The following is a 57,391-nucleotide window of genomic DNA, read 5'->3' as shown; positions in this document are numbered from 1 at the left end:
CTGCGAGCCGGTTTCCAACTGATGTGGAAAGGCCGTACCGGGGCCGAATCAGAGGGCGAGATTCCTCCATTCCAGGCCCTGATGACCGCGCTGTCGGCTACCGTTGGCACCGGTAATATTGCTGGCGTTGCCACCGCGGTATTCCTGGGCGGCCCCGGAGCGCTGTTCTGGATGTGGCTGACCGCCCTCGTGGGTATGGCGACCAAATATTCCGAGGCGGTACTGGCGGTACGCTTCCGGGAAGTGGACGAACGCGGCGCCTACACGGGTGGCCCGATGTACTACATTCGCAACGGCCTGGGTAAAAAATGGGCCTGGCTGGGCGTGCTGTTTGCCATCTTCGCCGCTGTGGCCGCGTTTGGCATTGGCAACACCGTGCAGGCCAACTCGGTGGCCGATGTTCTGGAAACCAACTTCAACCTGCCGCACTGGGTGACCGGCCTTGTGTTGATGGTACTGGTAGGCCTTGTGCTGATCGGTGGCATCAAACGCATCGGGCAGGTGGCGAGCACGTTGGTGCCCTTTATGGCCATCGCCTATATCCTGGTTGGCCTGATGGTACTGGCCATTAACGCCGAGCAGATTCCGAACGCCATCGCCATGGTATTTACACACGCGTTCAGTCCGGTTGCCGCCGAAGGTGGCTTTGCCGGCGCCGCCGTCTGGGCCGCTGTCCGCTTTGGTGTGGCCCGCGGCATTTTCTCCAATGAGGCAGGTCTCGGTTCCGCCCCTATCGCCCACGCGGCAGCCCAGACCAAGAACCCGATCAACCAGGGCATGGTCGCCATGCTGGGCACGTTCATCGACACGATCATCGTGTGCAGCATCACCGGCCTTGTCATCATCAGCTCTGGCGCCTGGACGTCAGGTGAGACCGGTGCGGCACTGACCTCACTGGCCTTTGAAACCGGACTGCCCGGGTTTGGCAATTACGTTGTCGCCATCTCCCTGGCGATTTTTGCCTTTACCACGATTATCGGTTGGTCGTTTTACGGCGAACGCTGCATTGAGTTCCTGTTCGGCGTCAAAGCCATCGTGCCGTACCGCGTGATCTGGATACTGGCGATACCGGTCGGTGCCACCATCAACCTTGGCCTGATCTGGCTGATCGCCGACACGCTCAACGCCATGATGGCGCTGCCAAACCTCGTGGCCTTGCTGCTACTGAGCCCGGTGGTGTTCAAGCTCACCCGTGAGCATTTCGAGAAAGAGCGGTCAGTCGGCGTTAGCTGATACGTAAGTGGAGTCGGATGAGGCAAATCAAGACCCCTTGGTTTTCTCCCATCCGCCTCCACTGTTTATCGTATAGACTGAATTTTGTGCCGGCGCTTCGTCTGGCCGGGCTTTCGTATCATCAAAGGAGGAAACGCGATGAGTTTACGTCTGGGAGATACCGCACCGGATTTTGAGCAGGATTCCAGTGAAGGCAGGATCGACTTTCACCAATGGCTGGGCAACAGCTGGGGCATACTGTTCTCGCACCCTGCCGATTTTACGCCGGTGTGCACCACCGAGCTCGGCCTGACGGCCAAGCTGAAAGACGAATTCGCCAAGCGTGACGTCAAGGCAATCGCTCTGAGTGTGGACCCGGTCGATTCCCACAAGGATTGGATCAAGGACATCAACGAAACCCAGGGTTGTGCCGTTAACTTTCCGATCATTGCCGACCACGATCGCAAGGTGTCTAACCTTTACGACATGATCCACCCCAGCGCCAGTGAGACGCTGACCGTGCGATCGCTGTTCGTGATCGACCCGAATAAGAAAATCCGCTTGATGATCACCTACCCGGCCAGCACCGGTCGCAACTTCAACGAAGTGCTGCGGGTTGTAGACTCGCTGCAGATGACCGACATTCACAAAGTGGCAACACCAGGCAACTGGGAACCCGGCGGCGACGTGGTGATCGTGCCGTCCCTGCAGGATGAGGATGAAATAAAAGAACGTTTCCCGAAAGGCTATCGGGCGGTGAAGTCCTACCTGCGGATGACGCCGGACCCGGGATCGAACTGGAGTGGCGATTAAGCGCTGAACGCGCAATCCGCTGAAACGAAAAAGCCGGGCTGATGCCCGGCTTTTTTATGCCTATCGTTCCTGGCCTCAGAATGCCGGAACCACGGCTCCCTCGTACTGCTTCTTGATAAACGCCTTGACGTCATCCGTTGTCAGCACCTTCGCCAGCTTCTGGATTGCCTCATCGTTGGCGCGGCTTTCATGAGCCACCAGAATGTTCACGTACGGCGATTCAGCCCCCTCAATAACCAGCGCATCTTCCGTCGGATTAAGGCCGGCTTCCAACGCGTAGTTGGTGTTAATGAGCGCCAGATCCACCTGGTTCAGGATACGCGGCAGGGTAGCAGCCTCCAGTTCCTTGAATTCCAGGTCTTTCGGGTTATCAGCGATATCACGCGGCGTAGCGGTGATCTTGCTGCCGTCCTTCAGGGTGATCAGACCGGCTTTCTGCAGCAGAAGCAATGCACGGCCACCGTTGGTGGGATCGTTGGGGATCGCCACTGTGGCCCCGTCTTCAAGCGCTTTCAGAGAGTCGATCCGGCTTGAGTAGGCACCAAACGGCTCAACGTGGACACCCACTACGCTGACCAGGTTGGTACCACGGCCATCGTTGAATTCGTCGAGGTACGGCTGATGTTGGAAGAAGTTCGCGTCCATCCGCTTCTGATCCACCTGCACGTTAGGCTGGACATAATCGGTAAACACCTTCACATCCAGCTCCACGCCCTGCTCCGCCAGCTTGGGCTTAACAAATTCCAGGATCTCGGCGTGAGGTACCGGCGTTGCCGCCACGGAAAGCTTTTCCGCAAGGGCTGCGGAAGAGAATGTCGCAATGGCAGCCACTGCCACCAGGGTCTTTTTGAAGTTCATAAGCACGTTCTCCTGTTGTTTAAAATATCATTCAGACCTCGGAAGCCAGCAAAGACTCCGGGCCCGTGGCGGGAAAGCCCTTCCGAAAACGTGGAGCGCCAGGGATGGCGCGACCGAGCCCTACAGGGACGTACTTACGGGCGTTTTTCGGAAGGGCTTTCCCGCCATGGGCTTGCACCCAAACTGAGCCTATTTGCGGCTGAAATACAGAACGAGACGGTCGCCCGCCATCTGGAGCAATTGTACAAAAATGACCAACAGCGCCACTGTAATCACCATTACGTCAGTCTGGAATCGTTGGTAACCGAAGCGGATCGCCAGGTCGCCAAGACCGCCACCGCCGACTACGCCGGACATGGCAGCGTAGGACACCAACGTAATCGCGGTAACCGTAATACCGGCGATGATGCCCGGCAGGGCCTCCGGCAACAAGGCTCCGAATACAATTTGTTTTACAGTCGCGCCCATGGCCTGGGTAGCCTCGATGATTCCCCTATCCACTTCGCGCAACGACGTTTCGACCAAACGGGCAAAGAAAGGAGCACCACCGGCCACCAGTGGCGGAATCGCGCCGGCCACGCCAAGAGATGTACCGATCAACATCACTGTGAACGGGATCATCACGATCAGCAGGATAATAAACGGTACGGAACGCAGCACGTTCACCACAAAGGACAGCACCGCATAAGCGATGGGCTGTTCCAGCAGTTGGCGCTTGCCAAACAGGAACAGCAGCACGCCTACCGGCAGGCCGATCAGCACGCTGAACAGCAGCGACATGCCCACCATCACCAGGGTGTCCCAACTGGCCCAGCCGATCTCGGTCCAGTCCACGTTGCTCAACAGGTCTCCCATCAAGGCTTCCATCAGCGCAGCACCTCCACGTGAACGTCCGCCGCCTCAAAGGCTTGCATGGCGGTATCGAGATTGCCGCCCACCAGCGAGAGGGTCAGCTGGCCGTAGGGCGTGTCCTTGATGTGGTCAATCCGGCCGGAGAGGATACTGAAATCCACGCCGGATTCCCGCGCCACGCTGCCCAGCAGTGGCGTGTAGGTGGATTCGCCACGGAAGGTGAGACGCAGAATGCGGCCTTTGGCGTGCTGCAGGTCCTGCTGCATTTCCTCATGGTCGATGCTTTCGCTCTCGAAGACGAAGTCCCGGGTGGTCGGGTGCTTCGGGTGCAGGAAGACATCACTGACCGCGCCCATTTCGACGACTTCGCCGGCATCCATCACCGCTACCCGGTCACAGACACGGCGTACCACGTCCATCTCATGGGTGATCAGTACGATGGTCAGGCCGAGTTCGCGGTTGATGTCCGCCAGCAACTTCAGGACCGATTGGGTGGTTTGCGGGTCGAGGGCGCTGGTGGCTTCGTCGCAAAGCAGGATCGTCGGGCGGCAGGCCAGGGCGCGGGCGATGCCAACACGCTGCTTCTGTCCACCCGAGAGCTGCGATGGGTACTTATTGGCCTGATCCACCAGGCTGACCCGTTTCAGCAACTCGTCCACCCGGTCACGAATCTCGGTGCGGGAATAAATGCCCGCGAGTTTCATGGGGAAGGCAATGTTGTCCGCCACCGTTTTCGAGGACAGCAGATTAAAGTGCTGGAATATCATGCCCACCTTGCGACGGAAGGCCCGTAGCTCGCTGGCGTTGTAGCCGGTGATATTTTCATCATCAATCAGGATGCGACCACCGGTGGGTGGCTCCAGAAGATTGATCAGGCGCACGAGGGTGGACTTGCCCGCGCCGGAGTGGCCGACGATGCCAAACACCTCGCCGGTGTCGATGGTCATACTGGTGGGGTGTAGCGCGGGGATCGCCCGCCCACCTACCTGGTAGGACTTCTGTACCTGGTCAAATACAATCACAACGTTGCCTTGTGAACGCTTTGTCAGCGCCTTGTGGGTGCAGAGGTAAAACGCGCGATTATAAACCAAACCGATGGCAAACCCGAATCCGCCACCTTGGTAAATCCCCTTACACCATTTGCCACCTGACACGAAGACCACGACTGAACTAGACTGATTCATTACAAGAACATGACTAACAATCCCGAGGCGCGCGCAATTTTGACCACAAAAACCGAGACTCCGCCCTCAAGGATGAACTCGACCCAGGCATGGGTGACCTACCTCAGCAAAGTGGAACTGCCGGTACTGGCAAACACTCTTCGCAGAATTGGTGAACTGACTGACAGCAGTAACAGCACGGTTAACGAGCTTGCAAACGTTATTCTCAACGACGCCCAGCTCACTTCCCAGGTGCTTCGGCTGTCCAATACGGTGTTCTACAACCAGACTCGCACCCAGGTAAGCACCGTAAGCCGCGCCATCACCCTGATCGGCTTCGACGCCGTGAAGTCCATGGCCATCTCGTCCCTGATCGTGGACTCCCTGCTCAAACGCAACGACCGCCCACACCTGCTTCGCTGCCTGGCCCGCGCCATCCACGCCGCCGTCCAGGCCCGCTGCCTGCTGCCAAAGCGCAACGAGCACGCCCTGGAGGAAGTGTTCATCGGGGCCCTGCTGATGAACATTGGCGAGTTGGCTTTTTGGTCCTGCGAGACCGAGCAGGCCAGTGAACTGGAATCCCGGCTGCGCGAGGGGGAGCCGACACTGGAAGCCCAGAAAGCCGCGCTCCACACCACCTTTACCGAAATTACCCGTGGCCTGGTGGACGCCTGGTCACTCGGCCCCTTTATTCGCGAGGTGGTTGCGCCCGGGCAGGCCAATTCGAAGGCCGCCAGCCTGGTGCGCCACTCCGTTGAGATGGCAAGACTGTCCGAGAATGGCTGGCGCGGCGACGACATGGAAAAGGTCATGGAAGCCCTGGGGCAGGACATCGGAGAGAACCCTGCAGCCGTTCGGGACCAGCTCAAGGTGAATGCCGGAGAAGCCGCGCGGGTCGCGGTGTCGCTGGGCATTCCCCAGGTGACCGCGCTGATGCCTGGCAGCCAGGGCAGCTCCGGCGAGGAGGCGGTGCGCGCACCAGAGGTGGACCCCAACCTGCAGTTACAGATTCTCCGCGATCTTACCCACAGCCTTACCGACAAACCGGACATCAACGAAGTCTGTCAGTTGGTCATCGAGGGCATTCACCGGGCAATCGGCATGCAGCGGGTTGTGTTGCTGATGAGCGACCGCAGCGGGCTTGAACTGGTGCCGCGCAAGCTGGGGGGCAGGGGCACCGAAGCCTGGAAGGACAACTTCACCATCCGCAAGGATGGCACCGGTCCTCTCGGGGCGCTCTTACCCCACGCTGATTGCAGTGTCTATCTGCCAAAATCGAAAACCGAAGGGGTTGCCTATGATCGCTGGCTGGGGAACGTGCCGGCGCTTATCGGCCCCCTGAAAGCGAAGGGGCGACTGGTTGGCCTGTTTTACGCGGACAACGCGGCGGCGGACTATGTGCCCTCCGACGATCAGCTGACGGCGTTCGGACACTTTGTCCAGAACGCCCAGCTGTGCATCACGCTGCTATCGAGCCATTAATCCGCACTCAACAATCAGAGCTCATACAGTTTCGCAACGTGCAGGATCGGCCCGGTCGGCTGGCCGGTGGGAGAGCCTCCCACCGGCTCCAGGCTGATCGCCAGTGTTCGGCTATTGCTGAGAAGCGCACGCGCCTCATCATCCAGAGTTACCTGATAGGTTCCACCCACCGGAATAACGCCGAGCGACAGGGGCTGGCCATCCGCCGGCACGATCCACAATTCGTAATCCTTGCCCTGCTGGGCCGCCGTCGCGGCAACGGGACGCAGTTTCAATTGCCTGTCGAGCGATGACTCACTGACCAACCATAGGGGATCGCTCACGTCCGCCTGTACGATGGCGCCTGAAAGACGGTCATCCACCTCTGGCTCTGGCTGTTGCACCAGGACAACGGCCAGCACCAGCGCCGCAGCCGTTGCCAGCATGCTCCAGCCAGGCCAGAACCAACGGCCGGACGCATCATTGGCCGCAACTGCCGACTCGGGTTTATCCTCCCGGGCCCAAAGCCGGCGTTCGATGCCAGCCCAGACCGACGCCGGAGGCTGTTCTTCCTCAATGCGTGCGCCCAGGTGCCCCAGCTTCTCTTCCCAGAACCAGACTTCCTGGCGGACTCGAACCGACTCCATCATCCAGCGCTCGAAACGCCGACGGGCTGCCCCATGAAGGGAGCCAAGCACGTACTCCGCTGCCAATGCTTCTATTCTTTCCGGTGTCTTTTTCATCGTTCCAGACACCTCTTCAAAGCCATTAATCCGCGCCGAATCCAGCTTTTTACGGTTCCAATGGGAGAACTCAGGGCCTCGGAAAGCTCATCATGGGTAAACCCCCGATAATAAGACAACAGGATACTGTCCCGCTGCGTCTCTGAGAGTTCATCCAGGCACCCGCGAAGCTCGGCGCTGCCCGCGACCCGAAGTGATTCGTCCAACGGGCCGTCACGTTCATCGGCAACACGCTCAAGGTGGGCATCGCCGGACGTCGGCCGCGATTTCCGATTCCTCATAAGATCGAGTGTGCGATAACGGGCAATCGTCAGCATCCAGCTCAGGGGAGCGCCACGCTCACTGTGATATTCACCGGCGTGGTGCCATATCTGCACAAAGGCATCCTGAACGGCCTCTTCTGCCAGATCTCGCTGACTGGCCAGTTTCAGGCAAAGCCCGAACATCCTGCCGGAAATTTTTTCATACAGCCGCTGAAAGGCCAGTCGGTCTTCCCGGGACACTGCGATCAGCAGTCCCATCAGATCATCCTGCTCAGAATTGCTGGTTACCATCTATACGATCCCTTGTTTTGTTCTACAGGTATTAGTCGACCTTACGTTCAGAATGCCCATCAGGATGCATGCAGGTCATCAGATCGGGCTCAAACACGCCGCTTTGGTCAAAATCGTCCAGCGCTTTTTCCCACTTGGTTAACTCCAGGCCCTGGTTGGCAAGCCACGCGGGATTGAAATAGGTGTCGGTGTAACGGTCGCCACCATCGCACAGAAGCGTGACAACCGACCCGCCCTCTCGGGCGCTTTGCATTTCACTGGCGAGGCTCAGTGTGGCAATCAGATTGGTACCGGTAGAGCCGCCACAACGCCGGCCAAGATGACGTTCCAGATACCGGAGCGCGGCAAAACTGGCCGCATCGGGTACGCGAACCATGCGCTCAATCACCGTCGGGCTGAAAGAGGGCTCAACCCTGGGGCGACCAATACCCTCAATGCGCGAACCGCACTGGCCGACAATATCAGACCGCCCGCTAGCGAAGGCGTCATAGAACACCGAGTTTTCCGGGTCCGCCACGCACAGCTCACAGCCCCGGGCAAGATGGCCGCCGTAGCGGATGTAGCGCCCGATGGTTGACGACGTGCCACCGGTGCCCGCGCTGACAACAATCCAGCGCGGTATGGGGTGCGGTTCCCGTCGCAACTGCTCGAAAATGCTTTCGGCAATGTTGTTGTTACCCCGCCAGTCTGTCGCCCTCTCAGCGTAGGTGAACTGATCCATGTAGTGACCACCGAGCTCACGGGCCAGACGCTGAGATTCAGCGTAGATCTCACTGCCGTTCTCCACCAGGTGACACTCGCCCCCATAGAACTCGATTTTGGCAATTTTCTGTGCCGACGTCGTTCGGGGCATGACTGCGATAAAACGCAGCCCGAGGAGCTTGGCAAAATAGGCCTCGGAGACCGCTGTCGATCCACTCGAGGCCTCGATGATCGGGGTGCCTGGCGTAATCCAGCCATTACAGAGCCCGAACAGAAACAGTGAGCGTGCCAGCCGATGTTTGAGGCTGCCGGTCGGGTGGGTCGACTCATCCTTGAGATAGATATCAACGTCACGCAGGCCCGGCAGGTCCAGCTTGATCAGATGGGTGTCTGCAGAACGATTGAAATCCGCATCAATGCGGGCAATGGCGTCGGAAACCCATTGGGTGCGATGGAGCATGTTGTTGGCCCTGAAATCAAACAAACACCATGAAGCATAGTCGCTCTGGGTCGACTTGAAGAATAACGCTGTGTTGGACCGCCAGCCCCGCCACCTGACACACGCCTCACAAGTTGGCTGAACGTGATGCACTCACTATTCGTACTAAGTCAGCCTGCTTCCGGATAAGACGCTTTCAATTTTTTTTGGTGAGAACTGCATCCTTTTCTCTAATCGCTCCGTAACCCCCTTTGCAACACCAACAATAGAAGAGGAAAACGGAATGAATACTTTACTAAAACGCTCCGGCCTCGCCATTGCGGTTGCCGGACTCTGTATCAGTGCCGGCGCAGCAAACGCCTCAAGCCACCGCGAAGCACCCTTTATCACTGAAGTACCCAAGGTGGACGGGACCGATTTCTACATGTTCCGCAGTTACGAGACGGGACGTGCGGATTTCGTCACCCTGATCGCGAATTACCTGCCACTGCAGGATGCGTATGGCGGTCCCAACTACTTCGATCTGGATGAAGACGCGGTTTATGAAATCCACATCGACAACAGCGGCAACGCACAGGAAAACCTCACGTTCCGCTTTCAGTTCTCGGATAACCTAGAGGATAAACAGTTGCCGGTCGGCCCCGACGGCGACCAAAGAATGGTGTCCGTACCGCTCAAAAACATCGGTGATGCCAGCGACGAAGCGAACGTACAGTTCAGCCAAGACTATACTGTATCGGTTATTCGGGGCGACCGTCGTACCGGTACTGTCGAGACCGCGACCAACGTCACGGATGGCACCGCCACCTTCGACAAGCCACTGGACAACATCGGCGAAAAATCGTTTCCCGGCGGATACCAAGCTTACGCCAACCAGCACATCTTCGAGATTGGCATTCCAGGCTGCGCCACCAACGGGCAGGTCTTCGTGGGTCAACGCAAGGAAGCTTTCGCGGTCAACCTTGGCGAGATCTTCGACCTGGTCAACACCAACCCGCTCGGCCCACGTGACGGCGAAGGTGCCGGTGATCTTGCAGACAAGAACGTGACCTCCTTCGCCCTGGAAGTACCGACCGAGTGCCTGACCGGCACCGCAGTCACCGGAATGGATCAGCCCGTCATCGGCGGCTGGACGACCGCCAGCGTTCGCCAGGCCCGAGTCATCAATCCGCAACCGACCGTTGATGGCAAAGGTGCAACCGTTGAAGGCGGCGCATGGACCCAGGTATCACGTCTCGGTATGCCGCTGGTAAACGAAGTCGTGATCGGCCTGAAAGACAAGGACCGGTTCAACGCCAGCGAGCCCATGAACGATGGCCAGTTCGCTACCTACGTGACTCATCCGACCCTGCCCGAACTGCTGGAAATATTGTTCAGCAGCGCAGGCGCTGAGGCACCGAATAACTTCCCGCGGACCGATCTGGTAACAGCGTTCCTGACCGGCGTACCCGATGTAAACATGCCGGTAGGCGTGCAAACGTCAGAAATGCTGCGACTGAACCCGGAAATCGCAGCCACACCTGCAGCCTCGCAAAATGACCTGGGTGTTCTCGGTGGTGACAACGCCGGCTTCCCGAATGGCCGTCGCCCGGTGGATGACACCGTGGATATTGCCCTGCGTGTAGTCATGGGCGCATTGACCACTGATGCCCCGAACAAGGACGCCCCGTTTACCGACGGTGTGCAACTTGACCCAGCTGAGCTCCAGGAAGTGTTCCCATATCTGGCAACTCCGCTGGCCGGCTCACCCAACTCATAAGGAGTGAATCATGAAACTCACTATGAAGTTAGCCGGAACGGGCCTGATAACCCTGGCACTGGCGGGGTGTTTCGACGGCTCCAGCAGTAGCGGCGGCGGTGGCGGTGACAGGCCAGATCCGGCGGTGGATTTCTCAACCTTTGTGAAGGCTGAGATCGCAAACACCGACGACACCCGTGAAGCCGTTCAGATCAACGACAAGGAGTTCAGCTTCAATGACCAGAATAATGAACAGGCCTTCGACGATCTGTTCATCCAATAGGACCCCTTGCCGGCCTTCAGTACGCCTGAAGCCGGCAAGCACATTCCCTGCCCTTCGGGGCGGGGCTTTTTGTGTCGGGCTGTGGTTGATGGCCGGTTTTCCAAACGTCGCAACCGCTGCACCCGGACCTATCGAGACAGATTTTTCCGACACCGATATTCTTGTTGAACTGCCAGAGCCGGCACTGACCACGTCCGAATTACCGGATTCGCCCGAGCAGTTGGCAGACACCGTACAAAATCAGATCTCCCGTGCCAGAAGCACCGGAGACCCCCGTTTCCTGGGCTATGCCGACGGGATGTTGCAGCGATGGTCCGGAGAAATGACCGACCGGCTGCTTACCCTCAGGGCAACACTGGACCAGAGCCTCCACCGCTTTGACAGTGCCAGGAAAGACCTGGAAACCGTCGTAGCCCGATCCAGCGCCACACTCCAGAAAAACCAGGCTCGGTTGCTGTTGGCCAACCTGGAAATCGTTCAGGGCAATTATGAAGACGCACGAAAGCACTGCGCCCAGTTGCAACAATCCTACCCCGGATTGATTGCCGACAGCTGCACGGCTCAGGTTGATGCCCGCACGGGTAGCCCCGAAGCGGCCTACCAGAAACTCCAACGACGAACAGACGCAACCGATGCCGATGTCACCAGTCGGCTTTGGGCGGAGGGAACCCTGGGGGATATCGCCGCGCAGATAGGTAGCCCCGCTGCGGAGGATCACTGGCAAACGGTGCTCAGCATCGCCCCCGACGATCTCTATACCCGCACCCAACTGGCAGACTGGTATCTGGGCCGAAACCAGAATGACAAGGTACTGGCCCTGACCGACGACTATGAACAAGTGGATTCGCTGGCCGTTATTCGGGCTATTGCCATGGCTGAGTCAGGGCACCCGACTGCAGAGACGTTGGCCGAAAGCCTCAGGGAGCGCTTCGCAGAGGCTCGTTGGCGCGGAAACCTGCTGCACCAGCGAGACATGGCGCGTTTCCAACTGGACGTGGAAGGCGATGCCGAGACCGCATTGACCTTTGCGGCGGACAACTGGCGCAGCCAACGCGAGCCTCTTGATACCCGGCTGCTACTGCGTGCCGCCGATGCGGCGGGTGACAACGAACCAGTCCGGAAGGTGAGAACCTGGCTAAAAGAGCAGGGGCAGACCGATGCACGCTACCCGGAGGCTGAATCATGAGGGGTATGAAACAATGGGGCAACCTGGTGGTATCCATGGTCCTGCTGACCCTGATCTCCGGAACGGCATGGGCCCACAAAGCCAGCGACAGCTTCATCTACCTGAACCAGGACCGGGGCGAGATACGGATCGATGTGGCACTCCGGGACGTCTCGGTGGCCTTGCCGCTGGACCGGAACGGGGATCGCCAGCTCAGTGGTGCGGAGCTCCGTGCTGGCCGGGACCAGATTACCCGATGGGTAGAGCAGGGCGTAACCTTGTCCAGCGCCCAGGCCGATTGCCGCCTGACCGGCCAGCAATGGGGGCTTGCCAGCCATAGCGACGGCCCCTATGCCGCCGGTCTCTACACCATTAGCTGCCCCGATGGCGCCACGTCCGACACCCTGACATACAACCTTCTGTTCTCACAGGACCCGCTCCATCGCGGCCTGATAAGCCTTGAAAGCGGCGGCACCAGCACGCTGGGGGTAGTAGGCCCTGACAGTCGCCAACTGGCGCTCTCCGCCGGAGACGCACCAGGAAGCCTGCAGCTGTTCGGAACCTTCCTGTACGAAGGTGTCATCCATCTGCTCATCGGCCTCGACCACATACTGTTTCTTCTGGTGCTGATGCTGCCGGCCACACTGAGAAAAAACGATGGCAGCACGCCGGTGGGGCTGAAGCAGCGGCTGTGGGAGCTGACGGGGATCGTGACCGCGTTCACGGCAGCCCATTCCGTAACCCTGGCACTGGCAGCCCTTGGCATTGTTCGTCTGCCCATCGCCTGGGTGGAGACCATCATCGCCCTGTCCATAGCGGTGGCCGCCATGAACGTGATGTGGCCGATACTGGGCAGGAAAACCTGGAAGCTGGCCTTTGGGTTCGGGCTGATACACGGATTCGGGTTCGCCAGCGTTCTGGGGGATCTCACCAGCGGTGTTTCCCAGACCGTCGTGGCTCTCGCCGGATTCAACATTGGCGTAGAGCTCGGGCAGTTGGGCCTGCTGGTTATTGCCTTCCCGCTGCTTTACCTCTGGGGTAAAACACACCTTTACGGCAGGGCAGTCGTTCCGCTGACACTGATTGCAGTAGGCGCAATCAGCCTTTACTGGGTAGCCGAGAGGGCAATGGCCATCTGAGCCTGGCCCCGGTGCCTTTCGACACCGGGGCTCCCAATGGCAGATTAATCAGTGCAGTGCACGGAGTTGGCGTGGATACAGAGCGGCGCTGACCTCCGGTTCATCCAGCAGATCCGCCAATTCCATATCCACCTCGGTTTCCTCGCCTTCATCAGGCAGCGGCTCAAACAGGGTGTTCAGCCAGGAGGTTACTGACGGTGCTTCGTCACGACCGTATTCGGTGGACAAGGCCTTGATCCGTCGGAAGCCGATAATGCGTTGGTGCTTGGGATCACGGATCTGCTCAAAGCCACGCCAGTAGATGCGGTCGCGGGTGTGCAACTGCACAAACAGTGTGTCGATGGGCTCTGCCGGATCCTCACCACGCGCAGGCTGCTCTTCGTCGCTATCTGCCACTGACTGGGTGTCCTCTGACCCTGCTTCGGCTTTCGCCGGTTTCTTGCTGCGGATGGTGGTCCACGCCGGGTACAGCACGGCAACCGCATCGGCTTCCACATGCTCTCGGGCCGCGCGCAGGATCAATCCCCAGCGGGCCTTGTCGGCATCGGTTTCAAGAGAGTTAATGGGCAAGTCGTAGCTTTGTTCGCTGGACAGTACGATCGCCATCATTGGGGCATCAAGCTCCCCCATGGCCTCGGCCTGTGCTACAGACACCAGTTCGTCGATTGCCATCGGTTGGTTCATAATACGCTCGCCTCCTCGATGCCATCAGGGTCGTTCAGGAAGAATGGGCTCTTCCTGACTCACAGCATAGCCTGTTCCTGCCATAAAGATAAACGTGGATACGGTGATCCCGGATCACAATGCGTTATTTATTGTTTCAGTGCATGGCGTCAGATCATTGCTTCCAGCAGTTCGTAGCGCCCAAACCAGGGGTTGGCCTCTTCCAGTTGTGCCGCCAGCTGAAGTAGGGTGCCTTCGTCTCCGTGCGGAGCGCCGAACTGCACTCCCACCGGCAATCCGGCGGCTGTCCAGGCGAGCGGGACAGACATCGCAGGTGTACCGGTAAGGTTGGCAAGCTGGGTAAAGGGCGTGCGGGCGAGGCTTTCCATAGCCATCTGGTCGACTTGCCCACTGCGGTGTACCAACTTGCCGGCTTTCAGCAGCAACATCAGCCGGGCAGCCACCTGCAGATGGGATGGGGTATCCAACTCGCCAATCTTCGCCGGCAACTGGCCAGCCGTCGGGCACAGGTACATGTCGTAACCTTCAAAAAACGCCCCCAGGGCGCGAGCAAAATCGTTCCACTGCTGGCGACGGCGCACGTAGTCCGGTAGAGGCATGGTCCGCCCCAACATACCGATCAGACGGGTATCCAGTTCGAAGTCGTCATCGCGGGCACCAAACTCGGCTTTCGCGCGGTCCATCAACGTAGACACTTCCCCGAAATACAGCCCCAGATAACAGCGGGCGAGGGCCATGCCGTCGAATTCCGGACGCGCATACTCCACCCGGTGCCCCAGGTTTTCCAGAGTGCGCGCAGTCTCCTCAACGGCATCCACACACTCCCTTGCCACGTCGGTTTCGTAGGGCGACGACGTAAATACACCAATCTTGAGGCTGCGTGGCGCCCGCTGCATCAGCTTGGCATAGGGGGCGGCCGGCGGTGCAATGGTAAAGGGATCTCCCACCGCGGGGCCAGCCAGCACGTCCAGCATGGCGGCGCTGTCTCGAACCGTGCGGGTGACCACGTGATCGGTCGAGGCGCCCGTCCATGCCTCACCCACCGAAGGGCCGGAGGAAATGCGACCGCGCGACGGTTTCAACCCGAACAGCCCGTTGTAGGCCGCCGGAATGCGAATCGAGCCGCCACCGTCATTGGCTCCCGCCATGGGTACAATACCCGCCGCCACCGCAGCACCGGAGCCGCCACTGGAACCACCCGGTGTCCGATCCGTATCCCATGGATTACGGCAGGCTCCCCAGAGTTTCGATTCGGTGACTGCCTTCAGTCCGAACTCCGGCGTTGCGGTGCGGCCCAGGAATACCAGGCCCGCAGCCCGTGCACGGCGTACAAACTCTGAATCCCGGGACGCGATGTTTTTCTTCAACCCCCGGCTGCCGTAGGTACAGGGCTGGCCTTGCTGTTCCTGGGCCAGATCTTTAAGCAGCATGGGAACGCCCGAGAAGGTACTATCCGGTGTAGGCGCCTGGTTCAGTGCATCGGAGAACTGGGGGTGGCAGATGGCGTTGAGCTTGCCATTCACCGTGGCCGCACGCTCAATAGCGGCCTCACAGATGTCACTGGCCGCGACTTCTCCGCGGCGAATCAGGTCGGCAAGCGCTACCGCGTCGTATCGGAGGTATTCGGATTGCTTCATGATCGATTCCGTTTGTTATTCTGTTTTCGGGAGATTGGGGAAACCGGTATTTATGAACATGAGCTTTAAGCGTCACTTTCTTGCTGTCGTTATAATAGTCACATCTGTTATCGCGTCCACTTCGCAAGCGAGTAAAAAACCGCCGGAACCTGCCGAGAACTGGACCAGCGTTGTTCGCAGCTCACCCTACTGGTCAAGTCAGGGGGTATACCAGAACATCACAACCATCCGCCGCTGGGTACTGAAGGAGTCCGGATATTGCTCTAAGCCCGATCGGCACATTCTGTTCGATATGCGCGGCCAGTTCCTTGGCTATATCGACGATGGCTCCGACCGTGAGGCCACCCAGATTCGCCTGAATGATACCAGAGCCTCTCTGGCAGCCACTGGCCGCGCTGACGACTGGACCCCGGGCGGCCCCGACAGGACCGGATACCCCTTCGCCCTGTCCTGTCGACAGCCGCACGTCAACCTGGATGAAGCCGTGGCACGCTACCTTGGCACCCTGCCTTCGGAACTGATTTGGGGTGCCTGGGACGATCTGTCGTTCGCCTCTCAGGAAGCACCACAGCCACTCCACGAGGCACTGATGTACGTTTATGGCCTGCGTGAGCAGCAGCAACGCCTCGATCTGCCGGCGAGCCTGCCCAAGTACCTCGGCGGCCAGGTATTGATCGAGAGCAGCGGCCAGCAAAGGGCGCACTCTGCCGCCAACGCCAAAGGCATCCTTCAGCTCTCACCCTCGGCGCTCAAAGACTGCCGGATCAAACCCGCCAACCACTGGCATCGATTGGCACAGATTGACTGCGCCCTCAAACTGATGGATCAGAATGCCCGCAACCTCAGGCCGCCCTTCGAGGCGCGCTTCGGTCACCTGCCCGATGATAAAGGGGATCAGCTTTTTACGCTGCTTCTGGTCCAGGCTTATCACGGCGGTGCCAGCCGCGTTCAGTCCCTGCTGGAGGATGAGACACTGTCGAAGCCTGCGATTTATTTTGCCCAGGAGCATGAGCGATTCAGTGCGGGAGACATTGCCTTTGGCATGGTGTTCCACAATTTGGGGCGGGATCGCTTCGGGCTGGCTTCGCTGTATTATGTGGCGGATGTTCAACTCGCCACCGAGGCGCTGTGTAAAACCGCGCGACTCGCTGATACCCGCTTCTGCCAATAAACCCGGAGCCCGCCTTGGAACTGACGTTCATCCCGGAAGGCCTGAACACCGCAACGGCCGTTTTCCTGCTGCTGAGCTCTGTCATTACGTCGATGATTACCGCCAGCCTTGGCGCCGGGGGCGGGGTTCTGCTGCTGGTATTGATGGCGTTCTGGATACCACCGGCGGCGATCATACCGGTTCACGGTATGATCCAGTTGGGTTCCAACGCCGGGCGGGCCACACTGACCTGGCAGCACACGGACTGGAAAGCCATCGCAGCCTTCGCACCGGGGGTACTGGTCGGAGCGGGGCTTGGCGCCTGGTTGCTGATCGACCTGCCGCCCTATCTGTGGCAACTGACCATTGGCGTTTTCGTGCTTTACCTGTGCTGGGGGCCCGCCCTGCCAAAGGGAGCCTTCGGCAGCATCGGGATCTTTCTTGCCTCTGCGTTAACCAGTTTCATTTCCCTGTTCGTGGGCGCAACCGGTCCCCTGGTGGCCTCCTTCATCAAGCAGATGCACACCGAGCGTTTCACCACCGTCGCGACATTCGCCACGGCAATGACGCTCCAGCACGCACCCAAGGCGTTGGTTTTTGGACTCGCTGGTTTCGTTTTCCGCGACTGGCTGATGTTCATACTGGCCATGATCGGCTTTGGTTTTGCCGGCACCTGGCTGGGGCTCCACGTGCTCAAGTCCTTGAGCAATCGGCACTTCAGCCGCGTGTTCAACGTTCTTCTGACCCTGCTCGCTCTGCGCTTGCTGTGGCAGGCGGGCAGCTCTGCGGGGTGGTGGTGATCAATCCGGCTTCTGCCGTGACGGTAAGGGAACCGTCACCACACGATTTCGCCCCTGGGCCTTGGCGGCGTAGGTGCCTTCGTCAGCACGCGCAACGACTTCCCGGGGCCCTGTATCCGCGACACCCATCTCGGTCAGGCCGATGCTGGCAGTCACTCCAAACGTCCTGCCGTCCTGCTCTATACGCAAGGCTTCAATACCGGCCCGGATTTTCTCGGCAAGCTCGACAGCGCGCTGCTGACCACAGGCAGGCAGGATAATACCGAATTCATCGCCACCAAGACGTGCCACCGTGTCCGACTGGCGCACGGACTGCGTGAGCAGGTCCGATAGTCGCCCCAGCAAATCATCTCCCAGTAAGTGCCCGCCTTCGTCGTTGACGGGCTTGAAGTAGTCCAGGTCGATCAGCATCAGAACGCTGGCCGCCGTTTTCTTGTTGGTATCCGTCAGGCACTTGACCAGGGAAGAATTGAACGCCCGACGATTGAGCAAGCCCGTCAGGCTGTCGTGGGTCGCTTCCCAGGACAGTCGCTCTTCTTCGCGACGGCGGGCGCTGTCGTCCCGGATCACGAATACCATACGGTGATTATGGCTTTCCCGGCGAAGATGAAGCATTGCCAGGTCTATATCGAAGAGTTGGCCCGCCCTGTTTCGCAGGGTGGCATACAGGCTATCCACATCGGCACTGCGCAGAAAATCGTCAGCCTCCCAGCGATGGTTCTCGTCTTCAATCGATACCAGCGTGAAAAAGTTCTGCCGCTCGCCGTTTTCGGCCAATCCAAGGAACCCGGACGCGGCCTGGTTGGAGTACCGGATAATGCCTTCGGCATCCACCATCAATACGCCTTCCTGCAATACGCCCAGAATACTGTCCGCGCGTTTCTGTTGCTCGGCCAGTTCCGCCTCAATCTCCAGTTCATGGGTGATGTCCCTGACTACGGTGATGGTACCCAGCGAACGCTCCTCCGTCTCAATCACCGCCGTCATGGCATCCGCCCACACCACGCCACCTCCGGAGCGGCTTTTCAGGCGGAATCGCCCTCGGAACACTGTTTTGCTGCGCAGAGCCTCTCGCCACGCTTCAACCGTGCCAGCCTGATCCTCTTCGTATACACCTTGAATCAGGGGGGTATGCTGGAGGTCACTGGAGCTGACCCCGATGATCCGCTCAAACGCCGGGTTCACGAACTCAATCCTGCCCAGAACATCGGTCTGGATAATGCCAATCGGCGCACTCTGGGTGAGCGAGCGGAAAAACGCCTCGCGCTCGGCCAGGGAGGACAGCACTTCGTCACGCTCTTCCATCACGGTGTTGAAGGTCTCCGCAACCTGACGGATTTCCGTGCCTCCCAGAACGTCCACCGGCTCGGTCCGTATCCCCAGGTGGCGCTCACTGATCTGGAACCCCAGATTTCGCATGGGCGCCATCAACCGACGAAACACCACCAGCGCCAAGGGTGCCACAATCAGAATCACGATCAGGAGAGTCTGCGCAAAGCTGTCCGTCAACCGGCTGAGCGGCGCATAGGCCTCATTCACCGGCCACACCGCGGCCACAAACCAGGGCACCTGTGACATCTGGCGCACCGAGGTGATGGTTTCGGTGCCTTCCTGGTCAAGCGTCTGCACAGTGCCTTCGAAGCCCGCCATCGCCTTCTTGTGAGCCTCGTTTTCAAGCCTGAGCGGCACCATGGTTTCACCGGTACGGCCGTGGCCCAGGGTTACACCGGTACGTGTGGCAATGCTGACATAGCCGGTTTTGCCGATACTCACACCGCTGGTGTCTTCCATGAAGTTGTCGCCGTCGAGAAAAACCGCCCCTCCCAGCACGCCGATAAACCGTTGACGATGATCGAAAATCGGCGCCGTCATCATAACGGCGGGCCGCTCCAGGTAGTTCGACACATAAGGGTCACTGATAATGGAGGTGAGCTGGCTTGAGGTCTGTCGAAAATACTCACGGCCGCTGACATCCAACCCCGTCTGCTCGAAGCTTTGCGGATACTCGGCAATGACCTTGCCACTGGCATCAAATACGTAGATCCCGTCGAACATATGTTGCAGCGCAATCTCGCGACGGATGAGAAGGCGGGAGCGGGAACGCAGCACCACCTCTTCCATGGTGAACCCTTCCGCGACATGGGTCAGGGTATCCCGGCGCTGGGCCAGGCGGGCATCAAGATCGCTGGCAACCAGTTCCGCGATGGTCTCCACCTGCTCCCTTGTCTGCCCCGCCAGTTCCGAACGTCCCACCAGAGAACTGACCACGGCCACCGCCAGAGCAGCCAGCACGATGGCCAGGATGACAAAGGCAACTGCACGATTAACCAGGCTTGCTAGCCAGCGTCTTATCATCACGGCGGAGTGCCTCCCGCTTCATGGACGCAGGATAGGTTCGGGTTGACATCCCTTAATGCTAAATATCTGTTTTTCACTGGATAACGTGTCGATTACTGGAGGATTTAATATTGGTAAGTCTAACAGAGACTCGGGTTTCAGCAGGTTACAGAACTTGCAATTTCAATGATAATCGTTACTATTTAGACCTATTTTCTTAACTGAGGTTTCCCCAATGTCCGAGTCCCTGCTCGCCGACGCCACCGGAATCAGCGCCGGCCCGGTCAGTCAGCTGCTGGAAATGGGCGGCCCCGTCATGATTGTGTTGCTGGCGATTGCCCTGGCAGGTGTTGTCACCTTTCTTTACCTCATGTTATTCGGCACTTTTTTTGCCCCCAGGTTTACTGCCAAACTTAAAAAGGCCATTACAAAATGGCAACAAAGGCCTGGCGACAACGTGTCGGAGGACCTGCAACGGTCCGCAAGCCGATACGCCCGACTGAACCCACTGCACCACTTGATCGTCAACACCATGAACGCCCGCAATGCCGGCACCGATCCCCAGCAGATTCGGGAGTCCGTCGCCAGGGACGCCCATGAAGCCCTCGAGCCGTTCGAGGCACCGCTCAAAATCATCGAAGTGATTGCCGCGCTGGCACCGTTGCTGGGCCTTTTAGGCACCGTTCTGGGCATGATGGAGGCGTTTGGAGCCATGGCCGCCACCGAAGGGCGCGCCAATGCCTCCCAGCTAAGCGGCGGCATCTACGAAGCACTCACCACAACTGCGGCCGGCCTGGTTATCGCCATTCCGTTTGCCGCACTGGCCGCCTGGATTGAATTCCGCCTGCGGCGTATCCAGAAAACCATCAATAGCGCACTGGTTACCATTCTCTCGGTCCCCGTCGCCACAACGGAAAGCGAATCGGCGTTGGAGACCCACGATGAGTCGGCACCGGCCACCGGCACCAGGACCGGGCGCGTTGTGGAGTATTCCGGGGACGAGCATCAGGGTCGCCTGGCCAATGCAACTGGTTGAACCACGCCCGGCACGCCCGATCCCGATCCGCATCACCCCACTGATCGATGTGGTCTTCATTCTGCTGGTGTTCTTCATGCTCACCAGCCGTTTGCTGCCGGTCAGTTTCATGGAGCTTAGCAACAGCACGGGCGACACCAGTTCAGTCACCGGAGAGCCGATCCCCGAAGTGGTCATCCAGCGTGATGGCCAGGCTCGCTGGCAGGGAGAAACCTATGGAGTGGACGGTCTGGTCCAGCAGCTCCGGGCCGGCGGCGTCAGCGAAATCAACCTCGCCACAGAGTCTGCCACCCAACTGACTCATTTCACCCAGGCCTACAGTCAGCTCACTGACAGTGGCGTTACCACGCACTGGAAGCGCACCCCTGACGCTGCGGAGCAGCCATGACGGATCTGGTACCGCCGCCCGTTACCTCGGGCAAATCATTGATGGAGCGTCTCGAGGACGCCCTCCTGCCGCTCATCAACCTGGTATTCCTGCTGCTGATGTTCTTTATCGTGGCAGGCCAACTGTCAGACACCCCGTTGCCAGAGCTACCGGGCACCGGGCAACAAGCCGGTAATGAGCAGCCCTATGCCGATCTGACCGTCACTGCAAAAGGCGAATGGCAAGTCGACGGCCGCACCGTAACGACGGAGGGCCTTCCCAAGGCATTGCCAGCACCGGATGCAGAAGCCCCGTTGAAAATCGCCGCTGAACGCGAGATCGCCATGTCTGATCTGGAATCGCTGCTTCGTGTACTGGAGGACAGCGGCTATCAGGAAGTCATCCTGCTGACGGAGCCCGCCAGTTGATGGGTGCCAGCAAGACCGTCCGTTGCCTTTTTCTGCTCGTTTCCGTTGTTATCACTGCAATTGTGGTGGTAATCGCCACGCCGGAGCGAATTCCTGAACTGAAACCGCTCGGAAACGCCGCCGTTAATTCCGCGCCTGCTATCAAGATTTCCCTGGCCGGCAAACCGGTGCCCGAAACGCCCGAACCCCAGCCCCCCGTTGAACAGGAAACGCCCCCCGAGCCAACTCCGAAGCCAGAGCCAGAGCCAGAGCCAGAGCCAGAGCCAGAGCCAGAGCCAGAGCCAGAAATTGTGCCGGAACCGGAACCCGAGCCACAACCCGAACCTGAGCCGACACCGCAACCCGAAGTAACAGAGCCTGAGCCCCAGGTTGATGCGACTGAAAGCGACACGAGCACGGAGCAAGTATCCGAAAACACTGCTGAAACTGCTGAAGAAGAAAGCCTCAGCCAGCAGGTTGAACTCACTGCCGGACAGTCCTCCGATGTGGACCGCTACCTCACGGAACTGAGCCGGCATCTGGGGCGCTACTACGAATACCCACGTCGTGCCCGTCGTCTTGGCCAGGAAGGCGCTCCGGTGGTGGTTTTCGAGTTCAGCCGTGATGGCACTCTGGTAGACCACTCTTTGCACGCCTCCTCAAGCCATGCATTGCTCGATGATGCTGCGCTGGACATGCTCAAGGACGCCGAACCACTGCCGGAAGTACCCGACTCCATGAAAGGCCAGACCTTCACCTATACCCTGCCGATTAATTTCAACCTACGCTGAGCAATGTTGAGCAATTTTTTGCTCGACCAGCAAAATCTCGCCCCAAAGCCAGCAACTGATTGCCTGGCCCAGCCGTAGACTATCAACCTGGAAACCGTTACTTGCTGTTATTAAAGACATTTATGTTTCTGGCACGGCCTTTGTTATGTGTTAAGTGTTCAGGGAGATCCCGAGGACACTTACTCATTCACACGTCATGGAGCAGACTATGCCAACTCCTTGTTATATCAGCATCGAAGGCCAAACTCAGGGCAACATCACCGCCGGCGCATTCACCTCCGACTCCGTAGGCAACATCTACGTTGAAGGTCACGAAGACGAAGTGCTGGTTCAGGAATTTAGCCACGTTGTCACCGTTCCGACCGATCCCCAGTCCGGTCAGCCTTCCGGTCAGCGCGTTCACAAGCCGTTCAAGTTCACCTCTGCGCTGAACAAAGCAACCCCGCTTATGTACAACGCCCTGGCTTCTGGCGAAATGCTGCCGAAGGTTGAGCTGAAGTGGTACCGCACCTCTGTTGAAGGCAAGCAGGAGCACTTCTTCTCCACCATCCTGGAAGATGCCACCATCATCGACATCCAGTGCAACATGCCGCACTGCCAGGATGCCGCCAGCGCTGACTTCACCCAGCTGGTAACCGCGTCTCTGTCCTACCGCAAGGTAACCTGGGAGCACGCTGTTGCCGGTACTTCCGGTGCGGACGACTGGCGTTCGCCGATCGAAGGCTAAGCCTCCGGTCCACGAAGTCACAACGGCCAGCCTTTGCTGGCCGTTGTTGTTTTTACGGCAAGACCAACACCCGGTATCATCAGGGCATGAGTGTTTCCCGCCACCTCCACATGCGCCTGATCGATGACTATTGAAGCACCCATGGCTCGCAGTATTGGCCAACTAATGTGCGATACAACGCACGCCATACTATGGACGCCCGCCCGACAATGGGTTCGCGATCAACTCCCCGCCACTACCCTGCTATGCCGTGTCGGCTCGGGCCAGGCCACTTACCATCGTTTTGACCCACGCCTGAAACAGCACCAGATCACCTACGGCAAGCGCATGATTATGGATAAGCACCAGCCTGATGCCGTTGGCGGCTGGCTATCCGGGCGGGAGATTCGCCAGAGAGAGTATTTCGGGGGCACGGTCACCACATTGAACCTGCTGGCGCACACCTGTTGCCACGAATTCGCGCACTTACTCCAGCATGTGTCAGGCCAGCGCTACCGGGGCTCCGTCCATAATCAGCATTTCTACCAGATACTGGACGAGCTCCACGCCAGCGGCGGTGCTGAGGCAGCCAGGCGTCATCTCGCCACCCAGGCCGAAAAGGCAGGGCTTTCCGTGCCCGACGATCCCATTGAGGCGCCAGATACACGCCAACTCATAGCGAACTGGACGATCGGGGATGCGGTGAGCTTTGGCGCCGGCAAACGTGAGCTGGAAGGTCGGATCATCCGGGTGAACCGGAAAACCTGCACCGTGGAGGGCACCGGGCGCAGCCGTGGCTTGCGATACCGGGTCCCCCTGGTTCTGTTACGCGCTCTCGCGGACTGATACCGCAAGCAGGTCGCGCAACTCCGGAATGCAGGACCCGCAATTGGTGCCGCACTTCAGGCTATGACCCAGGGCTTCTATCGACTGCGCCCCTTCAGCAATGGCACCGGCTATCTGGTTTTCCCCAACCTGAAAACAGCTACAGATCATGGCGCCCGGATCTTCCACGTCGACGTCCCGTGCAGCCAACAGCGCCCGACGGCTGGAGTCGCAAAGTTCTGTTTCGGCAAAACAGCGATCCAGCCAACTGGTCTCCGGTATCAACGCCGGATCGCTGTCGACCATCAACACCGCTTCCAGCTGCCCGTTGACCAGCCGGGCGGCGCGAAACCGCCCCTGCGACACATCGGCCATTACCAGATGCGCTTTTCCGCCCAGCCACTCTGTCATCGACGCCGGCCAGTCAACCGGCTGTCGCCCGGCCAGCCACCAACTGTCGCAGTAATGCAGTGGCACCTGGCACCAGTAGTCGGCCTGCCAGCGCCGGGGCCGATTGCGCCTGACCAGCAATCGTGCATGCCAACGGGCGCGGAATGGCGTAATGTCGGCTCGACCGTGTTTGGCCTCCGGCTGGCCCGAAACAGGGTCTGTCACTGACTCGGTCAGCAGTGTTGCAACCCCACTGGACGCAAACTGGCGGTTCCAGTGGATAGGTATAAACACCTCGCCGCGCCGCTGTTCGGGGCTTTTTCGGACTCGCCCCACGTAACCGCCGTCACCAAGGCTCAACCGCGCCAGATGCCCCTCCTTCAGCTGGTGCGCAACCATGTCGTCGGGATGCACGTCGACATAGGGCTCTGAGCGGTGGGTCAGTAATCGTGGGGTGTTGGCGGTTCGGGTCATGGTGTGCCACTGGTCCCGTATACGGCCGGTATTGACCACCATGGGGTAGTCGTCACTGGTTTGTTGGGCGGCCAATCGGGTTTCGATGGCAACAAATCGGGCGCGCTGATTGTCGGTGACAAAACGGCCGTCAGCAAACAGTCGTGCCGAATCGACTACTCCAGGACCGGTGCTACCCAGAATTGGCCATTGCACCGGCTGCAACGTGTCATAGCCGGGATCCGACAGGTTCACCAAGCCGGCAAGGTTAAACAGGCGCTCACCATTGTTCTCATGGGCAGACAGGGCCGCGTGTTCACGAAAGATATCCGCGGGCCGCTTATAGTTAAATGCCTCGCCAAACCCCAGTTTCCCGGCCACGGAACTCATGATCCACCAGTCCGGTTTTACTTCCGCGGGCAGCGGTAGGAAGCAACGCTGCCGCGAAATACGGCGTTCCGAATTGGTGACGGTGCCATCCTTTTCCCCCCAGCCAGCGGCGGGTAGGAGGATGTCCGCGAGGTCCGTGGTATCGGTGTGGGCGACGCAGTCTGAAACAATCACGGTGGGACAACGCGCCAAGGCCTCCCGAACCCGGGCCGAATCCGGCAGACTGACCGCCGGGTTGGTTCCCATGATCCAGATCACCCGGATATCACCACGGTGAACCGCCTCAAACATGTCCACGGCCTTGTAGCCCGGACCATCGGCCACCACACCGGTACCCCAGAAATCCGCCACTCGTGATCGGGCCCCCGGGCTGTCGTAATCCATGTGAGCGGCCAGGGTATTGGCCAGTCCGCCCACTTCCCGTCCACCCATGGCATTGGGCTGGCCGGTCAGGGAGAAGGGCCCCGCTCCGGGCTTACCCACCCGGCCTGTCGCCAGGTGACTGTTAATAATCGCATTGCCTTTATCGGTGCCGGCAATCGACTGGTTTATGCCCTGGGAAAAGCCGGTGACGGTGCGCGGCGTCTGAGCAAACCAGGCATAAAAGGTTTCGACATCCTCCGGCGCAAGATCACACTGCTCTGCGACCGATTCGACGCTTGGGGCCGCCGCCCGTGCACTTGCCAATGCGTTATCGAAACCCTGGCAGTGCGCATCAATGTAGGCCTGATCCAGGCCACCGTGATCGGCGAGCCAACTCAGCAAACCGTTGAACAATACCGTATCCGTACCTGGCCGCAACGCCAGGTGAAGGTCCGCCAGTTCACTGGTGGCGGTGCGGCGTGGATCAATAACAACCACTCGACGCCCATCCCGCGCACTGGCCTTCATACGCTGGTAAAGCACCGGATGCGCCCACGCGGCGTTACTGCCAGCCAGAACCAGCAGGTCAGCCAGCTCCAGGTCCTCATAGCAACCCGGAACCACGTCCGCCCCAAAGGCCCGTTTGTGAGCAGCCACAGCCGACGACATGCAAAGCCGGGAGTTGGTATCCACATGAGGTGTGCGAATGAACCCTTTGGCCAGCTTGTTGGCGACGTAGTAGTCCTCGGTCAGCAACTGGCCCGACAGGTAAAAGGCCACCGACTGTGGGCCGTGAGTCTTGACGCTGTCCTGTATCGCATGCGCCACCTCGTCCAGCGCCTGCTCCCATTCGCTGCGGCGCCCCCTGACAATCGGGAACAGCAACCGTCCGTCTTCCTGGCCGGTGGTTTCGTGAAGGCTGGCACCTTTCACACACAGACGCCCCTTGTTCGCAGGGTGGTCTTTGTCCCCGGCCACCGGTGTGCCGCCGTCGGAATAGGCCATCACGCCACAGCCTACCCCGCAATAGGGGCAGGTGGTATGAACCGGGTCCGGGCCAGTAGTGTTGAGTAAGTCCACGGTGTCTCCTGAGTGTTACACGCACAAAAAAGCCCGCAATGTCCGGAACTCCCTGAACAGGCAGGAACCGGGCATGCGGGCTTCGTTGCCAGCATTCAGTACCGGGATCAAGTAACCCCGGGCCTGGCAGTTTATGGTTGGCGTGTCAGCTTTCGCTACAAACGTTTCCCAAAGCCCGTGCAAATCCAGGGCCACTCCCGGAGAAAACCGGCCAGCAGGTGTTTCAGCAAACTCTGGGACCGCTCAATACCCCCGTGCCAGGAGTCATAACAGTGCAAAACGCTCAAAAACGCCCAATCAGAGCGCACAGTTAACGAATAAAAATATTTGCCCATGACCTTGAGAAACGGCTATTCCCCTGCTCGCAAGGCACTTCCCGTGACCCTGGCAAATTTATTGCACTGACACTGATGGAACCGTTTTGCTGACAGCGTTAAAGAGAAAGGCATCCAATGCCTGTACATCGAGGAAACCATCATGAATTCGCCAGAACCCCTTCGCATCCTTCTGATCGACAAGGACCCCGAACGGGCAAGCCAGGTTTGCCAGGCGCTCAGACATGAGGGCCATGAAGTCATTCGCCAGCGCCCGGATGCTACCGGCCTAACCGCAGCGGTTGCCCGCGACCAGCCGGACATGGTGATCATTGATATGGACTCGCCCGACCGGGATACCCTGGAGAACATGAGCACCCTCAACACTCACGCACCCCGGCCCATCGTTTTCTTCGCCGACCAGCCCGGTGATCGCGCCACCATCCATGCCGCAGTGAAGGCGGGGGTCAGCGCCTACGTTGTCGACGGCATACAGCCGGACCGGGTTCGCTCGATCATTGACTCAGCCGTAGCGCAGTTCGAATCCTTTCAGGCACTGAGGACAGAGCTGGAGGAAACCCGCTCGGCACTGGAAGACCGCAAGGTTATTGAGAAAGCCAAAGGGCTGATCATGCGGCATGAAAACTGCGACGAGGAAACGGCCTATCGTATGCTGCGCAGCTCTGCCATGGAGCACAGCGAACGCCTGGCGGTGATGGCGGGGCGCGTTATCAAGCTGTTGGAACGACACAGCCAGGGCTCGGCCGGTGCCATCCAGAAAGCATCCTGATCAACGCTGTTAGGGAGCATCCATGGTTCGTCCAACCCCGCTTCACAAGCATCCCGGATTCAATGTCCGCCTCGGCTTTGTGCCGCTGCTCGATAGCGCACCATTGATTGTTGCGCGAGAGCTGGGACTGTTTGATGCCGAAGGGTTGGACGTGGAACTGGTGCGTGAAGGCTCCTGGGCATCATTGCGCGACAAGGTCAGTTTTGGCCTGCTGGACGGCGGCCACATGCTGGCGCCGATGCCGCTGAGTATGTCCCTGGCGACCGACCGCCCCAAAGTGCCCGTTGTGGTCGGCATGGTGCTGAGCCGCAACGGCAACGGGATTACCCTCAGCGCTCGGCTGCATCACGAACTGACCCATTCAGCCACGGATCTGGAGAACCCCATTGCCACCGCTCGCGCGCTGATACGCGTGGCCAGGGGCAGAGGCGAGCCAATACGATTGGCCTCCGTGGCGCCCTGGTCCAGCCATGACCTTCAGCTCCGGGACTGGCTGGCCTCTGCCGGGCCAGACGCGGAAAAGCACGTGCAGATCATCCCCGTATCCCCGATACAGATGGTGGACGCGTTTCGATCAAATACCATCGAAGGCTGCTGCGTCGGTGAGCCCTGGAACAGCTTGCTGGAGTACGAGAAGCTGGGGCATATTCTCCATTCCGGCCACCAGATCTGGCAGAACGCCCCTGAAAAGGTTCTGGGTATGCGCGCCGACTGGACGGAGCAGCACAACGTGATGCACCGGCACCTGTTGCGGGCACTGCTTGCAGCCTGTCAGTGGCTGGATAACCCTCACAACCATCGCCTGCTACGGGACATCCTGGCCAGGCCCGAGTATCTGGGTGAACAGATCAACGTGCTGGATAACCACCCGTACAGTCTGTTCCATCCGCGATTGCATCAACACTTTTTTCGCCACTCCGCCAACTTCCCCTGGCTGTCACAAGCCCATTGGCTGGCAACCCGCCTGACGCTCCGGGGTCAACTCGGCCCGGTGGACGGCGACATGGTTCGTCAGGTCGTCAGGCCGGATCTGTTCCGCAACGCCGCAGCTTCCATGGGCATTGACGCACCGGTTATCGACAGCAAGACTGAGGGCCGGCACCAACTCCCCTTTACCCTGTCGGGGCGCTACGGCCCCGTGGATGTTGCCAGCGACCGCCTGTTGGGAGAGCACCTCCACGACTGGCTGGCCGACAACCCCATGGCTACGCCCAATAAAGAAGCGTCACGCACTAAAACAGCCACGAAATCCCGCCCTCAATAACACTCATTTTTGTGCTCATTCATTATTATTTATAAATATCAATAACTTAAAAACATGGCACGCAGACTGCTTTGTCAACATGGACGATCTTGCATTCACTGCGCGGGTAAACGGCAGTGACGAAAACTGACAGAACATCAGGCATTGAGGCCTGCATCCCGGAAACGGGGGGCAGGCTTTTTTTTGTCTGAATAATACTCCGGGAGAGCACCATGCAACTGAGAACACTGGCAGCGACATTCTTGATCTTGACGGCGGCGGGCTCAGTACACGCCGACATCGGCCCGGCCGAAAAGCCAGACCTGAAGCTCGGCTTCATCAAACTGACGGACATGGCGCCACTGGCCATTGCCTGGGAACAGGGATTTTTCCTGGATGAAGGCCTGTTCGTGGAACTCGAAGCCCAGGCCAACTGGAAAGTCCTGCTCGACGGCGTGGTGACCGGCACCCTTGATGGCGCCCACATGCTGGCAGGCCAGCCACTTGGTGCGACCATTGGTTACGGCACCCAGGCGGACATCATCACCGCGTTCAGCATGGACCTGAACGGCAACGGCATTACCGTATCGAACGACGTATGGGAGCAAATGCGCCCACACATTGAAGACGGCAGCGACGGCAATCCCGCTCATCCGATCAGCGCCACTGCTCTGAAACCGGTCATCGACCAGTACCGTGACAAGGGCGAGCGTTTTCGCATGGGCATGGTTTTCCCGGTGTCCACCCACAACTACGAGCTTCGTTACTGGCTCGCTGCAGGCGGCCTGAACCCAGGCTATTACGCTCCCCAGCGTGGTGACACCAGCGGCAACATAGACGCCGACGTTCACCTGTCGGTCACGCCGCCACCGCAAATGCCGGCCACCATGGAAGCCGGCACCATTCAGGGCTATTGCGTGGGCGAACCCTGGAACCAGCAAGCAGTGTTCAAAGGCATCGGCGTGCCGGTCATCACCGACTACGAAATCTGGCCCAACAACCCTGAGAAAGTATTCGGTGTTACTGAAGCCTGGGCAGAACAGTATCCCAACACCCATCTCAGGCTGCTTCGTGCACTGATCCGCGCCGCCCACTGGCTGGATGAAAATGACAACGCCAACCGTGAAGAGGCGGTGAAAATCCTGTCCCGCTCAAGCTACGTGGGCGCCGACGAGGAAGTGATCGCTAACTCCATGACCGGCACCTTCGAGTACGAGAAAGGCGATGTCCGCAAGGTGCCGGACTTCAACGTGTTCTTTCGCTACTACGCCACCTACCCGTATCCCTCCGATGCCATCTGGTATCTGAGCCAGATGCGCCGCTGGGGGCAGATTGCCGAGCCGAAGTCCGACGACTGGTATATGGAAACCGCAGCCAAGGTCTATCGCGCGGATATCTACAAGGAAGCGGCCCGAACCCTGATCGAGGACGGCACGCTCAAGGCAGAGGATTTCCCGGACCTGGATGCGGAAAACTTTGCGCGCCCGCACCAGGGCGAGCTGATCGACGGCGTGGCCTTCACTCCGAGGGAACCGAACGCCTACATCGACAGCTTTGAGATTGGCCTGAAAGGCTCGCAAACCCCTTAAGACTTGAGTGTCAGGAGACATCACATGACCACGCTCAGCCAGACCGACTCGTTATCATCAGGCCAACGCTGGCTCCGTGCGTTGACGGAAAAGCTGTCCGGCCAGAACCTGGCCGAAACCTTCCGCCAGTTGCTGCTGCCAGCTATCGGTATCGCGCTGTTCCTCGGCTTCTGGCATCTGGCCGCGCCCCAGGTGCAAACATCGCTGGGGGCCTTCCCGGGCCCCGCCGATGTGCTGGAGCAGTCTGGGCAGTTGTGGCAGGAGCACAGCAACCAGCGGGACCGGGCGGCGCAGTTTGTCACCATGCAGGAGGATCGCAACGAACGCATCCTGGCGGAGAACCCGGACGCGGAGGTGAAAATCCGCGACTATCCCGGCGCACCCACGTTCATCGACCAGATCTTTACCAGCCTGGGTACGGTGTTGGCCGGCTTTGTACTGGCAACCCTTATTGCCGTGCCTCTAGGCATCATTATCGGCCTGAACCGCCACTTCTCGGCGGCCATCAATCCTCTGATCCAGATTTTCAAGCCGGTATCGCCACTGGCCTGGCTGCCGCTGGTCACGATGGTGGTCTCCGCTACGTACGTGAGTGATGACCCGATGTTCGAGAAGTCATTCCTGACCTCGATGATCACAGTCACCCTGTGCAGCCTGTGGCCAACGCTGATTAACACGAGCGTTGGGGTTTCAGCGGTAAATCCCGATCTTTTAAACGTTTCAAAAGTGCTGCAACTGTCGTTCTGGACTCACGTTCGCAAGGTCGTGTTGCCGTCATCTGTTCCGATGATCTTCACCGGCCTGAGAGTGTCCCTGGGCATCGCCTGGATGGTTCTCATAGCGGCCGAAATGCTGGCTCAGAGCCCCGGCCTCGGAAAATTTGTCTGGGACGAATTCCAGAATGGCAGCAGTGAATCCCTGAGCCGAATAATGGTGGCGGTACTGGCCATCGGTTTTATTGGCTTCCTTCTTGATCGAATCATGCTACTGATTCAGAAAAAAGTAGCCTGGAACGAATAAAACTCGGCATAGAGCTGGCAGGGAGGGTGGTCCGGGGACGTCAAAAACATGGATGTTTTTGTCGAGCGTACAGGGACGTATTCACAGCGTGCCCCGGACCACCCTCCCTGCCAGCTCGTACTCCGAAACCAGAGGAGAAAGAACATGAGTAAGTCGCATCTTGAATTGACCAATGTGCAGATGGCCTTTGATACAAAAGATGGGCCATTCGTAGCACTGGAAAACGTCGACCTGAAGATCCGAAAAGGGGAATTCGTTTCCCTGATTGGCCACTCCGGTTGCGGCAAGTCCACTGTGCTGAATATTGTGGCCGGCCTGCTCCAGGCTACCCGCGGTGGCTGCGTACTGGACGGGCATGAGGTGAACACACCGGGGCCGGAACGGGCGGTGGTGTTTCAGAATCACTCGTTAATGCCCTGGCTGACGGTTTACGAGAACGTTGAACTGGCTGTGCAGCAGGTATTCCGCAAATCCATGAGCAGAGCTGAGCGAAAGGAATGGATTCTTCACAACCTCAAGCTGGTCAACATGGACCACGCCTTGGATAAACGCCCCGGAGAGATCTCTGGGGGTATGGCCCAGCGGGTGGGGATTGCCCGGGCACTGTCGATGAAGCCCAGCGTACTGTTGATGGACGAGCCTTTTGGCGCGCTGGACGCGCTGACGCGTGCCCACCTGCAGGATTCGCTGATGAAAATTCAGCAGGACCTGAACAGCACGGTGATCATGATTACCCACGATGTGGACGAGGCCGTGCTGCTGTCGGACCGCATTGTGATGATGACCAACGGGCCGGCTGCCACCATCGGGGAAGAGTTGCGCATTGAGCTGGAGCGCCCCCGCAACCGGGTCACCCTGGCCGACCATCCAGAATATGTGCGCTACCGTCAGGCGGTATTGTCCTTCCTGTATGAAAAACAGCGCTTCCCCGGCAAAGGCGAGGATGAACAGGATAAGCCCACCGCTGAAGCCGAAGCGGCGTCGCAGGAAGACAGCTCACCGGATGTCGATAACGAGCATTCTGAGAGCCCCGTTCGCCGCATTGCATGAAATCAAACGGAGAAGCTCGCGCCCTTCAGAAGCACTCATCCGGTGCACGTCGCCCTGTCAGAGCGCACAGTTTTCGGGCCAAGCTCAAAGCGACATCTTTCAACTTACTGTAAATAAAGGACTAATAATTTTGGCACGGCGTTCGCTACTGTAGATACAGGGAAGAATGTCCCGGCTAAGGATCGGCCGGACCATCAGATCATTGTTGTTGGCATTGGCGCCGGACCATCGAGTTCCTTCGGGAATCAGATGCTCCGGCTTTTTTCGTTTTGGACACAAGAAGGGCATCACCATCATGAGCGCAAAGGCAGAACAGACTCTCGTTATCTGCGGACACGGCATGGTGGCCCAGCGTCTGCTCGAAAAACTGGTTGTTCAACCGCATCGGCCTTTTGCACGCATTGTGGTGTTCAATGGCGAGGCAAGCCCTGCCTACAACCGCATCCAGCTTTCGGCCCTGCTGGCCGGCGATGCCAACGAAGACAGTCTGCAATTGCAGCAACCGGACTGGTATCAGCACAACAACATCACCTTGCATCAGGGAGATCCCGTTACCGCCATTAACCGGGAAGAGCACACGGTTACCACTGCCAGCGGGCGGACTCAACACTACACCAGCCTGGTTCTGGCCACCGGTTCCCGCTCCGCCAGTCTTGGCCTGAAGGGTGAGGAGTTGGACGGTGTGATGGGCTTCCGCGACCTGCAGGATACCCGCCGTCTGATCAACATCAGCCAACGCCATCGCCGCGCGGTGGTCATCGGTGGTGGTTTCCTGGGTCTGGAGGCGGCTGAAGGCCTGCGCAGCCGGGGTATGGCGGTGACCGTACTGCACCGTAGCGGCCATCTTCTCAACCGGCAACTCGACCCGGCCGGCGGCGCCCTGCTGGAAGAGGCCCTGACCAAACGCGGGCTGACCATTCGCACGCAAACATCTCCCGTGGCCCTGCTCGGTCGCAATGTGGTCCGTGCCGTGCAGCTGGACGACGAAACCCTGATCAGCACCGACCTGGTGGTGATCGCCGCGGGCATTACCCCGAACACGGAACTCGCTCTGGAAGCGGGGCTGGATTGTGAACGCGCCATCCGGGTGAATCCGCAGCTGCAAACCAGCGACCAATACATCCATGCACTAGGCGAATGCTGCCAGGTCGGCAGCCAGACCTTCGGGCTGGTGGAGCCCGGCTATCAACAGGCGGACGTGCTGGCACAGGTGCTGTGCGACGAGAACAGCCAGGCGACGTTTGAGCCATCCATCATCCCGACGCGCCTGAAAATCAGCGGCATCCCGATATTTTCCTGCGGCCAGACCGACGCGGACGCTGAGACCGAATCCGTGGTCTGGCAGGACTACGACACCAATCGCTACTGCCGCCTGCTGATTCGCGACCAAAGACTCACAGGCGCCGTGCTCTTCGGTGAAACCAGCGACGGCCCCTGGTACAGCGAACGCATTCAACAGGCCGATGACATCAGCCCTTACCGGGCCCATCTGGCCTTTGGCAAGCACTACTGCGAAGCCGCGTAAAGCGGCCGGGAACAGAGAGAGGAATTACCATGAGCAAGAAAACCCTGATCGTGATTGGCAACGGCATGGTCGGCCACCACTTCCTGGAGCAGTTGGTGGAAACCCCGGCAGCGGCCGATTTCGACATCAAGGTGTTTGGTGAAGAAAAACTGCTGGCGTATGACCGGGTTCACCTGTCCGAGTACTTTGGTGGTTCCACCCATGTCGACCTGGCCATGGGCACCACCGACTGGTACGCCGAGAACCACATCGACCTGCGTCTGGGCGAACAGGTAACCGGCATCGACCGCGCCAATCAAACCATTACCACACCGATGGGCGATTACGCCTACGACGAACTGGTGCTGGCCACCGGTTCCTATCCGTTCGTGCCGCCCATCAAGGGCAACGAGAACCCCCACTGCCTCGTGTATCGCACCCTGGAAGACCTGGACAGCATCCGTGCCAGCGCCGACGGTGTTAAAACCGGCGTAGTGGTGGGCGGTGGCCTGCTGGGTCTGGAAGCAGCGAATGCCCTCAAGAGCCTGGGCCTGGACGCCCACGTGGTGGAATTTGCACCCCGGCTGATGCCGGTACAGCTCGACGCTGACGGCGGCGCCCTGCTAAAGCATAAAATCGAAGAGCTCGGGGTGCAGGTTCATACTGAGAAAGCCACCACTGAAATCGTTGAAGGCGAAGAAGCCCGCCTGCGGATGAATTTCAGTGACGATACCCATTTGGAAACCGACCTGATCGTGTTCTCCGCCGGCATCCGCCCCCAGGACGCCCTGGCCCGTTCCAGCGAACTGGCCATGGGTGAACGCGGTGGCATTGTCATCAACGACCAGTGCACCACCTCCGACCCCCACATCCACGCCATTGGCGAGTGCGCGCTGTGGAGTGAGAAGATTTTTGGCCTGGTGGCACCGGGCTACACCATGGCCCGCACCCTGGCCTCCGTGCTGAATGGTGACCGTGAGGCCGCCTTTACCGGCGCCGACATGAGCACCAAGCTCAAGCTGTTGGGTGTGGATGTCGGCTCGATCGGCGATGCCCATGCCCAGACGCCGGGCGCCCGCAACATTCGCTTTAACGATGAGCAGGCCGGCCACTACCGCCGCATGGTGATCAGCGCAGATGGCAAGACCCTGCTGGGCGCCATCCTGGTGGGCGACAACAGCCACTACGACACCCTGCTGCAATATGCGTTGAACGGCATTGAGCTGCCGGAGAACCCGGAGACCCTGATTCTGCCGGAAAACCAGGGCGGTGCTCCCGCGCTGGGCCCGGATGCCCTGCCGGAAACCGCCTCGATCTGCTCCTGCCACAACGTGTCCAAGGGCGATATCTGCGGCGTGATCGATGCCGGCTGTACCGACCTTGCTGGTGTTAAGGCAGAAACCAAGGCCAGCACCGGCTGTGGTGGCTGCGCGGCACTGCTGAAAAACGTGGTGGACAGCGAACTGGAAAAACGCGGCGTGGAAGTCAGCAAGGACATCTGTGAGCACTTCCCGTACAGCCGCCAGGACCTGTTCAATATCGTGAAGGTCAATGGCATCCGCACCTTCCGGACATTGATCCGTGATCACGGCAAGGGTCATGGCTGCGATATCTGCAAACCGGCCGTCGCGTCCATCCTTGCCACCTGCTGGAACGAGCACATCCTGGCCACCGACCACGTGCCCCTGCAGGACACCAACGATACCTTCATGGCCAATATGCAGAAGAACGGTACCTACTCCATCGTGCCTCGGGTGCCGGGCGGCGAAATCACCCCGGACAAGCTGATTGTGCTGGGTGAAGTGGCCAAGGAATACAACCTGTACACCAAGATCACGGGCGGTCAACGGGTGGACCTGTTCGGCGCCACCCTGAGCGAACTGCCCGAAATCTGGGAAAAACTCATCGCCGCCGGCTTCGAAACCGGCCACGCCTACGGCAAGTCCCTGCGTACGGTGAAGTCCTGCGTCGGCAGCACCTGGTGCCGCTACGGCGTGCAGGACAGTGTGGACATGGCGATTTTTCTGGAGAACCGCTACAAGGGCCTGCGTTCCCCCCATAAGCTCAAGATGGCGGTGTCCGGCTGCACCCGCGAATGTGCGGAAGCCCAGAGTAAGGACATCGGCGTGATCGCCACCGAGAACGGCTGGAACCTGTACGTATGCGGCAACGGCGGCATGCGTCCGCGCCACGCGGATTTGTTTGCCACGGATTTGTCCGACGAGGAACTGATCAGCGCTATCGACCGGGTGTTGATGTTCTACGTGCGCACCGCGGACCGTCTGCAACGCACCAGTGTGTGGATGGAGAACCTGGAAGGTGGCCTGGACTATCTGAAGCAGGTGGTCCTGGAGGACAGCCTGGGTATTGGTCAGGAGCTGGAGCATCACATGGCGGATCTGGTGGATACCTATCAGTGCGAGTGGAAGACGGCGGTTGAGGATCCTGAGAAGCGGAAGCGGTTCCGGGAGTTTGTGAATGCTCCGGAGAAGAAGGATCCGGTTCAGGAGTGGACTACCGAACGGGAGCAGCGTCGGCCTCTGCTTGAGGGGGAGCCTGCTTAGGACTGGTGGCTTGGGGTGGAGCGCGGGGGTCTATATTTTTTCCCTTGGGAAAAAGAACTCGCTGCGCTCGGACACCTTTTTCCTGGCGGGAAAAAATATCGACCCCCACGCTCATTGAATCACCCGTTATCGCTGGTTAAATGCTTATCACATTACGAGTTAACGCCTTTGGCGAACCTGAACAACATTGGAGAACGTTATGAAAGCACGCACTTCCTGGGACGTTGTTTGTACCGTTGATGACCTTGTGCCCGAGTCCGGCGTTGCGGTCTGGACGGAAGACGGGCCGGTGGCGGTGTTTTATCTGCCGCATCGGTTGCCGGCGTTGTTTGCGATCAGTCATACCGATCCGTTTACCGGTAAGAACGTGCTGGCGCGGGGGATTACCGGGGATCTGAAAGGGCAGCCGGTGGTGGCTTCACCGCTGTACAAACAGCACTTCAACCTGGAAACCGGTCAGTGCTTGGAAGACGAGGCGGTAGCCGTGAAAACGTACCCGGTCTTGTTGGACGGCAACAACGTCCGCGTGGAAATCCCTGCCACCAACAAGGAATCAGCCGTGGCCTAACCCGTTAGTTTCCCCGGGCAGGCTTCTGCAAGGGCTCGAAAAGCCGATTTGGGGGGTGGGGTTATTTTTTCTGCCAGGAAAAAGGTGTCTGAGCGAAGCGAGTTCTTTTTCCCAAAGAAAAAATAACCCCACCCCCCGAAGCGGCGACTCCCCCCAAGACCAACAAAACAGGCCTGTTCAGCACAAACCCGAAACTTCCACCAAACCAGAAATGCTGCAACACTGACAGCCAGACAATAATCACAACAAGGCGAGATCTGTTTCGTGAAAGCACTAAGCCCGGTAGACCAGGTATTCCTGTGGCTGGAAAAACGCCAGCAGCCCATGCACGTTGGCGGCCTGCAGCTGTTCTCGTTCCCCGAGGATGCACCGGATGACTATGTGGCCCAACTTGCGGACCAGTTGCGGGAGGAAACCATCGTCACACCTCCCTTCGACAGGCGCCTGGGCAGTCGGTTCGGTCAACCGGTCTGGGTAGAAGACGAGCAGCTGGACCTGGAGCATCATTTCCGCTTTGAGGCCCTGCCCACTCCAGGCCGAATTCGTGAACTGTTGTCGTTTGTCTCCGCCGAACACAGCCACCTGATGGACCGGGAACGGCCCATGTGGGAGTTCCACCTCATCGAAGGCCTGAAAGACCGGCAGTTCGCCGTTTACACCAAGGTACACCACTCCCTGGTGGATGGTGTGTCTGCCATGCGCCTGTTCCAGCGCATGTTGTCGGATGACCCGGACGAGCGAAACATGCCGCCGATCTGGTCGCTGCCGCGCCGCAGCCGCAGCGATGACGACGATGAGGGCCCGTCAATGTGGCGCAACGTTGCCCATCTGCTCGGGGAATCGGGTAAACAGCTGGGCACGGTTCCGGCGGTCACCAAGGCGCTGCTGAACACCGTTAACCGGGCCCGCAAGGACCCGGCCTACGATTCCATCTTCCACGCGCCGCGCTGCGTCCTGAACGGCAAGATCACCGGCTCCCGCCGTTTTGCGGCCCAGTCCTATGATCTGAAACGCATCCGTGCCGTATGCACCGCCTTCGGTACAACGGTTAACGACGTGGTCATGACCATGTGTGCCACGGCCCTGCGGACCTACCTGATGAATCAGGACGCGTTGCCGGAAAAACCGCTGGTCGCCATGGTACCGGTTTCCCTGCGCACGGATGACAGCTCCGGTGGCAACCAGGTGGGTATTATCCTCGCCTCCCTGGGCACCCACCTGAACGACGCGGCTGAGCGGCTGCGCTATATCCACGAAGACGTGAAAGCCTCCAAACAGCGCTACGCGGCCATGTCGCCAGAGGAAATCCTGAATTACACGGCGCTGCTGCTGGCCCCGGCGAGCTTCAACCTGCTAACGGGGCTGGCGCCGAAGTGGCAGACCTTTAACGTGGTCATTTCCAACGTACCAGGGCCGAAGGAGCCCAGCTACTGGAACGGCGCGAGGCTTGAGGGCATGTATCCGGTGTCCATCGCCATGGACCGGATTGCCCTGAACATGACCCTGACCAGCTACTGCGATCAGGTGGAATTCGGGCTGATCGGCTGCCGCCGCACCCTGCCCAGCCTGCAGCGCATGCTGGATTATCTTGAAGACGGCCTGAGCGAGCTGGAGCAGGCAGCTGGGCTGTAACGCCTAGCCGAACTTCACTTCCTGATTGCGTTCCGATATCTGGCTGTTCAGTGTCCAGAAATCATAAAGCACACCCACCAGGAACAGACCGCCCGTCAGCAAGTAAATGATTCCGGTGATCCACTTGCCCATGTACATCCGGTGGATACCAAATACGCCAAGGAAGGTCAGTAGAATCCAACCGATGTTGAAACTGACCTCGCCCTCACGGAACCGGTGATCCGCCTCCCGGTCCATGGCCGGTATCAGGAACAGGTCGATGATCCAGCCAATGAACAGCAACCCCAGGGTGAAAAACCAGATGGTGCCGGTGATGGGCTTGCCGTAGTAGAAGCGGTGCGACCCCAGGAACCCGAAGATCCAGAGCAGGTAGCCGATGAGTTTGCTGTGGGTGTCCTGATTGTCTGCCATTTGCGTTCCTTTTGGCTCGGGTTTTGGCGTGAGACTTGGCCAAAACCGACAATAGATCAATCAGATGCAGGCTTCAAACAAAGCTCGCGTGTTTTCCGCTGTCATCTTCACCGGGTTGCCACCGGCACTTGGGTCTTCAAGCGCCATTCTGGTCATTTCCTCAATGCGATCCGTCCCCACACCCATGTCCCTCAAACGCTCCGGCACGCCAAGGGATTCCCGCAACGTCATGATGAACTGGGTGAATCCGTCAAAGCCATTGGCAATGCCCAGGTAGCGGGTAATGTCGTCGACCCGGTTTTCGATCGCTGGTCGGTTCATGGCGATGACCGACGGCAGCACCACGGCGTTGGTCATGCCATGGTGGGTGTTGTAGATCGCTCCGACCGAATGGGAGACGGCGTGGGTCGCCCCCAGCCCCTTCTGGAAGGCTACCGCGCCCATGGCGGCGGCGACCAGCATCTGCCCGCGAGCCTCGATATCGGCGGCATCCGCATACACCCGGGGCAGATTTTCCTTCACCAGCCGCATGCCCTCCAGCGCAATACCCTGGCTCATGGGGTGGAAGTTGGGGGAACAGAACGCCTCGAAACAGTGAATAAAGGCATCCATGCCGGTTCCCGCAGTGATAAATGGCGGCATACCAACCGTCAATTCGGGGTCGGAGATCACAATCGACGGCAGTATTCGGGGATGAAAAATGATCTTTTTGACGTGGCTCTGACTGTTGACGATGACGCTGGCTCGACCGACCTCCGACCCCGTGCCTGCGGTCGTTGGTACGGCGATGATAGGGGCAATCCCATCGGCATCCGCGCGTTTCCACCAGTCACCAATATCCTCGAAGTCCCACACCGGCCGGGTCTGACCGGCCATGAAGGCCAGCAATTTACCCAGGTCCAGCCCGGACCCTCCGCCGAAGGCGATCACGCCGTCGTGGTTGCCGTCGAGAAAGACCTTCCGGCCCGCTTCCATGTTGATTTCCGTGGGGTTGGGATCAACCTCTGAAAACATGGCTCGTCCAAGGCCAGCCTGCTCCATTAAATCGAGCGTGTCCTGGGTAATGGGAAGGCTTGCCAACCCTCGGTCGGTCACCAGTAACGGCCGGGTTATACCTGCCTCCTTACAGCATTCGCCGAGTTCGGCAATACGACCGGCGCCAAAACGGATATCGGTGGGATAGGACCAGTTTGCGGAGAGTGTCATTGTCAGCCCCTCGTCAGAGAATCGGGTTGTCTGTTGATCCGGATATCAGTTCACCGGTTTTTTCAGGTAATACGATTTCGGGCGCGTCAGGTTGTGGTAGCCGATGACCGAAAGCCCACCACCGCGACCGGTGTTCTTGCAACCGGTCCAGCAAAGCGCCGGGTCCAGGTAATCACAACGGTTCATGAACACCGTGCCGGTTTCAATCTGATCGGCCACCCGCGTGGCGCGGTCAATATCTCTGGTCCACAGGGACGCGGTCAGGCCGAACTCGCTGTCGTTCATCAGTGCGACCGCTTCAGCGTCATCTTTGACTTTCATGATGCCAACCACCGGGCCAAAGGACTCCTCCCGCATAACCCGCATGGAGTGGTCCACGTCGACAAGGATCTGCGGCATCAGATAGGCGCCGCCCTGTTCAGGGAAGAGTTCGGGGTCGATCAATGCCCGGGCACCGCTGGCAACGGCCTCTGCCGTCTGCTCCCGGACATGGTCGGCAAAGCGGACATGCGCCATCGGGCCAAGCGTTGTGTCCCTGTCCAGCGGATTGCCAAGCCGGTAGCCGCTGACGATGGCAACGGCTTTCTCAACAAACGCATCGAACAGGTTTTCGGCAACGTAAATGCGCTCAATGCCACAGCAGCACTGGCCGGCATTGAACATGGCCCCGTCGATCAGTGTCTCCACGGCGGCATCCAGATCCGCATCGTCCATCACATAACCGGGGTCCTTACCGCCAAGCTCCAACCCTACGCCGGTGAAAGTGCCGGCAGCAGCTCGTTCTATGGCCTGCCCCCCATTTACCGAGCCGGTAAAGTTGACGAAACCGAAGGCTTTTTCCGCGATCAGTGCGGAAGTGGTGTCGTGGGACAGGAACACGTTCTGGAAAATCTCGCGGGGGACACCGGCGGCATGGAACGACTCCGCCATGTGCTCACCGACCAGGGGCGTTTGTGACGCGTGTTTGAGAAACACTGCGTTACCGGCAATCAGGGCAGGAACGACCGTGTTCACCGCCGTCATGTAGGGATAGTTCCAGGGCGCGACAACCAGCACCGCGCCGTGAGGTTCGCGCCGAATGTAGCGATGAAAGGAGGCGCTGCTTTCAATTTCGATGGGGGCAAGCCCTTCTTCCGCCAGATCGGCCATCATCCCGGCACGCTCGTCCACGCCGCCGAACTCACCGCCGTAGCGCACGGGCCGCCCCATCTGCCACGCCAGTTTTTCCACGATGTCGTCATTCATGTCACCCAGACGGGCGATGCCGTCGCGAACCCGTTGAACCCGCTCTGACAGTGGCAGGGCGGCCCAGTCCGGCTGTGCGTTTTTTGCCCTGGCAACGGCCTCCCGCGCAGCTTCCAGAGAAAGCGTTGTGCGCTGCACATACACGGAACCATCGATGGGCGATATGCATTGAATGGGTGTACTCATAGCTGTGTCCTAAGCCTGCTCAAATCCACGTTTGACTTCGTAATCGGTAACCACACGATCAAAATCTTCCTGCTCCCACTCCGCACAGCGCACGTAGTGATCAATAACGTCGTTACCCATGGCTTCCCGCAGCATGGTCGAGCCGCGTAACGATTCCGTGGCTGCCCTCAATGTGGCTGGGATACTGCGCGCAGACTCGGCGCCATAGGCATTGCCGGAGAACTCCGGCTCCAGTTCGAGTTTGCCTTCGATACCGGCGATGGTGGCGGCAATCTGCGATGCCAACGCCAGGTACGGGTTCAGGTCCGACCCGCCGATGCGACACTCCACTCGCACGGCATCCGTGTTCGGTGCGACAACGCGGTAACCGGCCGTACGGTTGTCGATGGACCAGACAGTGCTGGTCGGGGCAAAGGTGCCGGCGGCAAATCGTTTGTACGAGTTAACGTAAGGCGCGAGGAAGAAGGTGGTGTCGTTGGCGTATTCCAGTAGCCCCGCCAGCGCATGCTCCATAGTTTTGGACATACCATGGGCACCATTGGGGTCATAGAACACTGACTTTCCGGTACTGTCCGAGAGGGCCTGATGGATATGGCTGGACGACCCGGCGGCGTTGTGGTTCCACTTGGCCATGAAACTCACACTGCGCCCGTGCTGCCAGGCGATTTCCTTGACGGCATTTTTCACCAGAACGTGAGTATCGGCCATGGCGAGCGGGTCGGAGTAGTGAATGTTGAGCTCGGCCTGACCAGCGTCGGCCTCACCCTTGCTGCTCTCGACCGTGATCCCCGCCTGGTAGAGCCCATTGCGGATGGGCCGCATTACATCTTCCTCACGGGTGGTCTGGAAGATGTGGTAGTCCTCGTTATAGGGGCTGATGGGCGTCATATGGTGATACTGACGCTTCTGCATCTCCTCAAAGGTCTCCCGGAAAATGAAAAACTCCAGTTCGGTGGCCGTGGTCATCTGCAGCCCCATGGCTGACAACCGTTCCAGCTGTTTTTTCAGCACCGCCCGGGGCGAGTGAGGTACCGGCTCATGGGTGGCGTGATCAATCAGATCACACAGAATAAAGGCGGTACCCTCGAGCCATGGCAGGCGGCGCAGGGTGGTCAGGTCCGGCTTCATCACATAGTCGCCATAGCCGGCCGCCCAACTGGTCGAGGCGTAGTTCTCCACCGTTGTCATTTCCAGATCGGTCGCCACCAGGTACTTGCAACAGTGGCTCTCTTCCCAGGCGGTGTCGATAAAGTACTGGGCCTGGAAGCGCTTGCCCATGAGACGCCCCTGCATGTCCGGAATCGCCGCCACGACCGTGTCAATGGTGCCGTCCTCGACACACGTTTTCAGTTCCTTAAAAGACAGTTGAGCTGCCATCTCACCGCTCCGCAATATCAGTTAGGCTAAAAGGCGCCGCGCTCAGTGACGAGTAAATCCGGTAGTGATCGCCACTGAACGCAGTGTTTCTCTGCGATCCCATCAGGTGTATCGATAGGGCCGCCCCGCCTTCTCCATTTTCTCGTTGTATTCCTTGAGGATCTTGACCACCCGGGCCTTGGTTTCGGATTCCTGGGCAACCTCGTCCCAGAACACGCGCGCGGCCTTTTCAACTTCTGCCCACTCCTTGTCCGGAATGGTGGTCAACTTCATCTTCGTGCCGTCTGTACGCAGTTTGGCCTCGCCTCCCCAATACCACCACTGACGGTAGTAGTGGGAGCTGTCCATGGTCAGTTTGAGCAGTTCCTTGAGATGATCCGGAAGCTCGTTGTAGCGGTCCATGTTGGCGAAGAAGGATCCCGCCCAGGCACCGGAGATGTTGTTGGTCAGGAAGTAGTTGGTCACATCCGCCCAGCCCACCGTGTAGTCCTCGGTAATACCCGACCAGGCGATCCCGTCCAGCTCACCCGTCTGCACCGCGACTTCGATGTCTTCCCAGGGCAGTTGAACCGGTACCACGCCGAACTGGCTCATGAAACGGCCGGCAGTGGGGAAGGTGAACACACGCTTGCCCTTGAGATCCTCGAGGCTGTGGATCGGCTCTTTGGTGGCAAAGTGGCAGGGGTCCCAGGCACCGGCGGACAGGTGTTTCACGCCCACCTTGGAATACTCTTCATCCCAGATTTCATTCAGGCCGTACTGATTGAACAGCACGGGTACGTCCAGCGAATAGCGGCTGGCGAACGGAAAGTAGCCACCGAAAACAGTAACCTCGGTGGGTGAGGCCATGGAATCGTCATCGGACTGAACCGCGTCAATGGTGCCTTTCTGCATGGCGCGGAACAGTTCCCCCGTGGGCACAAGCTGATCGGCAAAATAGAGCTCGATCTGCATCTCCTTGCCGGCAATACGGTTGAAACTGTCGATCGCCGGCTTGACTACATGCTCTGCCAGGGCCGGCCCGGCGTATGTTTGCAGCCGCCATCGTATTTTTGGCTCCTGCGCGTAAAGTCTGGGTGGCGTGAGGGCGGCGGCCCCGGCCAGTGCTGCTACGGATGCTGATGCGAGAAATTTACGTCTTGTGGTCATGTCGACCTCCTTGACTGACGCTTGTTATGGAAGCCGGCCGGCCTCCGGGGTGTTACTCGACATTCGTATTCATCCAAAAACGTTGACGGTTCACTTGTTGTAAACGTACTCCGGCAGCCAGAGCGCAATCTGTGGAAAGGCCATGATCAGCGACAGTGCCACCAGCATCACGCAGACAAACGGGAGAATTGAACTGTAGATATCGCGCAGGGAAATCTCAGGCGGCGCCATGGCCCGCATCAGGAACAGGTTGTAACCGAAAGGCGGCGTCATATAGGCAATCTGGGTGGTAATCGTGTAGAGAACGCCATACCAGATAAGATCAAAGCCAAGAGCTGCCACCAACGGCACGTAAAGGGGCGCCACAATCACCAGCATTGCGGTATCGTCCAGGAAGGTACCCATCAACAGAAACGACAACTGCATCATGATCAGGATCATCCAGGGGTTCAGCCCCAGCTGCTCGGTAAACAGGCTGTCGATGGCCTTTACCGCACCCAGCCCATCAAACACGGCACCGAAACCCAGGGCGGCGAGGATGATCCACATGAACATGCAGGAAATGGCCAGCGTCTGGCGTACGGAGGCTTCAAACACGGCCCGGGTCATCCGGCGTTTGAGGATCGCTGCGACGAATGCCGCCATGGCACCGATGGCGGAACTCTCCACCAGGCTGGTCCAGCCTTTGACGAACGGCACCATCATGGAGGCGAAAATAACCACCGGCAGAACTCCTGCACGCAGCAGGCGTAACTTCTCGCCCAGGCTGACCTGGCGCTCCTCTTTTGGCAGCACAGGCCCGAGCTCGGGCTGGAGACGACACCGCACCGCAATGTAGACGATAAACATCACCGCCATGATCAGCCCCGGCACAACGCCCGCAAGCCATAGCTGCCCCACCGGCTGGCGGGCAATCATGGCGTACAGCACCAGCACCACCGAGGGCGGCACCAGAATGCCCAACGATGAACCCGCCTGAACCACGCCCGTGACCATACGCTTGTCATAACCCCGCCGGAGCAATTCGGGCAGGGCGATGGTGGCTCCAATGGCCATACCGGCAACCGACAAACCGTTCATGGCTGACACCAGCACCATCAGGCCAATGGTGCCAATGGCAAGCCCGCCATGAATCGGCCCCATCCAGACATGGAACATCCGGTAGAGATCGTCGGCGATTTTCGATTCGGAGAGCACGTAGCCCATGAAGATAAACATCGGCAGCGTCAGCAGCGGATACCAGTTCATCAGCTTCATGGCGGATGAGAAGGGGATATCGGAACCACCGGTTCCCCACAGCGCCAATGCTGAGGCCGCGGCAACGGCACCAATGGCACCAAACACCCGCTGGCCGGTCATCAGCATCAGCATCATTGAGGCAAACATGAAAATGGCGATGAGATCGTAAGACATCAGATGTCTTCTCCCCGAATGCGGGCGATGTCTTTGAAAAGCTCTGATACCGCCTGCAACAGCATGAGTGAGAAGCCGATGCACATCACCACCTTGATCGGCCACATGTAGGGTCGCCACGCGGATGCGCTGCGCTCGCCGTATTGAATCGCATAGCTCGTGCTGTCGTAGGCGCCGTACAGGAGCACGCCCAGAAAGAAAATCAGGAAAAAAATGGTGAAGACATCGAACCAGGCTTTTCTACGGACGGACCAACCGCCGTAAAACAGGTCCATGCGTACATTGGCGTCCAGCTGGATGGAATAGGGACCGCCCAGTATGTAATACGCCACCATGGCGAACTGCGCGGCTTCAAGCGTCCATAACGAGGGAAGGAAGAACGCTTTGGAAATGGACGACCACAGCAGAATAGCGACCATGACAAAGATGCCGTACATTACCGCTCGACCAACACGGTAATTCACGGCATCCACGAAACGGATGTATCCGTTGACGAACGGTGGCATCCACAGACCCCACTCAATGCGTTAGTGAGCCAGTCAGACAGCCGAGTGGCCATGGACTGCTGTTTTTCTGTAGCAAACTTTTAAGCTAGCACAGCATTTTTAATCTGTCGCATGACCGGAAGATCGTTGTCAGGGACCAACCTCGGGTGCCGGGTCCGGGCCGCCTTCGCGGAATTCACTGGCCGACTTTCCGGTCCACTTGCGGAAGGCACGGCTGAAGTTGGACAGGTCCGCGTAGCCCAGCTCATAGGCGATCTCGCTGACGGACTGATTGGTGTAACGCAGCAACTGGATGGCGCGGTCTTTCAGTACCGCTTCGACAATTTCCCGGTAGGTGGTGTCCTTCTCCGCCAGCCGTCGCTTCAGGGTGCGGGACGACACGCAGAAGCGCTCCGCCATGGCCTCCAGGGATGGCAGCGGCCCGGGCATCATGTGGAGCATGTTGCGGATGGCATAGGTGATGTCGCCCTGGTCTTTCAGGGCTTTTTGCAGTTCGAACTCGCACTGGTCCCGTGCCATCCGGGATGCTTCCGCATCCGCCAGGCGCATGCGGGTGTCCAGCAGGCCTTTGGGAAACACCATGGTTTCCTCGGGCTGGCCATACTCGAAAGGTACCGGTAGCTGGGGCGCAAACCTGGGGTAATAGGCCGGCTCCGGAGAAGTCAGTTGTACCTTCACGCCAGGGAGCTTGCCATCCACCAGCGGGAATCCCCGTTTTTCCGCATCCTCCCGGTCGATCAGTTGTTCCGCCAGCATCATCAGCGTGGCACTGACGGTTTCCGCCAGAAAACGGTATTGGGTGGGCACGTCGAACTCGGAGCGCAACCGCACCAACACATGGTCGCCGGTGTCGGTCAGGGTCATAGTGAGGAAGGGCACACGCAACTGCAGGTAGCGCCTTACCGAATCCAGGGCGCCAGCGAGTGTGGGGCTGGTCAGGGCGGCGAAGCCGAGGGTGCCATGGATGGTGACCCGCAGTTCCCGCGCCAGCATGAAGCTCAAGCCGTCTTTGCTGGCCAGGTTCAGAGCCCGCTCCACCATTACAATCGCATCGGTGACAAACACCCGGCTGTCATTGGATTTCAGATCCTGGGGCGTGAATGCCATGCCTTCGTACAGAACACGGTCGTTGTGGCCCAACTGCCGCACCACATCCGCCAGCACCCGGAGGTACACACCGGGAACCAGGAACAGTCCCAGCATCTGCCGTTCTTTTTCCGGGCCCGGGTTCGCCATGCAGGTTCCTTTTCGTTGTGTGAGATTTGTTGTGGGAAGACTCACTGCCACCGATGCTATCAGAAGCCCGGCGCAGCCACACTGTGACTGGAGGCACCGGCAACCACGTCAGCATAGTCAATTGAGGCCGCCCCTGGCCCCTAATCCACGATGGCCGTCCCCTTTTCGCATTCAAAGCCCGCGTTGACTCACACACACTGGTCCCATCACATCAGCCATAGCGCCCAAGCGCAGGAGTAACGATATGCTGAGAACGAAAACCACTGAGTCAAAGCCGGTTGCACGCACCCCGGACAACGTTGCCATCAAGCCACAGCGCATGGGGTTTGAATTCGGGGAGAAGGTTCCCCATTACTGGCTGGACAACAGCTATATCCTGAGCCACACCATGAACGCCCTGTCTGTGCTGTTCCCGCAGGGCGAGCAGTTTTTCGTGGATTCGGTCCGCTACTATCAGGATCAGATCAACGATCCCAAGCTGAAAAAAGAAGTCAGAGGCTTTATCGGCCAGGAAGCCATGCACTCGCTGGAACACAAGTCCATGAACCAGCACGTGCGGGATCAGGGCATGCCAGTGGAGGAACTGGAAGAACACCTGGAAGTGGTTTTGGGCATTGCCAAGAAGCTTCCAAAACGGCACCAACTGGCCATCACCTGCGCCCTGGAACATATGACCGCGATGATGGCGGACATGCTGCTGGAGCGCAGCGACGTTCGCGAAGACATGCATGAAACCATGCGCCCGCTGTGGGTGTGGCACGCCATTGAGGAAACCGAGCACAAAGCGGTGACCTACGACGTGTTCAACCAGGTCGGCGGCACCTATGCCGAGCGCACGTTTTACCTGGCATTCAGTACAGCCGCATTGGGCGTGATGGCCAGTTACTTCACCACCCGGATGATGCTGAACGATCCGAAGAACTTCTCACTGAAAGACTCTGCCCGCGGCTTGTGGCGGATGTGGGGCAAAAACGGCACCTTCTCCAGCCTGATCCCCACCTGGCTGGAATACTTCAAGCCGGGATTCCACCCTTGGGACCACGACAACAGCGAACTGATTGCCCGCTTCAAGGAGCAGATCAACGAGTACATTGCCCCGCAGTATCAGAAGGGAAATCGCCGGACTATTCAGTAACCCTGTATGTCAGTAACCCTGGATGATCACTAAGTCCTTGCTGTCGCAAGCGGGCCTTTGACCGGCGAAAGGCCCGCCCTGGCGACCCGATTGCGCCCGGCCCGCTTGCTGCTGAACAGGCAGCGGTCGGCAATCCGGAACAAGGACTCGGCTTCGATGGCATGATCGGGATAATGCGCAATTCCGAACGATGCGGTCACCCGGATCAGGGCATCACCATAAGGAAGTTCGCTGTCGGCAATACGCTGGCGCAACTCGTCCATTAACTGGAACGAATCCTCGAGTTTCACATCCCGCAGAATCAACCCGAATTCCTCTCCGCCCAATCGTCCCACTGCGTCGGTGGTCCGCAGACGTTCGGTGAGCTGCTTGCCAATGTTTTGCAGAACGTGGTCTCCGGCGTCATGGCCCATGGTGTCATTCACTACCTTGAAGTGGTCGATGTCCATAATCACCAGGGCAAATCCCGAGCCACTGCGGGCACACTCTGCGATGGTGCGGGCCAGGGTGCTCTGGAAGTTCGCACGATTGGCCAGCCCTGTGAGTGCATCAGTCTGTGCAAGAGTGAACAATTTTTGCTCGGCTTCCTCACGACGGGCTTCATAAAGATGGATAAAACTCAGCATCAGGATGGCGCAGAGCACCATGTTTAGCAGGTCGATCACGCCGCCGGCATCAGCGACGAACTCCAGGTGGAAGTAGTAAGTGACGCAGCCCGCCACCACGAACGGCGCGCTGAGCAGGAAACCTTCTTTCTTTCCCAGCAGCAAATACGCCAGAACCGGTATCATCAGCACCCACACGAAGGCAGACACCGAGGCTTCGGGTACCAGCATGATCATCAAGGCGAAGGAAAATCCCGTCACCAGATAACTGTAGATCCAGACCTGGAGACGAGGTGTGCGATTGATTCGGGTAACCCCAAAGAAAAGGATAAGGCTCGCAATGAGCTCCCCCGTCGCGAGCCAGATATAGCCGTTCAGAATCTGCAGGCAGCCAAAAACCACCAGTGCAGAGGCGGTCACGAGAAACAGTGCTCGCATCAACGAACGACGGTGGGTGTCCCGGAGGCCTGAGCGGCTTTGTTCAAGCGACGCACCAAGGTCCGGGTGCTGGGGAGTGTTCATGCTGCCTCTTTCCCTGAAATACAGCGAGATTGGAATATCGGTGGCTGTATGCAAAATATACAGCGGCAGTCACTGGGCTTCAATCATCCCGGCGAACTGCCGCGAAACCACCGAAATACGGCAAGCATGAAAAAGGGTTTCAGACGTAAAGATTTTTCCGCGAAAAACGCTCAACCAGAGGCTGGTAGGCGGACCCCAGAACCCGGTTCAGGGCATCGATACCCCAGGCATCGGGCCCGACCAGAATTCGGGATTCATCTTTCAGAATGCCACGGACGATAATATTCGCCGCCTTTTCCGGAGTGGTCATGGCGATCTTGTCGAAGCCCTTGCGCTGGGCTTCGGCGTTCTCCGATTTACCCATACGCGCCGCATTCGCAATGTTGGTGCGGATGCCACCGGGATGAACGCAGCTCACCGCGACCGACTGCTTTTCCAGCTTCATTTCCTGGCGCAGTGACTCGGTAAAGCCACGAACTGCGAATTTAGCCGCGTTATAGGCGCTTTGCTTGGGTACGCCAATAAGTCCGAACACGCTGGAAATATTCACCACGTGACCATCCCCGGAGGCGATCAGGTGCGGCAGGAAGGCCCGGGTACCATGGGCCACGCCCCAGAAATCGATGTCCATGATCCACTTGAAGTCATCGTCGGTCATCTCCCGCACAGATGCGGACAGGGCAACGCCGGCGTTGTTAATCACCAGGTTCACCTGGCCGAAATCCCTGGCGACCTGCTCAGCATGAGCGTAGATGGCATCCCGGTCTGAGACATCCAGGGTATAGGTGCGAACTTCCGCCCCGCTACAGCCAGCTGCGGTTTCCGCAAGGCCTGTCTCGTTGACATCGGAAAGCGCCAGGCGACAGCCCTTTTCCGCCAGTGCCACGGCCAGCGCCCGGCCTATGCCGGAACCCGCGCCGGTAACCACGGCTACCCTGTTGTTCAGATCTTTCATGGACGATGACCTCTTGTTGTGCGATGTGTTGCTTACTCTAACAGGTGTCGGGCCGCTGGATATGGCAAAAGCGCGCCTATGACCGGGGCATTCGGGCCACCCGATACCCGGGGTTCAGCAACACCACGAATATCGTGACTCCGTCCCCACGAATGTGCACAATCCGGGACGACGTTGGCCGGGTTTGGTTACAATCTCCTGGCCAACCCTTTTTCCTGTCACTAGTGGATGTTGCTGTATGGAATGGAGTCTCACGCATTTCTGGCTGATACTCGCCCTCGTATTGAGTCTCGCAGAACTGACGTCTGGTGTGCTGGTGCTACTGGCACTGGGGATCGCAGCTGCTTTAACGGCGCTGTTGACCGCTCTCGGCGCGCCTTTCGAATGGCAACTGGTCGGTATGGGCGTGTTTTCGGGCATTCTGGTACCCATTGCCATTCGCTGGATCAAACCGAGGTTTTCCCCCAAGGGTGTCGCTTACGGGACAACCGGCACCGGCGTCGAGCAGGGCAAGCAGTATCGCACGCTGAAGCGCGATTTTGACGGCGCCAGTGGCATCAAGGTCAACGGCGACTTCTATCGCCTGCGTACCAGCGATACCGGCATGACCGAACTGCCCGCAGGCACCGAGGTTACTTTCGAACGTTTTGACGGCACCACTGCCGTTGTTCACACGATCACTAAAAAGGAGCAGTAAACATGGAAAACGTGGTTTCCCCGGGGCTGGTGATCAGCCTTATTTTCGTCGTCATTGGCATTTTCATCATCGCCAAGGGCCTGGTGATTGTGCGCCAGTCCGAAGTGATGGTGATCGAGCGGCTAGGGTCATTCAATCGCATACTGGAGAGTGGTGTTAACATCATCATCCCCTTCATTGAGCGCCCGCGCGCCATCACCATGACCCGCTACGTGCGCATCGGCGACGAGTATCATCCAAGCAGCAGTTTCGAAACCCGCATTGACCGCCGCGAAACCGTCATGGACTTCCCCGGACAGCCGGTGGTAACCACCGACAACGTCACCGTAAACATCAATGGCGCGCTTTACTACCAGATTATCGACCCACGCCGTGCGGTTTACGAAGTGGCCAACATGAGCCAGGCGGTCGAGGTTCTGGCCAAAACCACCCTGCGCTCCGTGGTGGGCAAGATGGAACTGGACAAGCTGTTTGAATCCCGTAGCGAAGTGAACAACGCCATCCAGGCCGAAATGGAAGAAGCGGCGTCAAAGTGGGGTGTGAAGCTGACTCGCGTTGAAGTTCAGGACATCAGCATGCCGGAAGAGGTGGAAGAAGCCATGCGCCTGCAGATGGCCGCCGAGCGTAAGCGTCGCGCCACGGTGACCGAGGCCGAAGGTGAGAAGTCCGCCGCTATTGCCATGGCCCAGGGCCAGCGGGAATCCGCCATTCTCAACGCTCAGGGCGACAAGGAATCTGCCATCCTGCGTGCCCAGGGTGAGCAGGAATCCATTCGCCTGGTCTTGAGCGCCATGGGTGACACAGAAGAGAACAAGCAGACCGTTATCGGCTATTTGCTGGGGCAAAGCTACATCAAGGTACTGCCGAACATGGCCAAGGAAGGGGAACGGGTCTTCGTGCCCTACGAGTCATCCGCCCTGCTGGGTTCCATGGGCATGTTCCGGGAACTGGCAGGCAGCCCCGAAGACATCGTGCGCCAGAGTGTGAAACAGGATGGCCTGCGCGGTGGCATGGTGGCGTCAGCCGGCAGCAGCTAGAGCGCTCCGCCACTCAGCGGCCCCGGCAGCCCTTATTCCAGTAGGTTGTCGAGGGGTCGCTGGCTCAAACTCCTTGTTGCCCTTATGCTCAGCAAATAAACAGACCCAGGCTCTAATCTACTCTGCAAGTATACTTGCAACGATTTTGCTTTTTATCGCTTACCTTGCAAGTAAACTTGCAATAAAGCCCGAGCCATCTAATATTGTTGCAAGTATTCTTGCAACATAGGGTCTGAATCAATGAGCCTCACTCTGCAGATTCACTGGGACAATCAGTGGCACGATGCTGGCACCGTTGCTTTTCCACACGAAACCGACGGACTGCTCGGTAAACCGACGTTTTCATACGACATTCAATATGTCTTGGCGGCCCTCGAACAGGGTGGCGATTATGAAAGAGAGGACCTGAATAACAAGAAAGCCGTCGGAGTAAATCTACCGTGCATCCTGGGCGGTGATTTCATGGCGGGAGAAATTGCACCAATATTGCGCGATATTATTCCTCAAGGCGCTGGGCGCCGAGCTTTAGTAAAACAACTTGGATATTCCCGTGACCCAGAACAGGCAATTGATGTTCGACTCTTGACTGAGGGGTGCATTGGGCCGATTGGCAACCTACGGATTAAAGAGGCCGCCAAAGCCTTTGAAAAAGAGGTTGCCGAGTCCGAAATCGTCCTCTTTGACCGACAAGACGTATGTACTCGCGCTGACGCCCTAGTTCAATATGCTAACAACTTACATGTCGCGATTGGCGGCGCCACAGGTGCCGGTGGTGATGCCCCGAAACTCCTATTGGTTGAGAATCATTACGGTGAGTATGCGCTTGAGGGAACTATTCCTGAAGAGGATATTTCGCGCCACTGGCTCGTAAAATTCCCGCGCGGCAACAGATCCAAAGATGATGTTCAGGTTCTTGAAGGCGAGGCAGCTGTTTATCAGTTGCTTGAGGCTCGAGGGTTCACGTCTATAGTCGGCACATTCTTCGATGAGATCAATGGCGACGTTGCACTGTGGTTACCTCGATTCGATCGGGAGGTGGGGGCTGATGGTGTATCACGCCACGGTATGGAATCTGTTTATTCCATCATGGGAATGATAGGCGATGGTGCACGACTTGAGCACGTGGATGTGATTCAAAAACTGCGAGAGTGCATTACAAAGCCCAAGAATAAAGACGCTCTACTCGCTGATTACTTGGTTCGCGATGTGCTGAATACCACAGTCGGTAATAGAGACAACCATGGAAGAAATACATCTTTGATAAAACGTGGCCACGACATTGAATTAGCGCCGGCTTATGACTTAGCACCAATGGTTTTAGACCCTGAGCCAATTGCAAATTCTACCTGGTGGCCGAAACACCTCTTGGATAGGCGACGGAACCCAGATTATGCCGCCATTCTAGAGGAGCTCGCGACCGATCCCAAGAGAGCAGCCGGCCTCATGGAAGGCGAGTTATCGAAACTGACAGGCATGAAAGATGGTCTTAAGCGGTGTGGCGCCCCTGCCAAGATGCTGGATCACGCCTCCATTAGAATGCATGAGCCTGAACTGGCACTTGAGCAGCTCGAGCGTTTACTGCAACCACACTGACTCAACGGGATTCAAAACATTCATGCCCAAATTAAAGCGGCCGGATCTTACACCGGAAGAGCGGACCAAAATTCGAGAGGAGATTATAACTGAACTTCAGACCGAGGAAATCCACCTCGGTCAAGCCATTCGGCGGCTTCGTCTAAAATTTACAGGCCTCAACCAGAAACAATTCGGGAGAATCGCAGGATTCTCAGCGACGACCATCTCCGCTATCGAGCGCGACCCAGAGACAGGGACCGTGAAAACGTTGAATAGGATCCTTCGAAAGTTTGGCATGCACTTAACTCTTGGAATGATAGTGCGAAAAAGCGATAAAACCTAAATTTCAGGCCCGGCTCCATAGCAGCAATTGTCCTATTCCAGGAGGTTGTCGAGGGGCCGCTGATAACCCGGCGCAAACACTTCCAGGAAATACATCACTTCCGGCAGGGCGTCATCCTCCAGCTTTTTCAGGATGTGACCCGCCGCTGGTTCAAACTCCTTGTTGCCCGCCTGCATCTCAGCCTGGCATTTCAACAACGCCGAGAGCCGGTCGGCCGCCTTGATCAATTCCTTCTCCTCCTGCTCCCATCCGGATTCGCGAACATAGGGCGCAAAATCCTCCTGCAGGTCCGCCGGTAGCAGCGCCAGTAGCTCGGCCTCCGCCTTGTGCTCGATGTCTCCGAACGCTTCCCGCATAACCTGCGAGTGATATTTGACCGGTGTCGGCATATCGCCTGTAATAACCTCTGTGGCATCGTGGTAGAGCGCTGCGGCAGCGATCCGGTCAGCGTTGACCTGCCCGCCAAAATGCCGGTTACGGATAATTGCAAGCGCATGAGCCAGGGTAGCCACCTCCCAGGAATGAGTGGCGACATTCTCCTCAATGGCGTTGCGCATCAGCCCCCATCGCTTGATCCACCGCAGGCGAGACACATAGGCAAAGAAATGACTGAGAGGGCGTTTCATAATGGGCGCTTCACGTTTTGCATGAGTTTATTGTTGGCCTCTTTTGACTAAGATTAAACAGTGGTAATGTGAATGGACGTTCAAATCTTGATGCCGGGAAGCACTCTACCTTGAAACTCCAACTCGGATTAAAGCGCAGACATCCGCTGAAAGTCACCCTTCTGATACTGGGCTTAACGCTGACTCTCGGTGTTACAACCACTGTTTCGGCCCAGACCAACATCGCTGTCGGCGTCTATAATTTCCCTCCGGTGGCCAGTGTGAACAGTGAAAACAAGGTGGAGGGCTTACTCGGTGACCTGTTAAGAGAGCTGGATTCAACAAACGACAAGGTCACGTTCCGGATTGTCTACACTTCCCCAAAACGCAGACACCTGGATTTCCACGCCGGATTGTACGACGTTATTTTCTTTGAGAACCCGAGTTGGGGCTGGGAAAACCTGCCTGTTAACGCTACCCGACCAATTCTGATGGACGAAGACGTCTATGTCGCCCTCAACAAACCCGGCCGTGACCAAAGCTTCTTTGACAACGTCACCGAGCGACAGCTCGTTGCTATCTCGGGCTATCACTATGGCTTCGCCGGCCTGTCTACGGATAACGCCGAGCTTGAGAAACGATTCAATATCGAGTTCTCCCATAGCCACAGCCGTAATCTTGACCTGATCAAGGCGGACCGTCCGTCACTGGCCGAAGTGGCTGTGGTCAGTCGCTCCTATCTTCAGAGCCACCTGAACGACAACCCCGAGGACAGTGACAGGTTCCTGGTGTCCGATACCCCCGATCAGACCTATCTCCTCCATATCATGGCACGGGACAACGGCCCCATCGACGCAACCACATTGGAGCAACTGCTGTCGCCGCTGTTCAAAGACGGGCGGTACCAGCAATTTGTCGATAAACGCGACCTCCAGTTGCCGCCGGGCATCTCCGAGCCAGCAGCGCCTTGATCCCAGCCGCTGTCACCGCACATCCAGCTCAAAGCTGACGGTGACAGTGCCGGCCTCATCGGCCGTCGCGTCGCGCACAGGGTCAAGCAGGTATACCTGATTTTCTGATGCTCCATGCTCCTGCAGCATTTGCTCCCGGAGCCATACGCCTCGGGATGTTGCCAGGTTGCCCAAAGCCTCCGGTGGCAGTTCCACATCGGCTATCAGTCGCTTCACCAGCGCCTGCTCCCATTCCTGTTTGCCGGGTTCTACGTTCCCGCCGGCAACGTCGTTTCGGAAAGCTTCCACCGACGCCACGTAATCCGAATCCGCGTACGCCTGCTCAAGCCGAGCGATACGTGTAGACGCGGAAGCTCCATCCGCTATGCCCAGTTGCTCGAACAGTTTCTGCCGCCGTAACGCGTCTCCGTCTGCCTCTGGTGCGACCGCTCCACGAACATTGAGCGCCAGACCAGGGCGTTCATTCAAGGCCTTGCCCAGTGCCTCCAGTTTGACGCCTTCCCCATCGGCAAGCTCGGTGCGCCCCGCTTCAAAACGCACATTGCCCAGTTCTTCTCCCGACAGGCCCGCAAAATCCGCAATCGAACCCAGCATGCTGAATGGCGACGTGGCGGCTTTGGCAACGAGGTTTACGAATGTCCTCATGACAACCTGACCGATACTGAAGTCCGGGCTTTCCAGATCTCCGCTGATGGGCAGGTTGATATCGATGACACCCTGCCGGTCACGCAGCAACGCCAGACCAAGCTTGACCGGTGCACTGACGGCCTCGTCACTCGGAACGGGGCCTCCAAGCTCCAGCCGATCCAGGATGACGCTGTTGGCAGCATCCAGACGGCTGCCGGAAAACTCATAATCCAGATCAAGCTTGAGCTTGCCACTGTCCACGCTGTATCCCAGGTAACGGCCAAAATACGGTGACAGCATGGGCAGAGAGACGTTCTCCATGGTCAGCTTCAGATCGCTGGTATCATCGGTGCCCAGGGCGCCCACGGAACCATCCAGCGTCATGGTTGCCACATCGCCAACCCGCCCCTGGATCGAGATCTGGCCCTGTTGCGGCGCCACGTTGCTAAGCCCGGTTACTGAGCCGCGCAACTGGTCGAACCGGGTTGCGAATGTCGGGTCCAGGGTCCGATCGGTGTAGGAGATGGCACCTTCTTCCAACATCAGTTGGCCAATGCGGAAGATGAAGCCGGGTTCGCCGTCACTACTGGTTGTTTCTCCAGCTGGCGCGGATTCGTCCGACGGCGAGGACCTGACAATCCGTTCAACATTATGAGTACCGTTGCTGTCACGGACCACGTTCACCGCAGGACCCACCAGGGTAATGGTGCCAATCTGCAGCCGTGCCGGCGCGACGTTGTACTCCAAAGGTTCCAGGCGCACGCTCTGCCAGCGGATC

Annotated in this window: 51 protein-coding genes (2 of these 51 running past the window's edge); 29 read left to right on the top strand and 22 right to left on the bottom strand. The window is 58.5% G+C overall.

Annotation, left to right across the window (positions count from 1 at the left end):
* Both JJO78_RS02280 and JJO78_RS02275 read left to right on the top strand, forming a co-directional pair.
* Window positions 1-1,233, top strand: the 3' portion of a protein-coding gene (locus JJO78_RS02280; RefSeq protein WP_036202046.1) for an alanine/glycine:cation symporter family protein. The gene continues 126 nt to the left of window position 1, outside the view; 1,233 of the gene's 1,359 nt are visible here — the last part of the coding sequence; its start codon lies off the left edge, out of view; it ends in the stop codon at window positions 1,231-1,233.
* Window positions 1,234-1,371: 138 nt separating this feature from the next.
* Window positions 1,372-2,025, top strand: a complete 654-nt coding sequence (locus tag JJO78_RS02275; protein ID WP_041335694.1) for a peroxiredoxin — start codon at window positions 1,372-1,374, stop codon at window positions 2,023-2,025.
* Between the two features lie 75 nt (window positions 2,026-2,100).
* On the opposite strand, the gene JJO78_RS02270 is transcribed toward JJO78_RS02275, so the two are convergent.
* The 3 genes from JJO78_RS02270 to JJO78_RS02260 form a co-directional block, all read right to left on the bottom strand.
* Complete coding sequence (locus tag JJO78_RS02270; RefSeq protein WP_075196300.1) at window positions 2,101-2,883, bottom strand: MetQ/NlpA family ABC transporter substrate-binding protein; 783 nt, start codon at window positions 2,881-2,883, stop codon at window positions 2,101-2,103.
* A 189-nt stretch (window positions 2,884-3,072) separates the two neighbouring features.
* On the bottom strand, window positions 3,073-3,750 hold the full coding sequence (locus JJO78_RS02265) for a methionine ABC transporter permease (RefSeq protein ID WP_007155138.1): 678 nt from the start codon (window positions 3,748-3,750) through the stop codon (window positions 3,073-3,075).
* Window positions 3,750-4,757: a methionine ABC transporter ATP-binding protein gene (locus JJO78_RS02260; protein WP_007155139.1), complete on the bottom strand. Its 1,008-nt coding sequence runs from the start codon at window positions 4,755-4,757 to the stop codon at window positions 3,750-3,752. The genes JJO78_RS02265 and JJO78_RS02260 overlap by 1 nt, the downstream gene beginning before the upstream one ends.
* Window positions 4,758-4,958: 201 nt before the next feature.
* On the opposite strand from JJO78_RS02260, the gene JJO78_RS02255 reads away from it, so the two are divergent.
* Entirely contained in the window at window positions 4,959-6,380 is a 1,422-nt protein-coding gene (locus JJO78_RS02255) for an HDOD domain-containing protein (RefSeq protein WP_036205527.1), read from the top strand.
* A 14-nt stretch (window positions 6,381-6,394) separates the two neighbouring features.
* On the opposite strand, the gene JJO78_RS02250 is transcribed toward JJO78_RS02255, so the two are convergent.
* From JJO78_RS02250 to JJO78_RS02240, 3 genes are read right to left on the bottom strand one after another with little or no spacing between them, the layout of a single operon-like run.
* Entirely contained in the window at window positions 6,395-7,102 is a 708-nt protein-coding gene (locus JJO78_RS02250; RefSeq protein ID WP_036202034.1) for an anti-sigma factor, read from the bottom strand.
* Window positions 7,099-7,656, bottom strand: coding sequence for a sigma-70 family RNA polymerase sigma factor (locus JJO78_RS02245; RefSeq protein WP_041335689.1), 558 nt, complete (start codon window positions 7,654-7,656; stop codon window positions 7,099-7,101). The genes JJO78_RS02250 and JJO78_RS02245 overlap by 4 nt, the downstream gene beginning before the upstream one ends.
* A gap of 31 nt (window positions 7,657-7,687) precedes the next feature.
* Window positions 7,688-8,818 (bottom strand): PLP-dependent cysteine synthase family protein, encoded by a 1,131-nt coding sequence (locus tag JJO78_RS02240; RefSeq protein WP_036205526.1) that lies wholly within the window; start codon window positions 8,816-8,818, stop codon window positions 7,688-7,690.
* Between the two features lie 262 nt (window positions 8,819-9,080).
* Between JJO78_RS02240 and JJO78_RS02235 the strand changes: the two genes are divergently transcribed.
* From JJO78_RS02235 to JJO78_RS02220, 4 genes are all read left to right on the top strand, one after another.
* A complete protein-coding gene (locus tag JJO78_RS02235; protein WP_036202030.1) occupies window positions 9,081-10,556 on the top strand; it encodes a DUF4331 domain-containing protein in 1,476 nt (491 codons plus the stop codon).
* Window positions 10,557-10,566: 10 nt separating this feature from the next.
* A complete protein-coding gene (locus JJO78_RS02230) occupies window positions 10,567-10,818 on the top strand; it encodes a hypothetical protein (protein ID WP_041335685.1) in 252 nt (83 codons plus the stop codon).
* 88 nt (window positions 10,819-10,906) lie between these two features.
* Complete coding sequence (locus JJO78_RS02225; RefSeq protein WP_075196302.1) at window positions 10,907-12,004, top strand: tetratricopeptide repeat protein; 1,098 nt, start codon at window positions 10,907-10,909, stop codon at window positions 12,002-12,004.
* A complete protein-coding gene (locus JJO78_RS02220) occupies window positions 12,001-13,122 on the top strand; it encodes a HupE/UreJ family protein (RefSeq protein ID WP_273622732.1) in 1,122 nt (373 codons plus the stop codon). The genes JJO78_RS02225 and JJO78_RS02220 overlap by 4 nt, the downstream gene beginning before the upstream one ends.
* A 48-nt stretch (window positions 13,123-13,170) precedes the next feature.
* Here the strand turns inward: JJO78_RS02220 and JJO78_RS02215 are convergent, their stop codons facing one another.
* Entirely contained in the window at window positions 13,171-13,806 is a 636-nt protein-coding gene (locus JJO78_RS02215; RefSeq protein WP_036202020.1) for a hypothetical protein, read from the bottom strand.
* Between the two features lie 149 nt (window positions 13,807-13,955).
* Window positions 13,956-15,443, bottom strand: a complete 1,488-nt coding sequence (locus JJO78_RS02210; RefSeq protein ID WP_075196304.1) for an amidase — start codon at window positions 15,441-15,443, stop codon at window positions 13,956-13,958.
* Between the two features lie 52 nt (window positions 15,444-15,495).
* Here JJO78_RS02210 and JJO78_RS02205 point away from each other — a divergent pair, with 52 nt between their 5' ends.
* Window positions 15,496-16,614: a hypothetical protein gene (locus tag JJO78_RS02205; RefSeq protein WP_273622731.1), complete on the top strand. Its 1,119-nt coding sequence runs from the start codon at window positions 15,496-15,498 to the stop codon at window positions 16,612-16,614.
* Window positions 16,615-16,628: 14 nt separating this feature from the next.
* A complete protein-coding gene (locus JJO78_RS02200) occupies window positions 16,629-17,393 on the top strand; it encodes a sulfite exporter TauE/SafE family protein (RefSeq protein ID WP_126810851.1) in 765 nt (254 codons plus the stop codon).
* On the opposite strand, the gene JJO78_RS02195 is transcribed toward JJO78_RS02200, so the two are convergent.
* Window positions 17,394-19,748, bottom strand: coding sequence for a sensor domain-containing diguanylate cyclase (locus JJO78_RS02195; RefSeq protein WP_273622823.1), 2,355 nt, complete (start codon window positions 19,746-19,748; stop codon window positions 17,394-17,396).
* 217 nt (window positions 19,749-19,965) lie between these two features.
* Here JJO78_RS02195 and JJO78_RS02190 point away from each other — a divergent pair, with 217 nt between their 5' ends.
* The 6 genes from JJO78_RS02190 to JJO78_RS02165 all read left to right on the top strand — a co-directional run bounded on the left by JJO78_RS02190 (window position 19,966) and on the right by JJO78_RS02165 (window position 23,883).
* Window positions 19,966-20,766, top strand: coding sequence for a MotA/TolQ/ExbB proton channel family protein (locus tag JJO78_RS02190; RefSeq protein WP_041335675.1), 801 nt, complete (start codon window positions 19,966-19,968; stop codon window positions 20,764-20,766).
* A complete protein-coding gene (locus JJO78_RS02185) occupies window positions 20,753-21,154 on the top strand; it encodes an ExbD/TolR family protein (RefSeq protein WP_075196307.1) in 402 nt (133 codons plus the stop codon). Before JJO78_RS02190 ends, JJO78_RS02185 begins: the two co-directional genes overlap by 14 nt.
* Window positions 21,151-21,561 (top strand): ExbD/TolR family protein, encoded by a 411-nt coding sequence (locus JJO78_RS02180; protein ID WP_273622730.1) that lies wholly within the window; start codon window positions 21,151-21,153, stop codon window positions 21,559-21,561. Before JJO78_RS02185 ends, JJO78_RS02180 begins: the two co-directional genes overlap by 4 nt.
* A complete protein-coding gene (locus JJO78_RS02175; protein ID WP_273622729.1) occupies window positions 21,561-22,331 on the top strand; it encodes an energy transducer TonB in 771 nt (256 codons plus the stop codon). The genes JJO78_RS02180 and JJO78_RS02175 overlap by 1 nt, the downstream gene beginning before the upstream one ends.
* Before the next feature lie 208 nt (window positions 22,332-22,539).
* A complete protein-coding gene (locus JJO78_RS02170) occupies window positions 22,540-23,058 on the top strand; it encodes an Hcp family type VI secretion system effector (RefSeq protein ID WP_007155157.1) in 519 nt (172 codons plus the stop codon).
* Between the two features lie 123 nt (window positions 23,059-23,181).
* Window positions 23,182-23,883, top strand: a complete 702-nt coding sequence (locus JJO78_RS02165; RefSeq protein ID WP_273622726.1) for a hypothetical protein — start codon at window positions 23,182-23,184, stop codon at window positions 23,881-23,883.
* Here JJO78_RS02165 and JJO78_RS02160 read toward each other — a convergent pair.
* On the bottom strand, window positions 23,863-26,538 hold the full coding sequence (locus tag JJO78_RS02160) for a nitrate reductase (protein ID WP_075196311.1): 2,676 nt from the start codon (window positions 26,536-26,538) through the stop codon (window positions 23,863-23,865). The two genes, JJO78_RS02165 and JJO78_RS02160, sit on opposite strands and share 21 nt — an antisense overlap.
* A 477-nt stretch (window positions 26,539-27,015) precedes the next feature.
* Between JJO78_RS02160 and JJO78_RS02155 the strand changes: the two genes are divergently transcribed.
* The 9 genes from JJO78_RS02155 to JJO78_RS02115 all read left to right on the top strand — a co-directional run bounded on the left by JJO78_RS02155 (window position 27,016) and on the right by JJO78_RS02115 (window position 38,812).
* A complete protein-coding gene (locus JJO78_RS02155; protein ID WP_273622725.1) occupies window positions 27,016-27,642 on the top strand; it encodes an ANTAR domain-containing response regulator in 627 nt (208 codons plus the stop codon).
* Window positions 27,643-27,664: 22 nt separating this feature from the next.
* Complete coding sequence (locus JJO78_RS02150; RefSeq protein ID WP_273622724.1) at window positions 27,665-28,906, top strand: CmpA/NrtA family ABC transporter substrate-binding protein; 1,242 nt, start codon at window positions 27,665-27,667, stop codon at window positions 28,904-28,906.
* 212 nt (window positions 28,907-29,118) lie between these two features.
* Window positions 29,119-30,474, top strand: a complete 1,356-nt coding sequence (locus JJO78_RS02145; RefSeq protein WP_273622723.1) for a CmpA/NrtA family ABC transporter substrate-binding protein — start codon at window positions 29,119-29,121, stop codon at window positions 30,472-30,474.
* A 24-nt stretch (window positions 30,475-30,498) separates the two neighbouring features.
* The gene (locus JJO78_RS02140) at window positions 30,499-31,494 is read left to right on the top strand and encodes an ABC transporter permease (protein WP_075196314.1); all 996 of its coding nucleotides are present in this window, start codon (window positions 30,499-30,501) and stop codon (window positions 31,492-31,494) included.
* Window positions 31,495-31,674: 180 nt separating this feature from the next.
* Window positions 31,675-32,544, top strand: a complete 870-nt coding sequence (locus JJO78_RS02135; RefSeq protein ID WP_227662383.1) for an ABC transporter ATP-binding protein — start codon at window positions 31,675-31,677, stop codon at window positions 32,542-32,544.
* Window positions 32,545-32,839: 295 nt separating this feature from the next.
* Complete coding sequence (locus tag JJO78_RS02130; protein WP_075196315.1) at window positions 32,840-34,069, top strand: NAD(P)/FAD-dependent oxidoreductase; 1,230 nt, start codon at window positions 32,840-32,842, stop codon at window positions 34,067-34,069.
* A gap of 29 nt (window positions 34,070-34,098) precedes the next feature.
* Entirely contained in the window at window positions 34,099-36,612 is a 2,514-nt protein-coding gene (gene nirB, locus JJO78_RS02125) for a nitrite reductase large subunit NirB (protein WP_075196316.1), read from the top strand.
* Between the two features lie 199 nt (window positions 36,613-36,811).
* Window positions 36,812-37,180 (top strand): nitrite reductase small subunit NirD, encoded by a 369-nt coding sequence (nirD, locus tag JJO78_RS02120; RefSeq protein ID WP_036201963.1) that lies wholly within the window; start codon window positions 36,812-36,814, stop codon window positions 37,178-37,180.
* 264 nt (window positions 37,181-37,444) lie between these two features.
* Window positions 37,445-38,812 carry a WS/DGAT/MGAT family O-acyltransferase gene (locus JJO78_RS02115; protein ID WP_075196317.1) on the top strand — a complete coding sequence of 456 codons (1,368 nt, stop codon included), beginning with the start codon at window positions 37,445-37,447 and terminating at the stop codon, window positions 38,810-38,812.
* Window positions 38,813-38,815: 3 nt separating this feature from the next.
* Here the strand turns inward: JJO78_RS02115 and JJO78_RS02110 are convergent, their stop codons facing one another.
* From JJO78_RS02110 to JJO78_RS02075, 8 genes are all read right to left on the bottom strand, one after another.
* Window positions 38,816-39,223 (bottom strand): NINE protein, encoded by a 408-nt coding sequence (locus tag JJO78_RS02110; RefSeq protein WP_041332848.1) that lies wholly within the window; start codon window positions 39,221-39,223, stop codon window positions 38,816-38,818.
* Window positions 39,224-39,283: 60 nt separating this feature from the next.
* A complete protein-coding gene (locus JJO78_RS02105; protein ID WP_075196318.1) occupies window positions 39,284-40,429 on the bottom strand; it encodes an iron-containing alcohol dehydrogenase in 1,146 nt (381 codons plus the stop codon).
* A 45-nt stretch (window positions 40,430-40,474) separates the two neighbouring features.
* Window positions 40,475-41,860 carry an aldehyde dehydrogenase family protein gene (locus tag JJO78_RS02100; protein ID WP_273622721.1) on the bottom strand — a complete coding sequence of 462 codons (1,386 nt, stop codon included), beginning with the start codon at window positions 41,858-41,860 and terminating at the stop codon, window positions 40,475-40,477.
* Between the two features lie 9 nt (window positions 41,861-41,869).
* Window positions 41,870-43,237, bottom strand: a complete 1,368-nt coding sequence (locus JJO78_RS02095; protein ID WP_036201946.1) for a glutamine synthetase family protein — start codon at window positions 43,235-43,237, stop codon at window positions 41,870-41,872.
* A 102-nt stretch (window positions 43,238-43,339) separates the two neighbouring features.
* Window positions 43,340-44,386, bottom strand: coding sequence for a TRAP transporter substrate-binding protein (locus JJO78_RS02090; protein ID WP_036201943.1), 1,047 nt, complete (start codon window positions 44,384-44,386; stop codon window positions 43,340-43,342).
* A gap of 90 nt (window positions 44,387-44,476) precedes the next feature.
* Window positions 44,477-45,799, bottom strand: coding sequence for a TRAP transporter large permease (locus tag JJO78_RS02085; protein WP_036201940.1), 1,323 nt, complete (start codon window positions 45,797-45,799; stop codon window positions 44,477-44,479).
* Window positions 45,799-46,305 carry a TRAP transporter small permease subunit gene (locus JJO78_RS02080; protein ID WP_075196320.1) on the bottom strand — a complete coding sequence of 169 codons (507 nt, stop codon included), beginning with the start codon at window positions 46,303-46,305 and terminating at the stop codon, window positions 45,799-45,801. The genes JJO78_RS02085 and JJO78_RS02080 overlap by 1 nt, the downstream gene beginning before the upstream one ends.
* Before the next feature lie 129 nt (window positions 46,306-46,434).
* Complete coding sequence (locus tag JJO78_RS02075; RefSeq protein WP_075196321.1) at window positions 46,435-47,541, bottom strand: helix-turn-helix domain-containing protein; 1,107 nt, start codon at window positions 47,539-47,541, stop codon at window positions 46,435-46,437.
* A gap of 244 nt (window positions 47,542-47,785) precedes the next feature.
* Between JJO78_RS02075 and JJO78_RS02070 the strand changes: the two genes are divergently transcribed.
* Entirely contained in the window at window positions 47,786-48,676 is an 891-nt protein-coding gene (locus tag JJO78_RS02070; RefSeq protein WP_041332837.1) for a metal-dependent hydrolase, read from the top strand.
* A gap of 29 nt (window positions 48,677-48,705) precedes the next feature.
* Here JJO78_RS02070 and JJO78_RS02065 read toward each other — a convergent pair whose 3' ends face one another.
* A complete protein-coding gene (locus JJO78_RS02065) occupies window positions 48,706-49,803 on the bottom strand; it encodes a GGDEF domain-containing protein (protein WP_036201928.1) in 1,098 nt (365 codons plus the stop codon).
* A gap of 139 nt (window positions 49,804-49,942) precedes the next feature.
* A complete protein-coding gene (locus JJO78_RS02060) occupies window positions 49,943-50,758 on the bottom strand; it encodes an SDR family NAD(P)-dependent oxidoreductase (protein ID WP_041332835.1) in 816 nt (271 codons plus the stop codon).
* A 238-nt stretch (window positions 50,759-50,996) separates the two neighbouring features.
* Here JJO78_RS02060 and JJO78_RS02055 point away from each other — a divergent pair, with 238 nt between their 5' ends.
* The 3 genes from JJO78_RS02055 to JJO78_RS02045 all read left to right on the top strand — a co-directional run bounded on the left by JJO78_RS02055 (window position 50,997) and on the right by JJO78_RS02045 (window position 54,085).
* Complete coding sequence (locus JJO78_RS02055; RefSeq protein ID WP_041332833.1) at window positions 50,997-51,455, top strand: NfeD family protein; 459 nt, start codon at window positions 50,997-50,999, stop codon at window positions 51,453-51,455.
* Between the two features lie 2 nt (window positions 51,456-51,457).
* A complete protein-coding gene (locus JJO78_RS02050; protein ID WP_127402072.1) occupies window positions 51,458-52,492 on the top strand; it encodes an SPFH domain-containing protein in 1,035 nt (344 codons plus the stop codon).
* A gap of 240 nt (window positions 52,493-52,732) precedes the next feature.
* Window positions 52,733-54,085 carry a HipA domain-containing protein gene (locus tag JJO78_RS02045; protein ID WP_075196323.1) on the top strand — a complete coding sequence of 451 codons (1,353 nt, stop codon included), beginning with the start codon at window positions 52,733-52,735 and terminating at the stop codon, window positions 54,083-54,085.
* Between the two features lie 357 nt (window positions 54,086-54,442).
* Here JJO78_RS02045 and yfbR read toward each other — a convergent pair whose 3' ends face one another.
* Window positions 54,443-55,036, bottom strand: coding sequence for a 5'-deoxynucleotidase (gene yfbR, locus JJO78_RS02040; RefSeq protein ID WP_127402071.1), 594 nt, complete (start codon window positions 55,034-55,036; stop codon window positions 54,443-54,445).
* 110 nt (window positions 55,037-55,146) lie between these two features.
* Here yfbR and JJO78_RS02035 point away from each other — a divergent pair, with 110 nt between their 5' ends.
* The gene (locus tag JJO78_RS02035) at window positions 55,147-55,986 is read left to right on the top strand and encodes an amino acid ABC transporter substrate-binding protein (protein ID WP_226909998.1); all 840 of its coding nucleotides are present in this window, start codon (window positions 55,147-55,149) and stop codon (window positions 55,984-55,986) included.
* Between the two features lie 12 nt (window positions 55,987-55,998).
* On the opposite strand, the gene JJO78_RS02030 is transcribed toward JJO78_RS02035, so the two are convergent.
* A protein-coding gene (locus JJO78_RS02030) for a DUF748 domain-containing protein (protein ID WP_226909997.1) crosses the window boundary here: on the bottom strand, window positions 55,999-57,391 show its 3' portion. It continues 1,520 nt past the right edge of the window; 1,393 of the gene's 2,913 nt are visible here — the last part of the coding sequence; its start codon lies off the right edge, out of view; it ends in the stop codon at window positions 55,999-56,001.

This window comes from Marinobacter sp. DS40M6, assembly GCF_028581595.1.
Lineage (GTDB): Bacteria > Pseudomonadota > Gammaproteobacteria > Pseudomonadales > Oleiphilaceae > Marinobacter > Marinobacter salarius.
The sequence above is the reverse complement of the archived record's forward strand: the minus strand, read 5'-3'. Positions and strand labels throughout refer to the sequence as shown.

What these genes read in the sequence shown, in the direction of transcription:
- JJO78_RS02185 (WP_075196307.1), top strand. Translation starts at nt 20,753, where the DNA reads ATGCAACTGGTTGAACCACGCCCGGCACGCCCGATCCCGATCCGCATC.
- JJO78_RS02240 (WP_036205526.1), bottom strand. Translation starts at nt 8,818, where the DNA reads ATGCTCCATCGCACCCAATGGGTTTCCGACGCCATTGCCCGCATTGAT.
- JJO78_RS02100 (WP_273622721.1), bottom strand. Translation starts at nt 41,860, where the DNA reads ATGAGTACACCCATTCAATGCATATCGCCCATCGATGGTTCCGTGTAT.
- JJO78_RS02270 (WP_075196300.1), bottom strand. Translation starts at nt 2,883, where the DNA reads ATGAACTTCAAAAAGACCCTGGTGGCAGTGGCTGCCATTGCGACATTC.
- JJO78_RS02145 (WP_273622723.1), top strand. Translation starts at nt 29,119, where the DNA reads ATGCAACTGAGAACACTGGCAGCGACATTCTTGATCTTGACGGCGGCG.
- nirD (WP_036201963.1), top strand. Translation starts at nt 36,812, where the DNA reads ATGAAAGCACGCACTTCCTGGGACGTTGTTTGTACCGTTGATGACCTT.
- JJO78_RS02140 (WP_075196314.1), top strand. Translation starts at nt 30,499, where the DNA reads ATGACCACGCTCAGCCAGACCGACTCGTTATCATCAGGCCAACGCTGG.
- JJO78_RS02070 (WP_041332837.1), top strand. Translation starts at nt 47,786, where the DNA reads ATGCTGAGAACGAAAACCACTGAGTCAAAGCCGGTTGCACGCACCCCG.
- nirB (WP_075196316.1), top strand. Translation starts at nt 34,099, where the DNA reads ATGAGCAAGAAAACCCTGATCGTGATTGGCAACGGCATGGTCGGCCAC.
- JJO78_RS02050 (WP_127402072.1), top strand. Translation starts at nt 51,458, where the DNA reads ATGGAAAACGTGGTTTCCCCGGGGCTGGTGATCAGCCTTATTTTCGTC.
- yfbR (WP_127402071.1), bottom strand. Translation starts at nt 55,036, where the DNA reads ATGAAACGCCCTCTCAGTCATTTCTTTGCCTATGTGTCTCGCCTGCGG.
- JJO78_RS02220 (WP_273622732.1), top strand. Translation starts at nt 12,001, where the DNA reads ATGAGGGGTATGAAACAATGGGGCAACCTGGTGGTATCCATGGTCCTG.
- JJO78_RS02205 (WP_273622731.1), top strand. Translation starts at nt 15,496, where the DNA reads ATGAACATGAGCTTTAAGCGTCACTTTCTTGCTGTCGTTATAATAGTC.
- JJO78_RS02045 (WP_075196323.1), top strand. Translation starts at nt 52,733, where the DNA reads ATGAGCCTCACTCTGCAGATTCACTGGGACAATCAGTGGCACGATGCT.
- JJO78_RS02135 (WP_227662383.1), top strand. Translation starts at nt 31,675, where the DNA reads ATGGCCTTTGATACAAAAGATGGGCCATTCGTAGCACTGGAAAACGTC.
- JJO78_RS02165 (WP_273622726.1), top strand. Translation starts at nt 23,182, where the DNA reads ATGACTATTGAAGCACCCATGGCTCGCAGTATTGGCCAACTAATGTGC.
- JJO78_RS02090 (WP_036201943.1), bottom strand. Translation starts at nt 44,386, where the DNA reads ATGACCACAAGACGTAAATTTCTCGCATCAGCATCCGTAGCAGCACTG.
- JJO78_RS02110 (WP_041332848.1), bottom strand. Translation starts at nt 39,223, where the DNA reads ATGGCAGACAATCAGGACACCCACAGCAAACTCATCGGCTACCTGCTC.
- JJO78_RS02060 (WP_041332835.1), bottom strand. Translation starts at nt 50,758, where the DNA reads ATGAAAGATCTGAACAACAGGGTAGCCGTGGTTACCGGCGCGGGTTCC.
- JJO78_RS02055 (WP_041332833.1), top strand. Translation starts at nt 50,997, where the DNA reads ATGGAATGGAGTCTCACGCATTTCTGGCTGATACTCGCCCTCGTATTG.
- JJO78_RS02250 (WP_036202034.1), bottom strand. Translation starts at nt 7,102, where the DNA reads ATGAAAAAGACACCGGAAAGAATAGAAGCATTGGCAGCGGAGTACGTG.
- JJO78_RS02155 (WP_273622725.1), top strand. Translation starts at nt 27,016, where the DNA reads ATGAATTCGCCAGAACCCCTTCGCATCCTTCTGATCGACAAGGACCCC.
- JJO78_RS02215 (WP_036202020.1), bottom strand. Translation starts at nt 13,806, where the DNA reads ATGAACCAACCGATGGCAATCGACGAACTGGTGTCTGTAGCACAGGCC.
- JJO78_RS02095 (WP_036201946.1), bottom strand. Translation starts at nt 43,237, where the DNA reads ATGGCAGCTCAACTGTCTTTTAAGGAACTGAAAACGTGTGTCGAGGAC.
- JJO78_RS02225 (WP_075196302.1), top strand. Translation starts at nt 10,907, where the DNA reads ATGGCCGGTTTTCCAAACGTCGCAACCGCTGCACCCGGACCTATCGAG.
- JJO78_RS02265 (WP_007155138.1), bottom strand. Translation starts at nt 3,750, where the DNA reads ATGGAAGCCTTGATGGGAGACCTGTTGAGCAACGTGGACTGGACCGAG.
- JJO78_RS02190 (WP_041335675.1), top strand. Translation starts at nt 19,966, where the DNA reads ATGTCCGAGTCCCTGCTCGCCGACGCCACCGGAATCAGCGCCGGCCCG.
- JJO78_RS02175 (WP_273622729.1), top strand. Translation starts at nt 21,561, where the DNA reads ATGGGTGCCAGCAAGACCGTCCGTTGCCTTTTTCTGCTCGTTTCCGTT.
- JJO78_RS02105 (WP_075196318.1), bottom strand. Translation starts at nt 40,429, where the DNA reads ATGACACTCTCCGCAAACTGGTCCTATCCCACCGATATCCGTTTTGGC.
- JJO78_RS02235 (WP_036202030.1), top strand. Translation starts at nt 9,081, where the DNA reads ATGAATACTTTACTAAAACGCTCCGGCCTCGCCATTGCGGTTGCCGGA.
- JJO78_RS02075 (WP_075196321.1), bottom strand. Translation starts at nt 47,541, where the DNA reads ATGGCGAACCCGGGCCCGGAAAAAGAACGGCAGATGCTGGGACTGTTC.
- JJO78_RS02275 (WP_041335694.1), top strand. Translation starts at nt 1,372, where the DNA reads ATGAGTTTACGTCTGGGAGATACCGCACCGGATTTTGAGCAGGATTCC.
- JJO78_RS02130 (WP_075196315.1), top strand. Translation starts at nt 32,840, where the DNA reads ATGAGCGCAAAGGCAGAACAGACTCTCGTTATCTGCGGACACGGCATG.
- JJO78_RS02180 (WP_273622730.1), top strand. Translation starts at nt 21,151, where the DNA reads ATGACGGATCTGGTACCGCCGCCCGTTACCTCGGGCAAATCATTGATG.
- JJO78_RS02245 (WP_041335689.1), bottom strand. Translation starts at nt 7,656, where the DNA reads ATGGTAACCAGCAATTCTGAGCAGGATGATCTGATGGGACTGCTGATC.
- JJO78_RS02085 (WP_036201940.1), bottom strand. Translation starts at nt 45,799, where the DNA reads ATGTCTTACGATCTCATCGCCATTTTCATGTTTGCCTCAATGATGCTG.
- JJO78_RS02195 (WP_273622823.1), bottom strand. Translation starts at nt 19,748, where the DNA reads ATGATAAGACGCTGGCTAGCAAGCCTGGTTAATCGTGCAGTTGCCTTT.
- JJO78_RS02230 (WP_041335685.1), top strand. Translation starts at nt 10,567, where the DNA reads ATGAAACTCACTATGAAGTTAGCCGGAACGGGCCTGATAACCCTGGCA.
- JJO78_RS02065 (WP_036201928.1), bottom strand. Translation starts at nt 49,803, where the DNA reads ATGAACACTCCCCAGCACCCGGACCTTGGTGCGTCGCTTGAACAAAGC.
- JJO78_RS02150 (WP_273622724.1), top strand. Translation starts at nt 27,665, where the DNA reads ATGGTTCGTCCAACCCCGCTTCACAAGCATCCCGGATTCAATGTCCGC.
- JJO78_RS02170 (WP_007155157.1), top strand. Translation starts at nt 22,540, where the DNA reads ATGCCAACTCCTTGTTATATCAGCATCGAAGGCCAAACTCAGGGCAAC.
- JJO78_RS02210 (WP_075196304.1), bottom strand. Translation starts at nt 15,443, where the DNA reads ATGAAGCAATCCGAATACCTCCGATACGACGCGGTAGCGCTTGCCGAC.
- JJO78_RS02080 (WP_075196320.1), bottom strand. Translation starts at nt 46,305, where the DNA reads ATGCCACCGTTCGTCAACGGATACATCCGTTTCGTGGATGCCGTGAAT.